Below are 57,671 nucleotides of genomic sequence, written 5' to 3'. Positions count from 1 at the left end.
CCTCCCCGGCTACTACGACCCACAGGCTGAAAACATCAGTCGCAAACGGCTCGCTGGCCTGAAGCATATCCGTCATTCCAGGGCGGACCGTCTTTACCGAGGCTTGCCCGTAAGAGGCGTGTGCACGCACCTGACCGTTGACGCAGAGGCTTATAGAGACAAAGGGGAGCTGTTCCTGTTTGCGTCGGTACTCAACGAATTCTTTGCGCTGTACACGAGCCTGAATTCCTTCCATCAACTGCAGGTAGAAAGCGCGCAGGGAGAGCGATACGAATGGACACCTCGTATGGGCCAACAATCGCTGCTGTAACGCCGCTCAACCGAAGTATCCGTGAGTACAGCCTGTTCCAGGGCGTGCAACGGGTGCTCGATCGGCTGAGAAAGGACACTCCCGAGCCGGTAGATGACGAAGTGCTTTATGAGCGCATCGAGTTCCACGCCAACCCCAGTCTGGGTCACGCGGGCAGTGATATTGATCGCCTGGAGTTTTTCAAGGAACACGGTGTGTTGCACGCCCGGCTGCACCTCAACCTATTGAGTCTGATCGGGGCCGGCTCACCCCTGCCCGCGTTTTACGCGGAGCAGGCGCTGGGAGACCGCGACCAGAACAACCCGACCCGGGCCTTTCTGAACCTGTTCAATCACCGGTTGCACCGTCTCCTGTTTCCGATCTGGCAGAAATATCGCTATCACTCGCGGTTCCAGAGCGGCGCTGAAGACGCCCTCTCCGAGCGGTTGTTCGCCCTGATCGGATTGGGCGGACAGACCATCCGTGATGCCACACAACTGAACTGGAAGCGCTTGCTGCCTTATTTGGGCCTGCTGAGCCTGCGTGCTCACTCAGCAGCCTTGATCGAATCGGTGCTGCGTTACTACTTCAAGCATGCCGAGCTGTATATCGAGCAATGCCTTCAACGCGAAATGCCCATCCCACGGGATCAGCAAAACCAACTCGGCCACCTCAACCATCAACTCGGCGAAAGCCTGGTATTGGGCGAGCACGTCACCGACGGTTCGAGCAAGTTCCGCGTGCATATCCAGCAACTGAGCTGGGAACGCTTCCACGACCTGCTGCCCATTGGCTCAGGTTATCAACCGCTTTGTGCCCTGGTGGATTTCTCCCTACGCGACCCATTGGACTACGACATTCGCCTTCAACTACGTCAGGAAGAAATACAGGCGCTGTGCATTGGCCAAGCCAGCGCCTGCCTCCTGGGATGGACCAGTTGGCTTGGCCGCGATCACGCCGATGGTGTCGTGACGCTGAACAGTCTTTCAAGCAGCAAGGACGGAAACTGATGATCAATATCGATTTGCAGCAACTCGTACAGGCCCTGGACGCAGACGCCAAACAACATTTGGAAACCGCCGCCGAGCGATGTGTGAGCCGTAACGGCAATCAGATCCTGATTGAAGACCTGCTCCTGTGCTTCCTCGATGAGCCTCTGGGCCTGTTCGTTCGTGCCCTTCAAGATGGAGGTATCGAGCCGGCCGAAATGGCCAAGGCACTGGAGTCCAAACGCGAGTGCACGGAATCGCGCAATCCCACGTTTGCCCCTGAACTCGTGCAGTGGCTACAGGATGCCTTGTTGGTTGCCCACCTTGAACTCGGCCAAAGCCAGATTGATCAAACGGCCTTGCTCTTGGCACTGCTGCGCAACCCACTGAAATATGCCGGCAGTCAGTACCAAGCCTTCCTCGCCAAGCTGAACGCCGAACGACTGCGCGACTATGCCTTGTCGACCGCCCCCCCGAAAAACCAGACCACCACGACACCGGGCAACTCTGCTCTCGACCGCTTTACCCGCAACCTCACGCAACAAGCCCGAGACGGCAAGCTGGATCCTGTACTGTGCCGGGACAACGCCATTCGCCAGATGATCGACATTCTCTGCCGCCGTCGCAAAAGCAATCCCATCATCGTGGGAGAAGCGGGTGTAGGGAAAACAGCCTTGGTCGAAGGGCTGGCTTTGCGCATTGTGGCCAAAGCGGTGCCGCAGGCACTGGGCGATGTGGAGTTGTTGTGCCTGGACCTCGGCCTGCTGCAAGCCGGTGCCAGTATCAAAGGGGAGTTTGAGCGCCGCTTGCAAGGTGTGATTGATGAGGTCAACGCCTCGCCCAAACCCATCATTCTGTTCATCGACGAAGCCCATACCCTTATAGGCAGCGGAAACCAGGCCGGCACTTCTGACGCCGCCAATCTGCTGAAGCCGGCCTTGGCCCGTGGCGAGCTGAAGACTATCGCCGCCACCACCTGGGCCGAGTACAAGAAATACTTCGAGAAAGACCCCGCCTTGGCGCGGCGCTTTCAACCCGTTCATGCCCATGAACCCACCGTCAGCGAAGCGGTGACCATTCTGCGGGGGTTGGCTCCCCTCTACGAAAAAAGCCACGGTGTCTATTTACGAGACGATGCCGTCATCGCCGCGGCCGAACTGTCGGCTCGCTACCTGACGGGCCGACAGCTTCCCGACAAGGCCGTGGACGTGCTCGACACCGCCTGCGCCCGCGTACGTATCGGCCTCGCCTCACCTCCCGAAGCCCTCGAACGGTTGCGCACCGAGCTCTCGGAAGGTGAACGTCGCCAAGAGGCCATGCGCCGCGACATGGACTCAGGGCTTACGGTCGACACCGAGGCGTATGAACATCTGTGTACCCGGTTGCAAACCATCAAAACAGAGCAATCGGCACTGGAAGAGCGTTGGAGTGCCCAATGCGCGCAGGCGCAAAACGTGCTGACATTGCGCGAAGAGTATGCGGCAGCTTTGAGTGCCCACACCGAAAGCGGCGATTCACTCCCGTCTCCACTCAACGGACTGGAGCAGCAACTGCGCAAGGCCCAATCGCGCCTCACCGACCTTCAAGCCAACGAACGGTTGGTCAGTCACGAAGTCTGTCCACGTCTGGTGGCCGAAGTCATCAGCCAGTGGACCGGCGTGCCACTGTCTCAATTGGCCCGAGAGCACAGTGAACTTGTAGCCACCTTCGGTGGCGAACTGCGCCAGCGAGTGCTCGGACAAGAACAGGCCGTGGAGGCCTTGGACCGAGCCATGCGTGCAGCCGCCGCCGGACTCAATCCAATCGATGCCCCTCTCGGCGTGTTTCTGCTGGTAGGCCCCAGTGGCGTCGGAAAAACCGAAACAGCCTTGGCCCTGGCCGAGACCTTGTACGGCGGCGAGCGCTTCCTGACGACGATCAACATGTCCGAGTTCCAGGAGAAACACAGCGTCTCACGGCTGATTGGCTCTCCGCCCGGCTACGTCGGCTACGGAGAAGGCGGCATGTTGACTGAGGCGGTCCGGCAAAAACCTTACTCAGTGGTCTTGCTGGACGAGGTCGAGAAAGCCGATCCGGATGTCATGAATCTTTTCTACCAGATCTTTGACAAGGGCGTGGTCAACGACGGTGAAGGGCGCGAAATCAACTTTCGCAACACCCTGATCCTCATGACCTCCAACCTCGCCAGTGAGCAGATCATCGACATGTGCGAAGAAGGGCAACGCCCAAGCGTGGAAGCACTGGAGCAGGCCATCCGCCCTACCCTCAGTCGCCACTTCAAACCCGCGCTGCTGGCCCGTATGCGTGTCGTGCCTTATTACCCCGTGACCGGCGAGGTACTGCATGAGCTGGTTAAGCTGAAACTGGCACAACTGCAACAACGCCTGGCGTTACGCAAACTCACGTTTTCGCACAGCGAAACACTGGTCACCCACTTGGCCCAACGCTGCATTCACAGCGACAGTGGCGCTCGGTTGATTGACCACCTGATCGACCGCTCTCTACAACCACAAATCGTTGATCGGATACTCGCCGCGCTCGCCCAAGGCAACGCGCTGAAGGGTGTGCATGCCACCGTCGACCACCAGGGAGCGGTTGTTTGTGAGTTCGCTTGATTCACTCCAAGCCGAATCGGCACCCACGACCGAAAGCCTGCTGGAACAGATCACCCTGTTGGCGGCCGCACAGGACAGCGCGGGCTTGTTTGACAACCTGGTCACCGTGGCGGCCCAGCTCAGCGGCTGTGAATTGAGTCAGCTGTACCTGCTGGACACCACCCAAACCTGCCTGACCTTGTCGGCCATGCAGTGTGACGGCCAGTTGCAGCTGCCAAACAGCGCCAGCCAGCCTGCTAACTTCTACAACGAACCGTTGCTGGAGTTCTGCTTGCGTGAACACCGGACACTGAACATCGATACGCTGCACAGTGGTCTTTACCCAACGGATTTTCTGCCGGCCAGCGAGCCGTCCTGGAGCAGCCTGCTGTGCACGCCGCTGGTGGACGAGCACGCCACCTTGGGCGGGCTACTGCTGATCGGCAGCCGAACGGCTCGCGACCTGGGTGTCTGCACAGGTTCGCTCACCCAACTGGGCCGCTTCGCCTTGGCTCAGGCCGATCTGTTGCACCGCCTTCAAGGAACCGGCAACCCACTCAAACGCTCACCGCCACTGCCTACCCCGTCATATGGTCTGATTGGCAATAGCCCCCCTATGCTCGCGGTCTATCGCCTGATCAGCAAGGTGTTGATGAGCCAGGTCAGCGTGCTGATTACCGGCGAAACCGGGACCGGAAAAGAACTGGTGGCACGGGCCATTCACGAGTCGGGCTCAAGAAGCACCCGGCGCTTCGTGGTGCAGAACTGTGCGGCGCTGCCGGAAAACCTGCTGGAAAGCGAACTGTTTGGCTATCAGAAAGGCGCCTTCACCGGCGCTGATCGAAACCACAAAGGGCTGTTCGATGTGGCCAACGGCGGCACTCTGTTTCTGGACGAAATCGGTGACATGCAATTGTCCCTGCAAGGCAAGCTGCTGCGCGTTTTGCAAGAAGGCGAAGTTCGCCCGATAGGCAGCAGCGATACACACCGCGTCGATGTACGCATCATTGCGGCGACCCACCATGATCTGCAAAAACTGGTTGAGGCCGGGCGCTTTCGCAAGGACCTGTTCTATCGCCTGGCCTCATTCCCCATCGAGCTGCCACCGCTACGCGATCGGGGCACAGACATCCGCCTCCTGGCTCAGCACTTCTGCGACGACACTTGCCGGTCGCTCAACCGCCCACCATTGGCTTGGTCCGAGGCCGCGCTGGAACAGCTGGAACGTTATGGCTTTCCCGGCAACATCAGGGAGTTGATTGGGTTGGTCGAGCGTGCGGTGCTGATCTGTGAAGACACTGAGCTTCATCCTCGGCATTTCACCCTCGCCGAAAACACCGAACGCCCCAAGCCTGGGCCCATGAATCTGCGCCAGTATCTAAACGACGTTGAACGCCACGTGCTGCTCGAAAGCTTGCGTCGCAATGCCGGTAATCAGAGCCAAACGGCCAAGGAACTGGAGCTGTCACGGCGCACGTTGATCAACCGCCTTGACCGCCTGGGTATCGCGCCTGACGAGTTCAGATCCAAAACCGCACAGCGCTCGTTGGGCTGATCCCGCCCCTGATGAACCGAAGGAGAACAGACACTTAGCCACACCAGAAAAGACCTAAAAACCTACGACCAACACCTGATATCAGCCCTATCAACCTTTGACTCCTTGTTTAAACGAGGCGGGATTCTGTCGTTCAAAAAATACCCTGGAGCAACGTTATGCCGACTTTTCTAACTGTCTTTTTCATGGTGCTGACCTTGGCAGGCTGCACCGGTAACTACCGTTTCAGCGACCCCGATTACCGTGCATTGGGTGACCCCAATGCCCTTCAGCGCAATAAGTGAGGCGGAGGGTTCAAACATGCAATTAGTGATGCAATTGCTCGATCCACCCAGCGATCTGCCCAGCCATCTGCTGAGCATGTCCTTTACCCACCAGGGCGGAATCATCGGACGTAGCCATCAGAGCCAATGGTGCCTTCCCGATGTCACGGCCAAGTTGTCAGGCAGGCATGCACACGTCACTTACCGGGACGGCCATTTCTACCTCACTGACCTCAGTCAGAACGGCATCTGGTTGCACAAGGATCAGCGACGCCTGGAAAAAGCTCGGACCTACCGTATCGATGACGGAACGGTCTATCAGATGAGTGACTTCAAGATCGTCGCTCGATTGACTCAGCCTGTGGAACACCAGGCGCCGAGCGTGGGGATTCCCGAAGACTATCAATTCGATCTGAGTCTCGACCGACAGGATCAACAGCCCCAATGTGAACCGCTACCGGCTCACATGCAGGACCATGCCCCCCTTGAGACACAGCATTTCCCCCTGCCCACCCTGATGGTCGAGGCCGAACCAACCCCTCCGCCCACACCGACGCCTCCCGATCCCTTCTGGCAGGACTTCAGTGCCGCGCTGGGCGTGGATCTTCGTCACTTGGATGAGCCCGCGCAAAAGGCCGTTGCGATCAAGGCTGCGCGGTTGCTACGCCTGAGCGTGGCCGGTGTACACCAATGCCTGCACACCTGCAGCAGTATCAAGAACGAGATGGGCATTCCTCCCACCGTTGATAACCCGGCAGTGAATGAACCTAGCGAATCACTGCTCGAAAAGCTGCTACTGAGCAACGGTACCAACGCAACGGTGCACCTCAAAGAGCAGCTACGCAGCCTGCAATCGCACCAGCTCGCCACCCTGGCGGCGAGCCGTGCCGCCTGGCGCGGGGCACTCGAACAATGGGCACCGAACAATCTGGCACTGCACTTCGAACAGCAAGAGCCTCGACGCCGCTTGTTCCGTAACGCCGGTTACTGGCGTGCCTATTGCCGCTTCCACCAAGAGTTGAGCCAGCAGGACAGCGGCCCCGACCGTGTATGGACTCGGCACTTCGTCCAGGCCTACACCGAACAACAACGGCTGCTCAACAACCTCAGCCTTCTTTCCTCTGGAGAACGATGATGCCGTTTATCAAGACGCTGACGATTCTTACCTGCCTGCTGTTGCTCAATGCCTGCTCGGTGCTGTCGCCCTACTCCTCGCTGACCAAACTGGACCTGACACTCTCGGGCAGTGACACCCTCAACCCTGACCTGCATGGTCGCCCCTCGCCCATCGTCGTGCGACTGCTGGAACTCAAACATCCAGTGTCGTTTGAAAACGCCGACTTTTTCAGCCTCTACGAGCGGCCCGAGGCAGTGCTGGGCAGCGACCTGGTGAGCAGCGAGGAACTGGAACTGAGCCCCGGCAAGCGGATCGACCTGAAGCTGCGGGTCAAGGACGACAGCCGCTACGTCGCGGTGCTCGCGGCGTATCGCGATCTTCCCGAAACCCGCTGGCGCTACGTACTGGCGCTGGAGCCGGAACGGATCAAGCGTTACTCGCTGTTACTCGACAGCAGCGGTATTCACCTGCCCAACCCGCAGACACCTGACTAGGAGGTTCAACCATGAGTCACGATAAGCCGGTATGGACGGAAGGCATGATGCTGCGTCCGCAGCACTTTCAGCAGCATGATCGCCATTACGAGCACCAACTCAATTTGCGTACCCAGTTGCTGGGGCCGTTCAACACAGGTTTTTTCAATCTTGAGCTAAGCCAGGCACACCTGAGGCAGGGCAAGCTGTCGATCCAGTCGGCCTCGGGCGTGCTGTCCGATGGGAGCCTGTTCGACATCGGTCATGCTCACTCAAACCTGGTGCTGGACATTCCCAAGAACACTCAGGGCATGTCCGTGTACCTGGGGTTACCACTGGTCGGCGGTGGCGCCGTGGAGACCCGCCCCGCCGACATGAGCGAGGTGTTGTCCCGTCATATCAGCCATGAAGAGAACGTTCATGACAGCAACGCCGAGGGCAACTCGCAGTGTTCCATCCGTTGCTCTCGCCCGGACTTTCGCTTGCTGCTGGGCGACGCCCACCACGATGCCTTCGTCAAACTCAAGGTCTGCCAGATCCTGGGAATTGATAACAGCGGCGAGATCACGCTCGACGACCGTTACGCACCGAGCTATCTGCACATCAAGGCCGCCCAAAACCTGCAAGCCTGCGTCCAGAACACCCTTAATCAGCTCAATAGCCGGGGACAAGCCATCGCCGGGCGCATGAACGCAAGCCATCAAGTGGCAGGTGCCGAACTGGGTGACTTCATGATGCTGCAACTGATCAACCGATCAGAACTGTGCATCAGCCAGGCGCTGGAGATGGGAAGGCTGCATCCGTATGAGATTCATCGCCATCTATTGGCTTTATTGGGTGACCTGAGCGTTTTTGCCAACGCGCGGCGCCCGACTGGACTCAAAGCCCTCTTCTACGATCACGACGATCAGTTGGGGTGTTTTCAACGCTTGCAGGTGCAGATCAGTGAGGTGTTGTCGAAGGTGCTGGAACAGCACGCCGTTGAACTGCCCCTGGAGCAAAAGGACTACGGTATTCAGTTGGCCCACTTGCGGGACCGAAGCCTTGTGCAAAGCAGCTACTTCGTCCTGGTGGCCCACGCCCAAGGGTCCGCCGAAGCACTGCGCAGCCGTCTGCCTGAGCACCTGAAGATCGGTTCCATCGCGAACATTCGCGACAAGGTCAACCGACATCTGCCTGGCATCAAGCTGACCCCGCTCCCCGTGGCCCCCCGACAGATTCCCTACGACCCTCGTCGCTCCTATTTCAAGTTGGAAGTGACCCCGGAGGAGCTCTCGGAGCTTGAACGTTCGAGCATCTTCGCGCTGCACGTCAGCGGCGAATTCGCAGCGCTTGAACTGAACTTATGGGCCATCCGGAACTGACCTATGAATAACGCATCCTTTGCCCCCGATGACAGAAAAACCGTCGTTGTCAGCCGAGACGGTCGTGAACCGGAACAGAGCACGCTGACCGACCTTAACGCCGCGCGACATAAGCCTTTGAGACCCCAACGCATTGAGTCGCATCGCTACGCGCCTGTCGAACTCTTTGAAACCGGCATCAATCCCCTGGCCGGCGCCGCATCGCCCTTGCTGGCAGAGATCGTCGGGCTCAGGCATCAGAAACATCCTGAACCCCTCGACCAACTGCAAGAGCGCCTGCTCACGGCGCTCAAACGCTTCGAGCAACGCGCGCACCACAAAGGCATGGAGCAGAACGCAATACTCGACGCTCGCTACCTGCTGTGCACCGCCATTGATGAAGCCGTGCTGAGCACCGACTGGGGTGCAGGTTGGTCAGGCAAAACCCTCTTGGGGCAGTTGCACAACCAAACCTCGGGTGGGGAGCAATGTTTCCAGATGATGAAAAGGCTCTTGGAGCGACCTGCGGTTCACCTCCAGATGCTGGAACTGATGTTCCTGTGCGTCTGCTTGGGTTTCAAGGGCAAGTATGCCCTTGAGGCTAATGGCACTCGGGAACTGGAGGAAATCCGCGAGGAGCTCTATCGCAAGATCCGCGCAGAGCGCGGCCCCGTACCCCGCGAGCTGTCTCCCCATTGGCAAGGTCAGCGCCCTAAGCCGCAACGTCCCCCCCGCATTGTCCCGTGGTGGATGGTCACGCTGTTCACGCTGATCAGCCTGGGTGCCCTCTACACCGGCTTCGCCTGGGTGCTCGGCGAACAACGCGAAGACGTGCTCAAGCTCTTCGAGATTCACGGTACGGCAAGCGCCGTGCAATCGTCTTAATCAAAGGTTTCGCTCATGAAAAATTTCTTCAAAACACTGGCGGGCCTGTTGGCCCAGAGCTGGCTATGGAGCCTGCTTCTGACGCTGTCTATCGCCTTGCTGGTGTGGTTCGTGGGACCCCTGATCGCCGTGGCCGACTACCGATTCTGGGACGACACCGACAATCGGCTCTTCACCCTCTGTGGCCTGCTCCTGTGCTGGGGTTTGTTCGTGGTCTTTACCGAACGACGCCGGGCCCCCGCCGTCGACCTGAACGCTGAGCACACGCAAACCCAGGCGGAGACCAAAAAGGCCATTGCCAAAGAGCAACGCCACCTGCGCAAGCGATTCAAGGACGCGTTGCACACCTTGCACCACACACGCCTGTATCGCGGCCACAGCGAACACTGGCGCAAGGAGCTGCCCTGGTATCTGCTCCTGGGACCTGAAGGCAGCGGAAAGACCAGCCTGCTCGATTACTCGGGCATCCACTTCCCGCTGAACCGCAACGATTCTGCCCCCGGAGTTGCCCCCAAGGCCACCCGCCACTGTGACTGGTATTTCGCCGAAAACGGTGTGCTGCTCGACACCAGCGGTCGCTACCTGACCCAGAATGAAGCGGTCGATACGAGCGGCTGGCACACCTTGCTAAAGTTGCTGCGCCAGCGTCGACGCAATCGACCGCTTAATGGCGTCGTGCTCTGTATCCCTATACAAGCGTTGCAGAACGGCCAAGACGAAGCACTCCAACGTTTGGTGGAACAACTGCGCCGTCGCCTGCTGGATATCCATCGTCACCTGCACAGCTACCTGCCGATTTACCTGGTGCTGACCCAAGCCGACGAGGTCAAAGGATTCGAAGCCTTTTACGAGCACCTGTCTCTGGAAGAAAGCCAGCAGGTGTTAGGCCTAAGCTTTGACAAGACACAACGCGGTAGCGATCCTGCGGTGTTGTGCGAAGAGTTCCAGCTCCTGCTCAATCGCCTGGAGCAACAGACGATCTCGCGCCTGTACCAGGAACGCAACAACCAGCGTCGTGAAGACATTTACAGTTTTACGCGGCACCTTGGCCAGATCGGCGATGCCTTGCGGTATCTGGTGAGCCAGGCCTTCGCGGGCAACCGCTATGAGCCTGCCAGTCAATTACGTGGGGTCTATTTCACTAGTGCGCCTCGCCTGGGTATTGCCGACAAGGAGTCCGCATACGATACCCCCATGCCCTCCATGCTTGGGACGCCGAGGTTCATCCACCACCTGCTCAATCACGTGGTTTTTCCCGAAGCAGGATTGGCCAATCTCGATAAAAAAGAGACACGTCGTATCCATTGGCGGCAACGGGCTCTTTATGTTGGCGCGCTGGGATCGCTGGCGCTCTTTGGTCTGTTATGGACCTTGGGGTTTTCGGTCAATCACCAACGCCAGGAACAACTGCGTTCATGGGGGCAGAAACTGGGGCAACAGTGGAGCGCCTTGAACCCACAAGACGATGCCATGGTGGCCCTCGACGGGCTCGACAGCAGCTACGCCGCCACGCAGGTGTTTCCGCCCGCCAACGAACTTGCCCTGCATGAACGCGCCGGGTTGTATCAGGGGGAACCCAACAACCGTGCGACGAATGCGCTCTACCAGCATGAGCTGGAAGTCCAGTTGTTACCGCGTATCGCTCGCCAGCTTGAAGGGCAGATTCGCGCCAACCTGAACAACCGCGAAGTGCTGCAGAACAGTCTGCGCGCCTACTTGATGCTCAACCTCGTCGAACGCCGCGACCCAACGTTCCTCAAAGAGTGGCTGGCTACCGACTGGAACCTGCGTTACGCCGGTAATACGCCCGTACAGGAGGGCTTAAGTACCCACTTCTCACGCTTGCTTGATCAGTCCTTCAGCTACCCGTTGAACGACAGCCTGATCGCTGATGCTCGACAAGCCCTACACAAAGTTTCCCAGGCCAGTCTGGTCTACCGCGCGTTGCAAGAACAGGCCCGCGGTTTGCCCGAATACCGCCTGGACCAACAACTCGGTCCGCGTGGTTCGGTCTTTGCCAGTGGTCAGTATGTGATTCCGGGTCTGTACACCCAACGCGGCTACCAGCAGTTTTTTCTGAGCAAGGGCGCCTTGCTGACCCGCGACTTCCTGCGCGACAACTGGGTCATGGGCCAAAGCAGCACCCTGGATGCCGTGCAATGGCAGTCACTGATGGCCGATCTTGAGCAACTCTACTTCAAGGACTACGCCCACCACTGGTCCGAGGCCATTGGCAAACTGGCGTTGCAGCCGCTCGACACGCCGGCGGAGGCCGTTGAACAGGCCGCCCAACTGACTGACCTCAACTCCCCGCTCCTGCAGTTGCTGATTCAGATTCGCGACAACACGCGTTTTCCGTCCCTAGGTGACAGTGCCACGCAACTGACCGAGTCAGCCGCCAGCCTGCCAGGCCCTGCTGGCATCGTGGGCAAAATCGCTGCCGCTGGAGCGGAACAGGTCAAAGAGGCCGTTACCGACAAGCGACAGGACAGCGCCAAGCGAGACCTGCAACAGCGATTCGAGCCCTTGCATCGCCTGCTCGATGATGAAAGTGCGGCCAGCGCCGAGCTGATACCAACGTTCAACGCCTTGAACGACCTTCAGCAACAGTTGGCAGCCCTGTCGCGCTCCAACCTACCGGACCTGGCTGCCTTCGACCTGGCCAAGGCACGCATGGGAGGCCAACGTGATGCGCTCAGCCAGCTCCTTCATGCTGCCCAACGCCTGCCGCAGCCGGTCAAAGGCTGGCTGAGCGGTCTGTCCGCAGACAGCTGGAGCCTGGTGCTGGAAGACGCGGCCCGCTATATCGACCAACGCTACAAGAGCGAAGTCTACAGCCCCTACCTCAGTGCGATTCACCAGCGCTATCCGTTCAATGCCCACAGCAGCAGCGATGTGGCCCTGGCCGATTTTCGCGAGTTTTTCAAAGCCCAAGGCGTCATGGAGGGCTTCTTTGAAACTTACCTCAAACCCTTTGTCAGCCGCGAGAGCGACAACTACCGCCTGCGCAGTGTCGAAGGCCACAGCCTGCCGATCTCCCGCGTCATCCTGCAGCAGATGAGCCATGCGCATCAGATTCGCCGCAGTTTCTTCGCCGAGCGTTCGACGCAACCGCTGATCAAATTCAGCCTGGAGCCCTACTCCCTGGACTCAAGCCTGAGTCGCGCTGAATTCCGATTTGGCGATCAAGTGATGGAGTATCGCCACGGTCCGATCGTTCCAAGTGCCTTTGAATGGCCCAACACGGCAGCCGAGGGATTCACCAGCCTGGTGGTCGAGGAGCTCGGCGGGCGCCAGACAGGTATTCAGAAAAATACTGGCCCCTGGTCGCTCTTCCGGCTGTTCGACCTGATGCAGACCGAGCCCCATCGCGGGCGTGATGTCTTGATGCTCAAGGCTGATGTCGGCGGACTGCGGGTCAACTACCTGCTGATGAGTCAGCGCTCGCCCCACCCGTTCGATATGAGCGCCGTGCGCAGCTTTCGTTTGCCGGCAGCGCTTTGATGAGGGTCCGTTCTCCTTGGCGTAGCGCCGCTCGCACGCACATCGGCAAGGTCCGCGCGCGCAACGAAGACGCCTTCCTGGAAGGATTGGAACAGGGGTTATGGGCCGTCGCCGATGGTATGGGCGGTCACCAGGCAGGCGATGTCGCCAGTCGCCTGATTGCCGACAGCCTGGGCGAACTCCCGATAGAGGGTGGCTTCGGCAAACGTCTCCAACGGTTGAGCCAGTGCTTGCAGTGGCTCAACCGCCGCTTCCATCACGAGCTGACGGCCACCCCCGAGCAGCCTGACCCGATCATGGGCAGCACGGTGGTGGCACTGCTGTTGGAGGGAGACCGGGCTGCCTGCGTCTGGGCCGGTGACAGCCGCTGTTATCTCTGGCGCGCGCGGCAGTTGTATCAACTGTCGAAGGACCACACCCGGCTGCGACAACTGATGGACGAACACCATTTGAGCCGGGAACAAGCCAGCCAGGACCCACTCGCCCACGCGCTGGTTCGCGCCGTGGGTGCCGATGAGCAGCTGGAACTGGAGACACTTGAACTCCAGACCGAACCGGGCGATGTCTTTCTGCTGTGCAGCGACGGTTTCTACCAGTGTGTCAGCACGCAGGCGGTGGCCTATGCCTTGAGCCAGCCCTCGCCTCAGGTCGCGCTGGATTTGCTCTTTGACAGTGCTCTGCGAGGGCCGGCCTCCGACAATCTGACTGCCGTGGTGATTCGGCTATGAGCGACGACCTGCTGGCCGGGCGCTATCGGCTTGAACAGTTGCTCGGTGCGGGGGGCATGAGCACGGTCTACCGTGCGCTTGATCTCCTGCGAGAATCCCTGGGTGATCCCGACCCTTATGTGGCGGTCAAGCGCATGAGCGACTCGTTATGCCGATACCCGGATGCCAACGCCTTGCTGCACAGTGAGTTCGCCCTGACGCTGCGTTTGCACCACCCCCATGTGGTGCGTGTGCACGACTATGACATTGACGAAGTGTCGGACCGGGCCTTTATCACGATGGAGCTCCTACGCGGGCAGCCGGTTGATCGGCTGTTGATCGAGCGCCCCGAAGGCCTGCCCTGGGATGAACTCCAGACCATTGCCTTGGCGCTGCTCGACGCGGTGGCTTACTGTCATGATCAGGGTCTGGTGCATGGGGACTTGAAGCCCAGTAACCTGATGCTGACCGACAAAGGATTGAAGGTCTTCGATTTTGGCCTGAGCCAGTCCAGACATGAGCAACTACAGGGACTGCCGCGCCTTCAGCGTGAACGCTTCATGGCCTGTACGCGTGCTTATGCGGCCCCTGAACTGCTTGAGGGCGGATCGCCGACCCGCGAGACCGATCTCTATGCCGTGGCGTGCGTGCTGTATGAACTGGCGTGCGGCAGGCTCCCCTTTCCGTCCCCGGAACCTGGGCAAACGCTCAACCCAAAGCGCAACCGCACCCTGAAGCCAGCGGAGCAACTGCCGCCTTTCTGCTGGTCGGCTCTGTGCAAAGCATTGGCGTTCAAACCGGCTGCCCGCCGTATTGACGCCCATGAGCTGCGGGACGCCTTCCAGAGCCCCGCTCATGGGTGGTTGCGCTGTTAACTCGCAAGGCCCTCTGCGGCCTTGCTGACTTGCGCCAGCCAGGCCGCTTTCTCCTTCTCCGGCATTGAGTTCAGTGTGCCGAGTACCTTGCCCAATAACTGACTGGATTCCTCTTTTTTCTGGGCCTCCTCTTCCTGAGCCTTGCGCTCCGCTTCGGCGGCTTGCTGTGCCTTGAGGACCTCCATCAGCGGTGCTGTATCGGCATTCTTCTCGCTCAGGACCGGCGGCAATGGCAACGCCTCGGCCAGCTTCAGCACGCTGCCAGTGTCTTGGGTGAACTCACGTACTGCCCCCAACCCGCTGAGCATGGGCAAGGCAATATTGGTGAGGCTGTCGAAGGCGCTGATTTCAGGCATACCGACCTTGCCACGGAACACCGGAATTCCCAGCGAAGGCAGAAACAGCCCCACCAGATAACGCGGGTCGCGGCGCTTGATGCTCAGGCCAATGCTGCCCACCGCCACAGCCACGCCGATCACTTGCCCCGCCGTAGCCAGCAGTGACAAGCGCTTGTTGGACTCATCATCAAAGAAGATCGCCCGGTAGCGGAAAAAGTCGCTCCAGATCTCACGTTCTCCCAGCGCCGCGTTCATGAACCAGGCCCGTGAGTCGTGTACCTGATCGTCAAACAGCGCGATGATGGCCTGCGCTTCCTCGTCTCGAGGTTGACCTTGTTCATTGAACAACCGCTGATAGTTTTCCTCACCCTCCTTGCGCATACGGGCGTATTCCTCGGCCTCGTCCTGCTCGTTGGTTAGGTAAATCAGGCCGCCTAAAAGGACATTCATAACGTTGGCGGTATTCAATGTCTCCGAGAAGTCCTCCCTGAGCCCCCATTTTTGCCCATAATCGCGGCGAAACTCATCCATCGCTTTTTTCAGTTGCAGGAAATCCAGATTCGGCTCAAAGGCTTTGGCGGTATTGAGAGGAATAGGTTGCTGGGCACCGATACGCTTTTCGTAGCTGTGTTTGATCTCTTCAGCATCTTTATACTGCTGTGCGGTAGCTGCATCGCGCTCTGGTTTGCGCTGACCGCGGTGCCTGGCAGCATCCTCCTCCAACTGCTGGGCATGCAGGAACTCGAAGGCCTCACGCTCCTTGGCCGTCATGTCATTGCTATCCCCTTCTTCCTTGCCTCCTCGAACATGCGCCCAGGCCGACGTCCCCTTGAACCGCTCTTTGGCATACCGATCAATACGCCACCCTGTGATCAAAGCCGCTTCGCGGTCCATGACTTCTTCCAAGGGGCCATTGTCCTGGGCGAAGAGCCAGTGGTTGAAGCGGTCGATCAGGTTATCCGAGACTTCAAACTCCGCAGCTGTTTCACCGCTCATTTCCAGCCAAGGCCGGTGTTCACGCTGCCGACTGCTGAGCGCTATCCCCGGAACCTGCAAGGGGGCACCAATCTGATAGGCCTCGTGGTACATGTGATGTAGCGCAATCTGCGACAACACTTCTTCGGACCCAGCCAGGGATTTGCCTTGATCACCGGGCGGATACCCACCGCCCACATCGGAATGCATACCGGGATAGAGGTACTCGAAGGTATTACGGCGGTAGGTCGAACGACAGTTCGGATCTTTGGGATTGGCTTTACGACGGATCGAGTCCAGCGGAAAACAGGCCCGCTGTTCATGTGCCGAGACCAAATGCACGCAGCGCGCCAAAAACCTCTCGGAATCCGATAGCCGCAGCGAACCGTCAGCCCAGCCCATATGTCCAGCGGCAAAGGGGGCAACATAGGCCACACCAACCGAGGCCACGGTATCGAATAGGCCTAGAAAGGCAATGCTGATAGGCAGTCCGGCGAACAGATAGCAGGTTTCGCCATTCACCTCGACCTGGGTCAGGGCCTCAAGCCAAGTGGCAAAGGCTCGGGCCTCGGCAGCGCCACGAGAGAACCCATAGACATACAGACGTAGCGCTTGGATCTCCGGAATCGCGCTACGGGCATGCACGTCTTCGATCTTTTTTTGCAATTCCAGCAGTGGCGCCTGTAAGGCTTGCTGACGTCGGGTATGGCTGTCCTTGAACAAGGAGGCACCAAGCATGTCCTCTGTGACGGTCGTGCCCATTTGTTGGACCAGGGTGTAAGCGTCCGAAGACTTGAGAGGTGGCTCTTTGCAGGCTCTTCTCAACACATCGATCAATCGGGTCAGCCCCCAGTTGACTCGATTTTCGCCGCCGATTGCCCCCTTCAAGCCCCAGTCTTCGGGCTCAAATTCACCGATTTCCTTGAACTCAGTGCCAACCCCTTGAATGTAATAGCGATAGAAACCCGCCTGGCTTGGGCCACCTCGTTGATCCTCTTCAGCGTCTCCAAGGCTGGCGTGGTAAAGCCGCGCCACATTACTGGTGGTTGGAGGTGAAGCGAGCTTGTCTGAAGGCTCATGGTTGTTGGTGCCGTCAAAGCACAAGGTGATGTGCAGAATGTCCATGCATCGGCTGACATAGGTCAGGTTGTTGGCTTTGGCAACGGCTTGTTCCTTTACGTTTATCTGATCGATCAGTTGATCTCGAAGCCTCTGGTTTCGTGCGACATCCTGAGCGTCCTGGGGCAACAGTCCTCCCTTTTTGAACGGTGGTATTCGAGCCAGAAACTCGGGAGCTGGGCGCATCGTTTCGGTGTTCACAGTGCTGGACATGTCTTGGGGACCTCCATTTTTCGAGGATAGTTGTAAGGATGATCAGGACGTCCCGGGTATGTCGCACCGGCTGACACCTGGACTCGGTCGCAGGGTAAAAAATGCACGTTGACCAGCCCCAGATCCTCATACGGCGCCACTTCCACGACGGCGCGGTGGCGGGTGTATTTGGTGCGGTGTTCTTTCATCCGCTTGCTCCACGCTTCCGAATACAACCGCTCAGGCCAATTGCTGTAATCGTGAGGTAAAGGATCTTTCTCCCACTCAACCACAACCGTCAGACCGGGGTGCCATTGAGTCGGCAGCGAGACGCAGCAAGTCTGCCCACCACCACCATAGGGCCCGAGATTCGAGCCCCCACTTCCATTGACCTGAAAGTGATTGATCGCCGCCGAGGTGTGGTTGATACCCTCAATGGGAGCACCGAGGATCTTCGGAATTTCCTTGCTGCAACCTGGCAAAGCAAACACCCACAACAGGGCGAATAGTTGCAAACACTTCATGCCGACGAACTTCATGAACCCCTCCTGTCGAGGAGCGTCAAAAAGGGGAAAATTTTGTAAAGGTTGGCGAAAATAAAGTCCGTGCGTTCCTCCCCAAAAAGGCTTTGTTTTTCGGCATCACAGACAGCCTCAAACACCTGATAACGCGCATTGCGTTGATGGTCAGCCCCCAGAGTTCTCAGACTTTCTTCATGCGCCAGAAAGAAACCTTCGACCTCCTTCCAGCGTTGCAAGGTGGTGACGCAATGCGAGCTCAACCTCAAAATAGGCAAAGGACGGGGCAAGTGATCGCGTGGCACGGGTTCGCCATGCAACGTCCGACTGCACTGCTCGCGGTCGATCCAATGCCAACTGATCACAGCCCCATGAAACACCCGACCACAAAGGTCCATGCCCTCAAGGGGGCGCCCATCAAACGCATAGTCGCGAAGAGGCCGTATCAGACCTGCAACGCTTTCGAAAATCCGGGTGTCGTAGTAACGCAACAGACCCGAGCGGGCGCCTTCATCCCATTCAATCTGGGTGCAATGACGTAGATGTTCAGTCAGGTCATCGAACGACCAACGACTCATCACCGCCAACACCCGAGATTGATCATGAAAGGCGTGTAGAAAACTCTCCACCCAACTCACCTGATCTGGACTCTCCCAAAAGACCCTGATCAGCATGGGGCCCTGAGCGGCCAAAGCCTGCTCAGGTGTACCCTCAAGCAATCGCGCAAGAGGTGGTGACGGGGACAGTTCCTGTAGACGCTCCTGCAGCGGGTAATCCAGCAACGTCGCGTTGATCAAAAGATCCAGGTGTTTCAGGTCGTGGCTCCCGGCCTCCTCTTTGAGAGTGGCCAGCCATTGCTCGGCTGTTTCCTTCATAGGGATATCCTTTGAATAGGCGACTTAACGAGGCGTAAACGGTTCGGCCTGCTTTTGTCCCCTGAGCAAGCACTCCTCGCAGACGGCTTTCTCAACGGGCGGCGTGGCTGACTCCATGGACATCAATGGCGTCAACGCCAACACCCGCTCCGTCAGCTCCTTAACGGTCTCGCCCGGCCGTTGCGGAAGCACAGACATCAGTGCCTGCCCTGAGCTCGCAGAGCCACCCACCAACGGCAACGTGCTGCAAAAAATGCCATCGCCATTGATCACCAGATGATGACCGCCCGCCTTGAGGGTCAGTTGCGCCCCGGCATCGAGAATCAGATCGGCCCCCGAGCGCAGGTGAATCTGCTCACCGCCTTGCACCACCCACGCGCCCGTGACATCAAGCTGACAGCGGCCCGCGACTGACAGAGAGTCGTTGGCCGACAGGCGAACCCGCCGATCCCCGGCAATGGTCAGGTGTTCTTCGGCATGCAACTCGCTGTAGCGGTTGCCCTTGATGGTTTCATGCCGCTCATTCCCCACCTCGGTATGGCTGTCGTTGAGTACGCAGGTACGCAAGTCGCGTTGAGCCCTCAGATAAACCTCTTCTGCCCCCTTTCGGTCCTCAATGTAGAGTTCGTTCGCGCCGCCTGCGCCCGGCGTACTGCGGCTTCTGAAGACGCTGCGGGTCTTGTGCTCTGGCAGGTCATAAGGCGTGGGGTGGTTCTGGTGATGCAAGCAGCCGGTGATCAGGGGCTGATCAGGATCACCTTCAAGGAAGCTCACCACCACTTCCATACCGACCCGGGGAATCACCACGCTACCGAACTGCGGGCCCGCCCAGCCGGCGGACACCCGAAGCCAACAACTGCTGTGCTCATCGCCCTGCCGAGCCCGATCCCAGTGGAAACGGACCTTGACCCGACCATACTCATCACAATGGATCTCTTCGCCGTCAGGCCCGGTCACCCGCGCCGTCTGGCTACCGAGCAACGAGGGCCGCGCATGCTCAAGCTGTGGTCGGTAGAACACCAACGCAGGCGTGGCACTGAACGTATTGCGATAGCCCTGGGTGAAGTCGTCCTTGGACGTGGACACCTCAGCCCCCAACGACTCTTCGAGCACCTGCGGCTGCTTGCCTTCATGGACAACCCCAGTCAGTAACCAAAGATCGTTCCATTCACTTCGGGGATGCCCGGTAATCTCCAGATAATGGCCGCTGTTCAGCGAGGGCTGATCGCTCTCACCCTGGGCCTGGCGCCCCTCAATCTGGCGTCGTTCCAAGGCACGGGCCGCCCGGCGCTTAGCGGTATTTTCATCGCTGAAATGCCCGGGGTACTCGTAATCCTCCAGATGAGGATATTTTTGTCCCGCGTCGGGATCGTCGCCCAACGTCGAGGCCTCCAGCTCGAAATGCGGCTGTTTGAAGTCGTAATCACGCCGTGTGACGCGTGAAACCGTTGTCCGCACACCCACCTGGAAACGGTGGATCGCCGGTTCGTCCGCGACCATGCCTGCGCCATGCTTATACGGTGTAGGCACTTCCAGTTTCTTGAAGGCCGTCTGCGCATCGCCGAAGACCAGGATATGGTCCTCCTCGCTGTGCTCGAAGTGATAGTGCCAGCCCTCCTCCTCACACAAGCGCTGAATAAAGTGCAGATCGCTCTCATCGTATTGCGTGCAGTATTCGCGAGGTTCATACACCGTCGAGCTGAGCTTGAACTGGTAGCGGTCTTCGAGAATCCCATGCTCCTCCAAGACCGTCGTAATGATTTGCTGAACTGTTTGCTGCTGAAAAATACGCTGATTGATCCGATACCCAAGCGTGTAAAGCTGGGGCACCAATATCAGGTGATAGTGGGTGAAACGCGAACCGGAGTCGCCCTGGGCGAACTGATCGATTTTGCCGTGAATCCCGTGACCTTCGGTGTCGAACGCCAGAAAAGCAGAGCAATGAAGAAAGCTTTCAAGATCCAACTCGGCTGATTCGCTGACCACTTCCAGCGTCACGCTATAGGGTCGGTTGATGGACTCTTCAGCACGGAACTTGAGCACCCGCAAATCGTGTTGGACTGCGGGGATCTTCAGGCTGAAAACAGCCCGATTGGAGGGTATGAACATCCCTTGTCCTCTTGATCGGAAAGCAGGGTTTTCACGTCGTCATGATGTGAGAAGGCAACGTCAAATTAGGACTGAACGCTCTCGACAGGTATGTAGGACGTATCCCTATTTGTCATCGAAAACGCTCTTTTTCGGACATGCCCTGAACAGAGAACAGCGACAGTCCCAAACCACCAGACCCGGCCATAACACCGAAAACAACGACCCGTAATGACAACGAGTCGTTGCAGTGCTTGGCCAATCGATCAGTGCCGGGTGATGCCTGTCAAAGGCCGAGCCGGGTTAAATCAACGGTGCGCGCCAGTCGTCAGAGCCGGTCGTCCCACAGATCTCGTGAGTCCAGACAATTTTCCGATAGGTGAAATACACGTCTTCGGTGTGCGTGAAGTGGGCGTTTTCGGGGTCCTGGCAATTCGGCATTTTCGACGTCACATCAACGATGATCGCGTCTTCCAATTCGATGGTGAAATAGTGCTCCTGAGTGCCAGTCGACGAGGTACGGAACCACTCCAGGCGGCACTTCTCCAAACGCTCCCCGGACGTCAATGCGTTGAAAATCAGCGGCGAGGATTTATCGAAGACCTTGGTAATCATCAGCGGCTTGTGAACACGCTGCCCTGTCGGCTGGCCCGATTGCGGATCGCGAGGAATGATCACCTGATGATCGAAAGCCTGAACCAGAATCTGGTCCTCATGGCCCTCCTGGAAAATATTGCCGACCGATGCTTCGGTGAAAGTACCGTCAGTGATCTGGCCTTGCTTGGTGCCTTTGAGGGACAGATAGGCGGGTGTTGGCATGAGTCAATTTCCTTGAGTTAAAGGCTGAGCAGGTATCGCCCAACGCTGATGACTCATGGCGAGATTTATGCCATAAATTATTTATCGTTTAAAAACATATAGTTAACAAACACTCACAGAATCAACCTGATAAAATCAGGCTGGAACTCCTGAAAAGTGTGAAAGTTTTTACACACTTGAAGACAAAGCTTTCACACTCCGACAACACCCCCGAGAACACGGAGGAAAACTCCTCGTCGCGGGGCATGAAGGGCATCGATTGCGCAATTTTTTACACAACGACCTCAGGCGCCAAACCCGGCCCCTCGACCTGTTCGACGCGCCTGCGCAGACAGGCTTATCCCGGTGTCAGGCTCCACAATTGGACCAGTTCCCTGTGGCGGTAGGCAGGTAAGCCCTTAACAACCTCCCTACACTCTCTCTATTGAGCCCGGCGCGACCCGCGACCTAAACTCGCCGGCCCTCACACGAGAGATCCCCTCATGACAGCACCTGCCTCCCCCGCAGCCGGGTCGGACCACCGCTGGCTCGCCTTGATCGTCCTGTGCCTCGGGGTACTGATGATCGTGCTCGACACCACCATCGTTAACGTCGCGCTGCCGTCGATCCAGACCGATCTGCACTTCACGCAAACCTCCCTAGCCTGGGTGGTAAACGCCTATATGCTGACCTTCGGCGGCTTTCTACTGCTGGGCGGTCGCCTGGGTGATCTCTACGGCCATCGACGCCTGTTCCTGCTCGGTATCGGCTTCTTCACCCTCGCCTCGCTGGCCTGTGGCCTGGCCCACAACCAGGAAACGCTGATCTGGGCCCGGGCCTTTCAAGGCCTGGCCGCCGCCGTGGTGACCGCCGTGGCCCTGTCGCTGATCATGGACCTGTTCAGCGAACCGGCCGACCGGGCCAAGGCCATGGGCGTCTACGGTTTTGTCTGTGCCGGTGGCGGTAGCCTGGGCGCCCTGCTCGGCGGCGTGCTCACCAGCACCTTGAGCTGGCACTGGATCTTCCTGGTCAACCTGCCGATCGGCGTGGTGGTGATCGCACTGTCCCTGCGCCTGCTCTCGAAAACCCTCAACCAGCACCCGTCCCGCGACCTCGATGTGGCCGGCGCACTCAGCGTGACCGCCTCGCTGATGCTGGCGGTCTACGCCATCGTCAATGGCAACGAAATGGGCTGGACATCACTGCGCACCGTCGCGCAACTGCTGATTGCCGTCGGCCTGCTGCTGGCCTTCCTGGTCATCGAGACCCGCGTAAAAGTCCCGCTGATGCCGTTGCGCCTGTTCCGCCTGCGCAACCTGGCCATCGCCAATATCATCGGCGTGCTCTGGGCCGCCGCGATGTTCGCCTGGTTCTTTCTGTCAGCGTTGTACATGCAGTTGGTGCTGGGCTACACGCCCTGGGAGGTGGGACTGGCGTTCCTGCCCGCGAACCTGATCATGGCGGTCTTTTCCCTGGGTATCTCGGCCAGGCTGGTGATGCGTTTCGGCATTCGCCTGCCCCTGGCGGTCGGGCTGGCGCTGGCGGCCCTGGGGCTGCTGCTGTTCGCCCAGGCGCCGGTCGACGGCCACTTCCTGCCCAACATTCTCCCGGGCATGCTGTTGCTCGGCCTGGGCGCGGGCATTGCCTTCAATCCGTTGCTGCTGGCGGCGATGAATGACGTCGCGCCGTCCGAGTCGGGGCTGGCTTCCGGCGTGGTCAATACCGCTTTCATGATGGGTGGCGCACTGGGATTGGCGGCACTGGCCAGCCTGGCCGCGGCGCGTACCGAATCGCATCTGGCAGCAGGAGTGTCGGCACTCTCGGCCCTCAACGACGGCTATCAGAGCGCCTTTCTGGTGGGCGCGGTGTTTGCCGCGCTGGGTGCGGGCCTGGCCGCAGTCATGATGCGCAACAAAAGCGGTGAAAGCCTGGGTGGTGCCGAGGCCTAGCTTGCAGCCTGACGTTCGAGCCGGCCGATATCAGCCATGAATTTCTCCGCCGGCAAGGGGTGCCCCAGCAAGTAGCCTTGCAGGGAGTCGCACCCCAGACGGGTCAGGAAACTCTGCTGCATATCGGTTTCCACCCCTTCGGCGACGATCCGTAACCCCAGCGCCTGGCCCAGGGCGACTATGGCCGAAACGATCGCCGCATCATCAGAGTCATGCTCCAGATCACGGACAAAACCGCGGTCGATCTTCAACTCGTTGGCCGGCAGACGCTTGAGGTACATCAGGCTCGAATAGCCGGTGCCGAAATCGTCGATGGACAGGTCCACGCCCATGTCCGAAAGCTTCTGCAACACTTCCATACTCGCATCGGCGTCACTCATGGCCGTGGTTTCGGTGATCTCCAGGGTCAGGCTGTTGGCCGGCAACTGATGCCGGGCCAGGGCGTTGGCCACGCTGTCGACCAGGCCCACATGGCAAAACTGCAGGGCCGAGAGATTCACCGCGATACGCCAGTCCTGGTAGCCCTGCTCATACCACAAGCGCATTTGCCGACACGCTTCGTTCAGTACCCAGTCGCCGATGGGGATGATCAGGCCGGTCTTTTCCGCCAGGGCGATGAACTTGTCCGGCAGCAACAACCCTTCCTCGGGGTGCTCCCAGCGCAACAGAGCCTCGGCGCCGATCGGTGTGCCCTTCAGGGCGTCGAACTTGGGTTGGTAAAAAAGACGGAACTGTTGCTGTTCCAAGGCCTGGCGCAGGTCCTGCAAGAGTTGCAACTGCTTGCGGGCGTTGCTGTTCATCGATGCATCGAAGAAGCTGTGGCCGTTTTTGCCCGCCCCCTTGGCGTGATACATCGCCGCGTCGGCGTTCATCAGCAATTCTTCGGCGGTCTGACCGTTGCCCGGGAACAGCACGATGCCGAGGCTCGCGGAGATCAGCAGGTCGTGGTCGCCCACCCGGAACGGCCGGGAGATCAGGCCGACCTGACGCGACGCCACTTGCAGCGCATCGTCCGGCTCGGCCAACTGCACCAGCAACACGAACTCATCACCACCGATGCGCGCCAGGGTGTCCTGGCCGCGCAGATCTTCGCGCAGGCGCAGGGCGACTTCGCGCAGCAACTGATCGCCCATGTGGTGGCCGAACGCATCGTTGACCGGCTTGAAGCCGTCCAGATCGATAAACATCAGCGCAAAGCAACCGCCTTCGTCCGTGGCCTTGTGCATCGCCTGGTCGATCCGGTCCGCCAGCAGCACACGGTTCGGCAAGCCGGTCAGGGTGTCATGCAGCGCCAAATGGATGAGTTCCTGGTTCGCCTGACTCAGCGAATTGGCCAGCATGGCGGTCCGGGCTTCGAGTCGGGCATCGAGCAGCGAGGTCAACAGGGCGATGGACAGCACCGCCAGGCTGGTGACCAACACCAGATTGTCCAGCCCCTTACCGGACAACCCGCTGCCCACCGCGCCACAGAAACTGCCCTGGCTGAAGTTGGCGGCCGCCATGCCGGTGTAGTGCATGCCGACAATCGCCAACCCCATGACAACCGACGCACCGCTACGGGCCAGGCGCACATAGGGTGTGCTGCGCCGCAGGTGAAAGGCGATCCACAAGGCCGCCGCCGAGGCCACCACGGCAATCACCAGTGAGGCGCCGAACAGGGTCGGGTCGTAATCGATACCGGGCTGCATCTGCAGTGCCGCCATGCCGCAATAGTGCATGGCACTGATGCCAGCCCCCATGATCAGGGCGCCGAGGGCCAATTGCACCACCGGCAGGCTGGGCTGGCTGACCAGCCACAGGGCAAAGCCGCTGGAAAGAATCGCAATCAGCAGTGACAGCAACGTCAGTGGGCCGTCGTAGGCCAAGGCAATCGGCAGCTTGAACGCGAGCATGCCGATAAAGTGCATGGACCATACCCCCACGCCCATGGCCATGGCACCGCCGACCATCCACAGGTACACCGCACGTCCGCTGGCCGTGGCAATGCGCCCGGCCAGATCCAGCGCGGTATAAGAGGCCAGGATCGCCACACAAAGGGACATGAAGACCAGCGCGGAGGAATAGCTACCAATGAGCATGACGAATCTCTGAAACATCGAACCGGGCAATGCCCGAACTCGGTGAAAAAACGGCGGATTGTACCTGCTTCCCTGCGAGTGCACGGTGGAATATTGGCTACTGGCCATTATTCAGGAGGACCTGCCCGACGTATAGGTCAGCGCCCAGGGAAGACCGACCAACGGCATGCTGTATCGATTATGCGCAGGCTCGACCGGCCCAACACTATTTGACGTGCTGGTCGCCTAATCGATGATAGCCGATCAGGCGTAAGTCGCTCCGGTCCAGGCCTGATCAAGCCCTCTCTCCCGGAGATTCACGTTTGACCCGCTCGATATAACGCGCCACCGCCGGGGCCTTTTCAAAACGTCGATAAATCAGCGACAACCAGGAACTTGCCTCGCAGCCGTGGATCGGTCGATACACCACATTCGGCAGGTTCACATGGCCGACCACCGATTCGGGCACCACCGCCACGCCCTGCCCCAGGGACACCGCCGCGATCACCGCCACCAGCCCGCCGGGCTGCGGCCCCAGCTTCGGCGCATAACCACCCTGGGCGGCGACCTGCAGGGTGCCGCTGATCTGCTCCGGGAGAATGAAGGTTTCATTCTGCAAATGTTCGGTGCCGATCTGTTTCAGACGGCACAACCAGGCATCGTCCGCCACGGCCAGCACAAACCCTTCGGCGTTCAGGCGCACCGCATCCACGCCCTCGGGCAAGGACATCGGCGAGCGCACATAACCGATATCGAAACGTCCCTCGGCGATCAACCCAGGCAGCACCGCCATCGGGCTTTCGCGCACCGTAAGGCTGACCTCGGCGAACTCCCGGCCGAAGGCCTTGACCTGGCGCTGCAGCACCCCGGAATACACCGCCGAGGCTACATAACCGAGTTCGATATGCCCGACTTCACCGCGTCCGGCCCGCTGCGCATTGCGCTGGGCAAACTCGAACTGGCGCACCGTTGCTTCGGCTTCCGGCAGCAGTGCCGCACCGGCTTCGGTGAGGGTGACCTCGCGCTGCCCACGCAAAAACAGCCGGGTGCCGAGAGCGACCTCCATATCCTGGATCTGTCGACTAAGGGTCGGCGGCGCGATATCCAGCTGCGCGGCCGCCCGGGTGAAATTGCATTGCCGGGCCACCGCCAGGAAATAGCGGAAATGACGAATTTCCATACGGGCATTAGCTCAAAGGTAATGAAGTACCGAAGCCCACCTAACAAGGTCGCGTACAGCCCGCGATAAGCTGCTTCTACCGCCACAGTAGAGAGCTTGTACCATGCGCGTCAAATCCCTTATTCCCTTGTTTTTTGTCTGCCTGAGCCTGCCGTTGGTGGCAACAGCCGACTCATCACCCGCCATTGCCCACAAGGCAATCCTTGATCTTGAGCTGGCCCGATCCTCCATCGCCGCCCTGCCGTCGCAGGCCCAGCCATGAGCCGGGTCAGCCCACGCTTGACGCTGCTGACCGCCTCCGGCGTCTGCTCGCTGATTGTCCTCGATACCAATATCGTTGCCGTCACCCTGCCCAGCATTGCCCGCGACCTGGGGGCAAACTTCGCCGATATCGAGTGGGTGGTCAGTGCCTACATGCTGGCCTTCGCCGCCCTGCTGCTGCCGGCGGGGAGCATCGCCGACCGCTTCGGCCGACGCAAAACCCTGCTCTGGGGCCTGACCCTGTTCATCCTCGCGTCACTGGGCTGTGGCGCCGCACCCGACAGCCTGTTCCTCGATATCGCCCGCGCCATCAAGGGCGTCGGTGCCGCGCTGTTGCTGACCTCCGCCCTCGCCTCCATCGGCCACGTCTTTCACGACGAGGCCGAGCGGGCCAAGGCCTGGGCCTTCTGGGGTGCCTGCATGGGAGTCGCCATGACCGCCGCGCCAACCCTCGGCGGGCTGATTACCCAGTACCTGGGCTGGCGCTGGATTTTCTACCTCAACCTGCCGGTGGGCCTGCTGCTGATGGCGATGGTCCGCCACGCCGTGCCGGAATCCCGGGACAGCCAGGCGGCGCGCCTGGATCCCTGGGGCAGCCTGGCGTTCAGCGGCGCCTTGCTGTGTCTGATCTGGGGCTTGATCGAAGCCAATCGAATCGGCTGGAACAGCCCGCTGACCTACGCCCGGCTGCTGGGCGGCGCTGCGCTGCTGGGGCTGTTCGTGTTTGTCGAGCGGGTACAGCAACGGCCGATGGTCGACCTGCAACTGTTCCGCCACCCGCGCTTTATCGGTGCCCTGCTGGGGATGTTCGCCTATGCCGGCTGCGCCCAGGTGATGATGACCCTGCTGCCGTTCTACCTGCAGAACGGCCTGGGCTTTTCCGCCGTGGCTTCGGGCCTGGGCATGCTGCCGTTCGCCCTGGCCATGCTGATCTGCCCGCGTATCGGTATTCGACTGGCCTCACGGTTCGCCCCGGCGACAATGATGGCGAGCGGCCTGGCCCTGGTCGGTTGCGGCAACCTGCTCAGCGCCTGGGCGGTCGGCAGTGGCAGCTACCTGCCATTTGCCCTGGCGATTACCGTGACCGGTGCCGGCGCCGGACTGCTCAACGGCGACACCCAGAAAAACATCATGGCCTGCGTACCCCGGGAACGGGCCGGCATGGCCTCGGGGATGAGCACCACCATGCGCTTCAGCGCGATCATGCTGACCATCGGTGTGTTCGGTGCCCTGCTCGCCAGCCATACCGAGCAATTGCTCCAGGCCAGCCTTGCCGCCCAGGCCGCGCCCTGGCTCGATCAGGCCCGGGCGATTGCCTCGCGGGTGGTCGCCGGTGATATGCCGGCGGCCATGGCAACGCTGCCGGAGTCCGCACGCCAGGTGGTCCAGCCGCTGGCTCGCGCAGCCTTCGTCGGTGGCTTTGCCACGGTGCTCTGGGTCGCGGGCTTGCTGGCATTGTCAGGGGCGTTGGTGGTGGGCAGTTTGATGCGCCATCCACTGCCCGTCAGCCGCTCTTATTCATTGGCCAGGGAATAAGTCCGTACGGGGCTCGTCGCACGGGCACTGAAATTATTCAGCCGCTCAATTGAGAAGCCCTTACAGCGGCAGCCGTGGTTGCGGCGACTGGATCGACGCCAATACCCGCTCGGTGTTTTCCGTGCAACTGACCCCATCGGGTCGGTTGCGGATGCTATTGACGATCCCCAACAACTGCATTTTGCTATGGGCCAGGCGCGCCTGCATGGCTTCGATCTGATCGATCTTGCGCTCCAGGCTGTCGACCATGACCTCATGGCCCAAGCCCCCGGTCTCGGCCACCGGCACCAACGCCCGTAGTTCCTCGAGGCTGAAACCCGCCTGCTGTGCGCACTGGATGATCGACAATGTCTGCAACACCTCGGCCGGATACTCACGGTAGCCGTTGGCCTGGCGCTGTACCTTGCGAATCAACCCCTGGGCTTCGTAAAACCTGATCTTCGACGCCGCCAGGCCACTGCGCAGGGCCAGTTCACCGATCTTCATAAGAGGCCTCGAATGGACGCTTGACATTAAAGTTAGGTTTAAGCTTAGCCTGAACTCCCCACTACCCCGGAGTCAAGCATGTCCCCCTTTCAAGCACTGCTCTTGCCCAACGGCGTACAGATCCCGAATCGCATCGCCAAGGCCGCCATGGAAGAGAACATGGCTGACCTGGATAACGCGCCTTCCGCTCAGTTGATGGAACTCTACCGCGCCTGGGCCGACGGTGAACCGGGTTTGCTGCTGACGGGTAACGTGATGATCGACCGTCGCGCCATGACCGGCCCGGGCGGTGTGGTGCTGGAAGATGAAAAACACCTGGAAAAATTCCGCCAGTGGGCCGCCATTGGCCGGGCCAAGGGCGCGCAATTCTGGATGCAGATCAACCATCCCGGACGCCAGACCATGGCCAATCTCGGCCAGATCGCCTGGGCACCGTCCGCGGTGGCGCTGGATATGGGCGGCTTCTCGAAAATGTTCGCCGAACCTCGCCCCATGAGCGAAGCGGATATCGAAGAGGTGATCGAGCGTTTCGCCAACAGCGCCCGTCTCGCCGAGCAAGCGGGATTCACCGGTGTAGAGATCCATGCGGCCCACGGCTACTTGATCAGCCAGTTTCTCTCACCGCTGAGCAACCAGCGCAAAGACCGTTGGGGCGGCTCGCTGGAAAATCGAGCCCGCTTGTTGCTGTCGGTGGTCAAGGCGATAAGGGCCGTTGTCTCGCCGGACTTTTGCGTGGCGATCAAACTCAACTCGGCTGACTTCCAGCGCGGCGGCTTCGACGCTGACGATGCCCGCCAGGTGATCGAATGGCTGAACGACTTGCCGGTGGATCTGGTCGAGCTTTCAGGCGGTAGCTATGAGGCTCCGGCCATGCAGGGCGAAGCACGGGACGGTCGCACCCTGGCGCGGGAGGCCTACTTCATGGAAATGGCCGGCGAGTTGGCGAAGGTGGCGAAAATGCCGGTGATGGTCACCGGTGGCATTCGGCGCTTGCCCATCGTCGAACAGGTGCTGGACAGCGGCATCGCCATGGCCGGTATCGGCACTGCGTTGGCCATGGAACCGCACCTGCCCCGACACTGGCGCGAAGGCCGCGACAGCCATCCGCAATTGCCACCGATCCACTGGAAGAAAAAGCCGCTGGCGGCCTTGGCGAACATGGCGGTGGTCAAGTTCCAACTGCAGCGCCTGAGCAAGGGCAAACGCCCTCACCCCGAGGTTTCGGCGGTGTGGGCGCTGGTGCTGGATCGGTTGTTTATCGGTCGAAGGACAAAGCAGTATCGCGCGGCGATGAAGAACCTGAGCGCCTGATCCCGTTAGCGCCCGGCAAACCGCAACCGAGACAGCATCTTCAAATCGCCATCCTTGTAATACCCATCGCTCCAGCTGTTGTCCGGCGACAGCGGCTGGACCTGCTTGAGCTCCAGCTTCTTCGCGTAATAGCGAAACCGGTAGTGCTCATAAAAGCGCAGGATCTCCAGGCCATAACGATCCGCCAGATCGGTATCGCCACGAATCACCAGGTAGTTCTCGTCATTGCCATCGCTGGCGCCGACGCTGAGGTTGTGGCTGCCACTGATAATGGTCGGCGCGTCGGTGGTGAAGTCAGTGACGATGGCCTTGGTATGCACCAGCAGGTTGCCCTTCTGGCCAAGGAGCCCCTCCTTGATCCAGCCCTCCAGGCCGGTATTGAGCAGCGCCGTGGCCACGAAATCATCCGTCCGATCGGCATGAATCCCGGAGATGCTGCTGGCGGTGTTCTGCAAGCCGAAACGCAGCACATCGTCGTGGGGCTTGCCGAGCAAGGCGTCGAGGATTTCCTGGGGCAAGGCAAAGGCCGTGGCGAACAGCACATCCTTCTGCGCCGCCGTAATGATCTGCACGAACTCCTTCAGATCGCCCTGTCCGGTACGCGGGGAAAACCCGGCGAACAGCGGCTGGCTCGGGTCCATGGGATTGTTCTGGGTGATCCACTTGCGGGTCGCCGCCACATCCGCCGGCGCCGCCCAGATCTCCTCGAAGACCTGGGTGTACTCGGTGGCCAGGCGGACGTCGTCAAGCACATGCACCACGTTGGCCTGACGATAGACACCATTGGCGGTGAAGTTGGTGCTGCCACAGAGCACGGCTTCAGGCCGGTACTCGCCACCGGCGTCGCGCTGACTGAGCACGATGAACTTGTCATGGAAGATATTGCTGGTGACCCGACCCCGTTTGCTCTCGGCCGGAATCGGCGCCAGGCTCTGCTCGTTCAGGGTGGTGTCCTCATCACCGACCTTGGCGTGGTAGAGCACGCGAATCCGCACACCGCGCTGCTGCGCCGCGTTCACCGCATCGACTATCGCTTTCAACTGATACTCGTAGATGGCGATATCCAGGCCCCACTGCACATCCGCTGCACGGGCAATAAAACCCAGCAACTCTTCCAGCAGGCCGTTTTCCAACCACAGCCGCGCCGCATCGGGCCAGGCTTCGATGGGCAGGTTTTTCTGGGTGGTGATCAGTTTGTCCAGATCCGGAAATTTGCGTTCGAAGCCCTGGCTGGCCGCCACCGCACGGTTGAAGATCACTCGCTGGCCCTTGGGCAGGCCATTGTCGGTGGTCACCGTCACCGCCAGTGATTCGCCCAGTTGCGGCGCATCGGGCGTGCCGTAGGCCAGGTGCACCCGATAGTTGCAGGTGCTGCCGGGCTCGACGTTGTAGTCGGCCCAACGGAATTTCTGCAAAGGCGCCAGATTGCTCGGGGTCGCGTGGTACTGGGGGAAGGTGTGTTCCTTGCCGGGGAACGTCAGGCTGTTGAACAGGAACTCCCAGGGCCCGCTACCTTCCTGGCGTTCGATGGCAAAACCGAGCAGGCCGGCCCGCCGCGATTCGGCCAGGTCGATGGCCAGCAACACGCCACTGGTCCCGGCGTAGGCCTTGACCCGAAAATCGTCCTGGGGATTGCTCTGAAGTACGCGCATGCACCACATCCTTGGGAAGTCCGCTGAGGTGTTCGAGCGTAGCGAATTTTTATGACGCCAGGCACTTCATACGCGACTTTCACCATGAAATTTTCCATCCAAGGTTTCAACCGTCCGACCTTGATCAACGACAAGCGGCGAGTTACCGTCTGACTCCATCCGGTGCCCCCGACGCCAGAACCAGAGAGGACATGCCATGGAATCCCCCTTGCACCCCAGCGTAGGGCCGGCCCTCAGCTTCAACGGCGGCTTCGTCGACACCCTGGGTTTCCTCGCCTTGCAAGGGCTGTTCACCGCCCACGTCACCGGCAACTTCGTCACCCTGGGGGTGAGCATTGTCCATGGCACCTCCGGCGCACTGCCCAAGCTGATCGCGCTACCGGTATTCGTGCTGGTGGTGGGGCTGACGCACCTGGCCGCGGTGGCCATCCATCGTCGGGGGCTGACGCCGCTGCGCCTGCTGCTGGTGACCCATACGCTGATACTGGCCGCCTTCGCTTTCCTGGCGATTTTCTGGGGCCCCTTCATCGACGGCGACAGCACGACGGCGCTGATCACCGGCATGACCGGGGTCACCGCCATGGCGATTCAGAACGCCATTTCCCGCCAGCATATGAAAGGCACCCCGCCGACCACGCTGATGACGGGCAACGTCACCCAGTTCGCCGTCGATGTGTTTGCCCTGTGGACCGAGCGGGACATGCAGCAACGGAGCGTGATCAAACAACGTCTGAAACCGATTTGCACGACGCTGCTGGCCTTTGCCTCAGGCTGCGTCAGCGCCGCCCTGCTCTATCTGGCCTGGGGATTGTGGGCGCTGATTCTGCCGGTAGTGGTCGCCGTGGGCGTCTGCCTGGGTGTCTACCGTGGCGACCGGCTCAAGCCGTAACCGGCGTTACCCCTCAATGCCCGTGCGTCGAGGGGTGAGTGTGGGCCTGCAATGAATCGGGCACACCGGTACGAACCAACCCGCCCTCCTCGATCCAGACGCAGGTTTGTTCATAGGCACGCTGCAACAGGGCGTCGGTCTGGCTGAAGTCAAAGACCGAGATCCCCAAGGGACACAAAGGCGCGACCACGTGAATACCCGCCCGGTGCGCGTAGAGTTCGATATCCCGCACCAATTGCCGCATGCTCATCAGGTTCAACGTGTGCAGCGCCAGGGCCACCAGGCCGGCGGGCGGTTGTGGGCAGGCGCAGCCGAAGCCCGTCGGCACCACCACGATGCGGTTGGCCCCCAGGTCGACCGCGCTGGCAATTGGTGTGTTACTCGCCACACCACCGTCGATCAACAGCTTGTCGCCAACCCTCACACAAGGAAATACCAACGGGATCGCCGCACTGGCCAGCAGCGCCTGTTCCGCGCTGCCGCTGGACAACAGCTCTTCGGCCCCCGTCAGCAGGTTGGTGGTGACGATATGCAGTGGCAGGACCGTGTCTTCGATCCGTGCCACGGGCAACGCTCGCTTGACCAGTCGCTCCAGCGCCGTGGCCTGCAACAGAAAGCCGCGCCGATTGATCAGCGCCCCCAGGGTATCGAGTAACGACAGGGGAAACACATCGCCCTTGCGCAAACTGCGCCAGAAGTCCGCCAGCTCCGCCACTCCCTGCGCGGTGGGCCGTGCGGCAAAGTAGGCGCCGTTGATGGCACCGACCGACGCGCCGATCACCAGGTCAAAGTTCACCCGGGCCTCCACCAGGGCCTTGAGCATGCCCACCTGGACCGCGCCGAGGCTCCCACCTCCAGCCAACACGAGGGCAGTTTTGACAGCGTGCATGGCAGGCCTCGCTCGTACTCAATGACGGTCATACAGGAGCATAGCTGGTGACTTGAAACTCAACGCGATAGCCAACTAGTATTGGGTCCGGACTCAATCCTCCTTGGCCGTGAACGAGACAGTGCTCCTTTCTTCAGATCGAGAGGGCGTTCTTCATGGAGCCTCGGGATAGTTGCGTGTCCAGCACAGTAACCGGTTCAAGCCCCAGGGGCTGCCAGGATTCCCTTCACCGCATCAAAAGGACAGGATCAATGAAGCTTATCGGTATGCTGGACTCTCCCTACGTGCGCCGGGTCGCCATCACCCTCAAGCACCTGGGCATCGCCTTCGAACACCAGTCGGTCTCGGTGTTTCGTGACTTCGAGCGCTTTGCGCAGATCAACCCGGTGGTCAAGGCCCCGACCCTGGTCTGCGACAGCGGTGAAGTGTTGATGGACTCCGGACTGATTCTCGAGTACCTGGCGCTGATCGCCGGTCCCGGCCAGGCCTATGCCAGCCTGGCCGAGCAGGTGCGCGGACTGCGACTGATCGGGCTGGCCCTGGCCGCCTGCGAAAAATCGGTGCAAATCGTCTATGAGAAGAATCTGCGTCCTGCGGAGAAACAGCATGGTCCCTGGCTGGAACGGGTTGGCGGCCAGTTGGCAGCCGCCTACACGCAGATCGAGAACGAACTGTCACGCCAGCAACTGCCCCAAGACGGCACGATTCGCCAGGAAGGCATCAGCCTGGCGGTTGCCTGGAGCTTCAGCAAGATGATGCTCCCCGAGCAATGCCTGGCGACACACTATCCGCACCTCGAACAATTCACGGCCTATGCCGAGCGCCTGGAGATTTTCGTCAGCACTCCGGCCACCTGATTCCCCGCTTCCTCCCACACCTGTTGATCCTGTCGGCGGTCAGTGACTAGGCCGCCGACACGGCACCATAGTGGCGAACTGGCATTTCGGCAAAACTCGACAATACTTGGTCGCGATCGGAATGCTCAGTCACTCTTCTCCTCGAAATGGAGTTCGCCATGAAGTCGCAAGAACTGGAACTTGATGTGGCGGTGGTCGGCGGTGGCGTCTCAGGTTGCTACAGCGCCTGGCGTCTGCAGCAGGTTCATGGCGATACGCAGAACATTGCCTTGTTCGAATACAGCGACCGGATCGGCGGACGCCTGTTCAGTATCACCCTGCCAGGCTTGCCCAATGTGGTCGCCGAGGTCGGCGGCATGCGCTACATCCCGGGCCCTGACGGCCATGTGGTGGTGGACAGCCTGGTCAAGCACCTCAAGCTGCCCAGCCAGGATTTCCCCATGGGCGCGCCCAAGCCGGTCTATTCGAAGAACAACCTGTTCTACCTGCGCGGCAAGCGCTTCCGTTATCGCGACTTCGTCGAAGCCCCGGAAAAAATCCCCTACGACCTGGCCTGGTCCGAGCGCGGCTTCTGCCCCGAGGACTTGCAGGTCAAGGTGATGAACTACGTCTACCCCGGCTTCGACAAACTCAACCTGTGCCAGCAGATGCAGGTCAGCGTGTTCGGCAAGGAAATCTGGCGGTACGGCTTCTGGGACCTGCTCTACCGGGTGATGAGCAATGAGGGTTACCAGTTCATGAAAGACGCCGGCGGCTATGACGCCAACGTCGCCAACGCCAGCGCCGTGACCCAGCTGCCGGCCACCGAATACAAGGACACCACCGAGTTCCTGACCCTGACCAAGGGTTTCCAGAGCCTGCCCCTGACCCTGGCGGCAAAGTTCGCCAAGCTGCCCGGAAAACTGCCGGGCAAGCAACGGGTACAGATGAACCAGCGGCTAACCGCCATCAGCTACGCCAAGGACGCCGACTTCCCCTACCGCCTGCACTTCCAGGCCACCACCACGGTGGACGGCAGTACCCGCGACAGCGGCGGCCAGTCCGTGGTCAAGGCGAAGAAAATCATCCTGGCCATGCCCCGCCGGTCCCTGGAACTGATCGACTCGCCGTTCTTCAGCGATCCCTGGCTCAAGGACAATCTCGGCTCGGTGCTGGTGCAATCGGCCTTCAAACTCTTCCTTGCCTACGAGCAACCCTGGTGGCGCGCCCTCGGCTTGGTGGCCGGGCGTTCGGTCACCGACCTGCCGGTGCGGCAGATCTACTACATGGGCACCGAATGCGAGCAGAAAGGCGGCGAACCGACGCTCAACTCGTTGCTGATGGCCTCCTACAACGACATCGGCACCGTACCGTTCTGGAAAGGCCTGGAAGGCGGTGCGCCCTTTGTTGGCCACACGCCTGTCAACCTGGCCGGCCTGCTCAAGGCCGAACCGGTGGTGCCCAGGACCCAGTTCACCGTCAGCGACGAAATGGTCCGGGTAGCGCAGATGCAGGTCACCCAGGTCCATGACCAGGTGGAACTGCCGCGCCCCTACTCGGCGGTCTATCACGCTTGGGACGCCGATCCGTACGGCGGCGGCTGGCATGAATGGAAAGCCAATTACCGGCTCGACCAGATCATCTGCCGCATGCGCCGGCCGGTGGAAAACCAGCAGATCCATATCGTCGGCGAGGCCTACTCCTATGGCCAGGGTTGGGTCGAAGGCGCCCTGACCGTGGCCGAATCGACACTCCAGGACTTCTTCGGGCTCAAGCGTCCGACCTGGTTACCCAAGCACTACGCCCTGCTGCCAGTGCCGACACCCGACGGCTGTGCCCTGCAACCGGGCCAGCGCCCGGCCTGCAAGGACTGCGCGGACACCCTGAATGAAGTGACTCAATTTGCCTATAAGGGGATCGACCATGGCAATACGTAGAGACTTTACTGTCGCTGACTACCTGCTGGCACGACTCCTTCAACTGGGTGTGCACAAGGTGTTCCAGGTCCCCGGCGATTACGTGTCGGGATTTATGGACGCCCTGGAGAAATCCGCCGATATCCAGCCGGTCGGTGAAGTCAATGAAATGAGCGCCGCCTACGCCGCCGACGGTTACGCCCGTTATGCCGGGATCGGCGCGGTATCGCTGCAATACGGTGTCGGCACCTTCAGCGCGGTGAATGCCATTGCCGGCGCCTATGTCGAGCGCAATCCGGTGGTGGTTATCAGTGCCAGTCCGTCGGCGAAGAATCGCCAGATCATCTGGGCGGCGGACGTCCTGTTCCACCACTCCACCGGCGACCTGGACGTCGGGCGCAAGGTGTTCGAGAACATCACCGTCGCCTGCGAACTGCTGGACGACAGCCGCACCGCACCGGCACTGATCGACCGGGCGCTGGTCGCCGCCATCAGCCAGCGTCGGCCGATCTACCTGGAAGCCTGGCAGAACGTCTGGGGCGAACCTTGCGAGGAACCCGTCGGCGAACTGTCTGCCGTGCCGGCCGCCTGCGATCTGCTGTCCCTGGAAGCGGCGGTCGAGACCTCGGTGCAACGCCTGCGCGAGGCGAAAAAGCCGTTGATCATGCTCGGCATCGAGATCGCCCGTTTCGGCCTGCAAAAGCAGGCGCTGCACCTGATCGAAGCCAGCGGCCTGTCGTTCACCACCTCATTGGAAGCCAAGACCGTTGTCGACGAGAACCACCCGCAATTTATCGGCACCTATGCCGGCACCGCCTCACGGCTGTGGACCCAGGAGTTGGTGGACCAGACCGATTGCATCCTGGCCATCGGGGTCATCTTCACCGACGACTACCTGCAACTGCTGAAAAAGGATTTCGGCCAGATCATCCTGGTCAACACCCAGCTGGCCCGCACCGGCTTGCAGTACTACCCCCATGTTCCGCTGCCGCAGTACCTCACCGCGCTGACCAGCGCACTCGGCCTGGACGATGATTTCCCGCTGCCCCTGCGCCCGCGCGAACCGCTCTCGCCGCTGCTCAAGGCAACCGACCATGACACGCCCCTGAGTTACGAGCGGTTCCTCGACACCCTCGCCGATTTCGCCCGGGAGCAACGCCTGTGGGACAACAGCGCGCTGATCCTCGGTGAAAGCTCGGCGCTGTACGCCGCCAGCAATATCATGGGCATGCCCGAGAACAGCTTTGTCGCCGATGCCATCTGGGGTTCCCTCGGTCACGAGACCGGCTGTGCCCTGGGAGTGGCCATGGGTGGCCAGCGCCGGCCGCTGGTGGTCGCCGGCGACGGCGGCTTCATGATGATGTGCCAGTCGCTGTCGACCCTGGTGCGCAATCGCGTGAATGCCGTGGTGTTCGTCATGAGCAACGAGGTCTACGCCATCGAGCAGGCCTTTGTGAACATCAACGCCTTCAAGGAACACGGCGAGTTCGCAGCGTTCGACATCCTGCCCAGCTGGGATTACCTGGCCTTGGCCCAGGGTTTCGGCGCCAAGGGCTACAAGGTCTCGACCCTGGGTGAGTTGCGCGAACTGCTGCTCAAACTGCTGGTGATCGACGAGACCGTGCTGGTCCAAGTGGTCATTCCGCAAAAAGACCTTGCGCCCCAGATCGAACGACTCGCGTCCTGAAAGGAGCATTCACTACATGGCTGTATTGCGTCTTGCTGTCGCTGCCCTGCTGCTCACCGGCCTGTCCGTGGCCCAGGCCCATACCCACGGGCCTGAAACGGCCGAAACTCCGAAACGTTTCACACCCGTCTCGCCGGACACCCCGTACCTCGAAGTCCTGCACCAATGCGTCAGCCAGAAGGACACCGAACAGGGCCAGTTGCTCTCGGGCCTGGGCGGCACGCGCTACCCCATGGTCAGCCTGAAGGACGCCGACCGGGTCGAAGCTTTCTATAGCCAGGGCATGGCCCTGCAATACGGCTTCAACTTCTCCGAAGCGATCCGCGCCTTCTACCAGGCCAGCCGGTTCGACGAAGGCTCGGCGATGCCTTATTGGGGTATTGCTCTGTCGGCCAACTCCAATATCAACAGCGACGCCACCCCCGGTTGCGACCAGTTGGCCTATCGCTCGGCGCAGATCGCCCTGGAACACGCCAATGCCCGCTTCAAGGACCCGGACGCCAAGGCCCGTTTCAGCGAAGGGCAGTTGCAGCGTGAAGTCGATTACGCCAAGGCGTTCCTGAGCGCCTATACCCTCAAGGACGGCCAGGTCAGCCTCGACGGCGACGGCAAACAGCACTACGCCGACGCCATGAAAGAACTGTCGCAGACCTATTTCGACGACCTCGATGCCGCCACCCTCTACGCCGACGCCCTGCTCAATCTGACACCCTGGAAATGGTGGGACGGCGAGGAGGCGGTCTCCGATCAGGTCCACCCGACGCCGGCGGCCTATCAGGCGCTGCAAGTGCTCAACCGCGTACTGGTGCAGGACAAGCTGCACACCGGTGCCAATCACTTCTATATCCACGCCATCGAGGAGTCGCCGTTCCCCGACAACGGGTTGCCCATGGCCAATCGCTTCCGCGACCAGAATCCGGCCATCGGCCACCTGGTGCACATGGCCTCGCATATCTACCAGCGCACCGGCAATAACGCCCTGGCCAGCGTCGCCAACTACACGGCGGTTTCGGTGGACCGGGCCTACGCCCATCAGGTCGGCCCGCAGAGCCCCTACCCGTTGCATTACCTGGGCCACAACATTCACTTCCTGATCTGGACCCTGTCCATCGAAGGCCGTCAGAACGAAGCCATGAACATGGCCGAGGAACTGGTGGAGAACACCACGCAGTATTCGGCGCTGGAGTTCCTCTGCAAGCAGTACCCCGACGAGATCCGCACCAAGTCGGACTACTTCTATGCCGTGCCCTATTACTTTGCCGTGCGCTTCCAGGACTGGGCAGCGCTGGAGCGTATCGAACCGAAGATCGAGCAGGGTCTGAAGACCATCAACGAGACCTGCACCCAGGCCGACAAGGATTGGCAGCCACTGACCGCGCCTTACACCCGGGTAATGGCCGCTTATGCCAAGGCTTATCGGCAGTTGGCCGAGGACGGGGCGGACAAGGAGAAGGTCAACGACGCGCTCAAGGGCTACTGGCAGGCGGTGACCGATACCCTGAAAGCCACACCGGCTCTCAACTACGGCAATAACAAGGCCTCGGAGCTGTTTCGCATCGCCAACCTGATCCTGCTGAACAAGGCCCAGGACAGCAGCCACGGCAAGCTGGACTTGGCGTCACTGCGGGAAACCGCTGCGAAGGTGTTTGGCAAGGATCCCTCACAGGCCTTGGCCACTGACCTCAAGTCACTCCAGGGCGATAACCAGGAACAGATCATCGGCGCCTGGCGCAAGGCGGTCTCCATCCAGGACGCACTGAGCTATAACGAGCCGCCGGACTGGTATTACACCTTGCGTGAGTCCCTGGGCTACGCACTGTTGGCCCAGGGCAAGGCGGCCGAAGCCGAGAAGGTTTTCCGTGAAGACCTGATGGGCAATCGCCTCAGTGGTCGTTCGCTCAACGGGCTGAAGCTCAGCCTGCAACAACAGCCGGACAAGCCGGTGCCGGCGCTGCTCGACAAACAACTGCAGACCGCCTGGCGCAACGCAACCATCAGCGCCGCGCCGTCTGGCTTCACCACACAAGCGGTTCTGAAAGCCGGCGACTAGCCCGGCAGGCACTGGAAGTCGCCGGTCTCGGCGACTTGCTTGCCATGGGAATCCATCAGGCGCGCGTTGACTTCCTGGCCCAGGCTCGACTCCACCAGCTTGTAGTGCTCGCCGGCCTTGAACTGGTTGAAGCTGACTTCACCCGAACAATCCTGCTGGTTGCCATCGCCCCACGGCATCTCCACCAGCATCACGTCCAGCTTGTGGGCGCCAGGTGGCACTTCGAAGAAACGCCCGTCATCGATTTTCTTGCCATCGACCTTCTCGGCGAGCATGTCGTTCGGCGCTTCATTTTGCAGACCGATCCAGGCTTCGCTCGGATCCGCTTTCGGCATCGGGCCGGCACACGCGGACAGCAGAAAAGCCAGGCCCAGGGTTGGAATCAGCATCAGGGGTTTGAATGTCATGGTGTTCTACCTCAAAAAATGAAAAAGCTGTCAGCGGTTAAATGCAGGAAAACTTCCTGGAATGGGCCACGGTCACGCCTTGGTCGTTCACCAGCTCAGCCCCTACATCCGCACCCGATCCCGACTCCACCAGGTGATAGCGCTTGCCGGCCTTGAACTGGTCGTAGTCCACCTGACCGGTGCACTCGGGCTGTTCGGTATTGCCGTTGGCCCCCTGGACCAGGAGCACTTTCAGATCGTGCTTGCCCGGCGCCACTTCGAAGTAGCGGCCGTCATCGACGCGCTTGCCATCCACACGCTCTGCCAGCAGGTCGTCGCTCGACTCCTGCCCCAGGCCGATCCAGGCTTCGCTCGGATCAGCCTTGGGCACTGGCGCTGCGCAGGCAGACAGCAGGCAAACCAGTCCAAGGGTCGAAATCAGCATCAGCGGCTTAAGTGTCATTGAATGAATTCCTCTCATCTTCAAGTGCTTTATCGCTGGACGGAAAATCCGTCTAATCGAGGCAAAGAGTGGCGGACTAGAGGCTCTTGTACAAATGAACACACATGAAGGGATTTTCAGTCCTTATCTAAAAGATCCTTCATGTTGGTGAAAGCTAAACGTTAAGTTCCAGACGCAAGACTGCCGGTGTTTGCAATTCCACTCCCCGGAGGTTCAGGCATGCTCGGGCTGGTAAAGACCGCACTGCTCAAGCCCTACACGTTTATCGTGTTGGCGATATTCATCTGCATCATCGGGCCGCTGGCGGCCATGCGTACCCCCACCGATGTGTTTCCCGATATCGGTATCCCGGTGGTCGCAGTGGTCTGGCAATACAACGGCCTGTCCCCCGAGGACATGGCCGGCCGGGTGATCTACACCTACGAACGCTCCTTGAGCTCCACGGTCAACGACATCGAACATATCGAGTCGCAATCGCTACCGGGCATGGGCATCGTCAAGATCTTCTTTCAACCGGGAGTGGACATCCGCACCGCCAACGCCCAGGTGACCGCGGTCTCGCAGACCGTGCTCAAGCAAATGCCGCCGGGGATCACCCCGCCGCTGATCCTCAACTACAGCGCCTCGACGGTGCCGATCCTGCAGATGGCGTTTTCCAGTCCGACGCTGTCTGAAGCGAAGATTCGTGACCTGGTACAGAACAATATCCGCCTGCCACTGACCTCCGTTCCGGGCCTGGCAATTCCGACGCCGATGGGCGGCAAGCAACGCCAGATCACCCTCGACCTCGATCCCCAGGCGCTGGCCGCCAAGGGCCTCTCGGCGCAGGATGTGGGCAATGCCCTGGCCGCGCAGAACCAGATCATTCCGGTGGGTACCGCCAAACTCGGCCCCTACGAATACACCGTGCTGCTGAACAACAGCCCGAAAGTCATCGAAGAACTCAACGACCTGCCGATCAAAACCGTCGACGGCGCCCTGATCACCATCGGCCAGGTGGCCCACGTGCGTGACGGCTCACCGCCACAGACCAATATCGTGCGGGTCGATGGCCGCCGCGCGGTGCTGATGCCGGCGATGAAGAACGGCAATATTTCCACCCTGTCGATCGTCGACAACATCCGCAACATGCTGCCGCTGATCAATGAAACCCTGCCGCCGGAGCTCAAGACCTCGCTGCTGGGCGACGCTTCGGTGTTCGTCAAGCAGTCGGTGGGCAGCGTGGCCCGCGAAGGCATCATCGCCGCCCTGCTGACCAGTGCGATGATCCTGCTGTTCCTTGGCAGCTGGCGCTCGACCCTGATCATTACCGCCTCGATTCCATTGGCGGTGCTCTCGGCCATCGCCCTGCTGGCCGCCACCGGCCAGACCCTCAACGTCATGACCCTCGGTGGTCTGGCGCTGGCGGTGGGGATCCTGGTGGACGATGCGACGGTGACCATCGAGAACATCAACTGGCACCTGGAACAGGGCAAGGCGGTCAACGATGCGATCCTCGACGGCGCGAAACAGATCGTCGGCCCGGCCTTCGTTTCGCTGCTGTGTATCTGCATCGTGTTCGTACCGATGTTCATGCTGCAAGGCATCGCCGGCTTCCTGTTCCGGCCGATGGCCCTGGCGGTGATCTTCGCCATGGCCAGTTCCTTCATCCTCTCGCGGACCCTGGTGCCGACCCTGGCGATGTTCCTGCTCAAGCCCCATATGGTCGAGGGCGGCAGCGGTCATCATCCCGAAGATGAATTTATCAACCATCACGAAGGCGAACAGCACCGCAAGCCACGCAACCGCCTGCTGCAAGGCGCACTGAATTTCCAGCAGGGCTTCGAGCGCGGCTTCTCCACGGTACGTGACGTCTACCATGGCCTGCTGACCCTGGCGCTGGGTTGCCGCAAGCGCTTCCTGCTGGGTTTCCTCGCCTGTGTGCTGGCCTCCTTCAGCCTGCTGCCGAGCCTGGGCGAAGACTTCTTCCCGGCCACCGACGCCGGTGCCCTGGCCCTGCACGTACGCCTGCCGCTGGGTACGCGAATCGAAGAAAGCGCCGCGACCTTCGACCGTATCGAAGCACGGATCCGCGAGGTGATTCCCGCCGAGGAACTGGACAACATCGTCGACAACATCGGTATTCCGTTGAGCGGTATCGACATGGCCTATAGCAGCAGCGGCACCATCGGCCCGCAGGATGGCGATATCCAGGTCACCCTCAAGGCCGATCACCAGCCCACCGCCGACTACGTGAAAAAGCTGCGCACGGCTTTGCCGGAAAGCTTCCCCGGCAGCCAGTTCGCCTTCCTCCCGGCGGATATCAGCAGCCAAATCCTCAACTTCGGCGCACCGGCCCCGCTGGACGTGAAAATCTCCGGACGCAGTGCCGAGGAAAACCGCGTCTTCGCCCTCGAACTGCAACGACGCCTGCAACACGTACCGGGGATCGCCGACCTGCGGATCCAGCAATCGGTCGGCTACCCGTCGCTGGAAGTGAAGGTCGACCGCATGCGCGCCAAGGGCCTGGGCATTACCGAGCGTGACGTCACCAACAGCATGGTCGCCTCCCTGGCCGGCAGCTCCCAGGTGGCGCCGACCTTCTGGCTCAACCCGGCCAACGGTGTGTCCTATGGCGTGGTCGCGGCCACTCCGCAATACCGCCTGGACAGCCTGCCATCACTGGAAGCACTGCCGGTCACCGGTAGCAACGGCCAGTCGCAGATCCTCGGCGGCCTGGCAACCATCAATCGGGTGCAGAGCCCTGCGGTGGTGACCCACTACAACATCCAGCCGACCCTGGACATCTACGCCAGCGTGCAAGGCCGAGACCTCGGCGCGGTTGCCCATGACATCCAGAAGATCCTCGACGATGCCTCGTCCTTGCGGCCCAAGGGCGCGATTGTCAGCCTGCACGGACAGATCGACGCCCTCCATGAAGCCTTCGGAGGCCTGAGCTTCGGCCTGCTCGGCGCGGTGGTGCTGATCTACCTGCTGATCGTGGTCAACTTCCAGTCCTGGGTCGACCCGTTCGTGATCATCACCGCCCTGCCCGCGGCCCTCGCCGGGATTGTCTGGATGCTGTTCTTGAGCGGCACCTCGTTGTCGGTGCCGGCCCTGACCGGGGCCATCCTCTGCATGGGCGTGGCCACCGCCAACTCGATCCTGGTGGTGAGCTTCTGTCGCGAACGCCTGGCCGAACACGGCGATGCCCTCAAGGCCGCCCTGGAAGCCGGCTACACCCGTTTCCGTCCGGTTTGCATGACGGCCCTGGCGATGATCATCGGCATGTTGCCGCTGGCCCTTTCCGAAGAACAGAACGCCCCCCTCGGACGCGCCGTGATCGGCGGTCTGATCCTGGCGACCACTGCCACCCTGCTGTTCGTCCCCGTGGTGTTCAGCCTGGTGCATGGCCGCCGACCTATTCGCGCCGTAGCTGGAGAAAACACCCATGACTGATCGCAAACCTTCGGGCAAACGCCTGCTTTACATGGGCGTCGGCGGTCTGACCCTGGCCGCCTTGCTGGTCGCCAACGGGATTGCCGCGCGAACCCGCCACGAAAAATCCGTGACCGCCTGGACCGAAACCGCCGCCATCCCCATGGTCAGCGTCTTCAAGCCGGCGCAGAACGCCGCCGGCGACACCCTGCGCCTGCCGGCCCACCTCGAAGCCTGGAGCAAGGCGCCGATCCATGCACGGGTCAGCGGCTACCTGAAAGACTGGAAAACCGACATCGGCAGCCAGGTCAAGGCCGGCCAGATACTCGCCGAAATCGACAGCCCGGATCTCGACCAGCAGGTCGCCCAGGCCCATGCCCACCTGGTGCAGGAACAGGCCAATGCGCGCCTGGCCGAAACCACCGCCACCCGTTGGCAGAACCTGGTGGCGACCCATTCGGTATCACGCCAGGAGGCCGATGAAAAAAGCTCCAATGCCGCCGCGGCCAAGGCCAATGTCGAAGCCGCCGCCGCCGACTACGCGCGGCTGTCGGCACTGGAAGCGTACAAGACCATTCGCGCGCCCTTCGCCGGCACCATCACCGCCCGCAACACCGATATCGGCCAGTTGATCAAGGCCGACAACGACAGCGATCCGGAACTGTTCGATATCGCCGACACCCACCAACTGCGGCTCTACGTACCGATCCCGCAGAACTATGCCAGCGTGATCCGTCCCGGTCTCGAGGTGAAGCTGACGGTGCCGGAACATCCGGGCCAGCAGTTCAACGCAAAATTGCTGGGCAACTCCACCGCGATCGACTCGCGCTCCGGCACCCTGCTGGCACAGTTCGTCGCCGAGAACCCGGACAACGTCCTGCTGCCCGGCGACTATGCCGAGGCGACCCTGCCGATCCCGGCGGACACCCATGGCGTCAGCATTCCGGCCAGCGCCTTGATCTTCCGTGCCCAGGGCACCCAGGTGGCGGTGCTGGACGCCCAGTCCCATGTGCACCTGCGTGACATCCACATCGGCCTGGACCTGGGTGAGCGCCTGGTCATCGACCAGGGCCTGAAACCCGCCGACACCGTGATCGACAACCCGCCGGACGCCCTGCGCGAAGGCGACCCGGTAAAACTCGCCGACGCCGGAGGCCAACATGTCCCCAAGGCTTAAGCTCAGCGCCTGGCTCTTGATGATCGCGGCCTTGCAGGGCTGTTCCCTGGCACCGACCTACAAGCCGCCGCAACTCGACTTGCCGGAGCACTATCGCGAACAGACCAGCGACGGCCCATGGCACCTGGCACAACCGGGCGACAAGCTGTCGGAACAATGGTGGTCGCTGTTCCAGGACTCACGCCTCAACGACCTGCAGCAGCGCCTGCTCAAGGCCAACCCTGACCTGGCCGCCGCCCTGGCACACTACGACGGTGCCCAGGCCTATGCGAGCCAGTTGCACGCCGGGCTGTTCCCGCAGATCAGCGCCAGCGCGCAGCCCCTGCGCCAGCGCCAATCGGACAATCGCCCGTTGCGCGGCAGCACCCAGCCGGCGGTATACAACAGCAACACCGCAGGCTTTGCGCTGAACTTCGACCTCGACCTGTGGGGACGAATTCGCAACCAGGTGGCCGCCGGCGATGCCCAGGCCCAGGCCTCCGGCGACGACCTGGCGGTGGCGCGCCTGAGCCTGCAACAGCAATTGGCGACCTTGTATATCCAGCTCAATGGACTGGACGCCCAGAGTCGGATTCTCAGCAGTTCCCTGGATGACTACACCCAGGCGCTGCAACTGACCCGTGACCGCTACCAGGGCCAGATCGCTTCGGAACTCGACCTGACCCGTGCCCAGAGCCAACTGGCCGAGGCCCAGGCACAACTGGACGACGTGCGCGGCCAACGCAACCTGGCCGAACACGCGATAGCCGAGCTGGTGGGTGAACCGGCCAGTGATTTCCAGTTACCGCCGACCCAGGCAATCCTGACCATTCCCAAGGTACCCGGCGCCCTGCCCAGCGGCTTGCTGCAACGCCGTCCGGATATCGCCGCGGCGGAACGCCGGGTGTTTGCCGCCAATGCCGGGATCGGCGTGGCCAAGGCCGCCTGGTACCCGGACTTCAGCCTGACCGGCCTGCTCGGCGGCCAGACCCAGGGCAGCGGCAGCCTGCTGTCGACGGGTAATCGCTACTGGGCGTTGGGGCCGCTGGTCAACCTGCCGATCTTCGACGGCGGTCGTCTCAGTGCCCAGGAGCATCAGGCCAAGGCCGAATTCGACGAGGCTTCGGCCCATTACCGCAGCCAGGTCCTGCGCGCGGTGCGCGAAGTCGAGGACAACCTGGCGCAACTGCGCGACTTGCAGCGCGAGGCCCTGGATGAGCAAGCGGCGGTCAATGCCGCGCAGAACACCCAGACCTTGGCGATGAACAGCTACCAGGCCGGGGCCGTGAACTACCTGGATGTGGTGACGGCGCAGACGGCGGCATTGCAGACCCAGCGACAGTTGCAGGCGTTGCAGACCCGACAGCTGCAGGCCAGCATCGGCCTGATGGCCGCCCTGGGTGGTGGTTGGAGCGCCCAGGGCTGAACGCGGTTCCTGTAGGAGCCAGCTTGCCGGCGATTGCGATGTCACCTTCACCACCGCTATCGCTGGCAAGCCAGCTCAGGTCTCGTGGCGTAAGAGAGACCTCGTTTCCTGACTGCGCAACTTCTGTCCCACCCCTGGGATGAAAAACACCGCCTCCAGCTCCGCAGCGCCTGCAACACAAGGCCCCCATCCATCTGGCAACTTCCTGCCCGCTCATGCGCAACACCTTGCGCACTTTTCCTGAAGAAACACCCTTTAAATCTAGAAATCTTCTATAAAATCAAAGTAACTGTTTGTTTTTAAACAATACATAAATAACAGGCACAACTCTTGATCTGTAGACCTGCGAACCCATCGAGTTTCCCTTGATGGCAAACAGCACCTCTTCGGACAAGGAATTCATCCATGCCAACACCTGCCTACCTGACCCTGCAGGGCACCAAGCAAGGCCTGATCACCGCGGGTACCTTTACCCAGGACTCGGTCGGAAACATCTACCAGGAAGGTCATGAAGACCAGATCCTGGTCCAGGGCTTCGCCCACGACGTCACCATCCCTCGCGACCCGCAGTCCGGGCAACCGACCGGCCAGCGCGTGCACCAGCCCCTGATGATCAGCAAGGTCTTCGACAAGTCCTCGCCGCTGATCTTCAGCGCCCTGACCAGCGGGGAAAAACTGACCAAATGCCGCCTGGAGTGGTACCGCACCTCCTCCTCCGGCACCCAGGAACACTATTTCACCATCGAGCTGGAAGACGCCATCGTCGTCGACGTGAAATCGCGCATGCCCAACTGCCAGGACCCGAACCAGGCGCACTTCACCCATCTGGAAGACGTGTTCTTCAGCTACCGCAAGATCACCTGGACCCACGAAGTCGCGGGCACCTCAGCCTCCGATGACTGGCGCTCCCCGGTGATCTGATTGCCCTTTGGCGTCGTTCGGCCTGGCCGACGACGCCTTCCACCGTTCCCTCAAACCCTTTGGCGCGCTACGGCCTCGGCATTGGCGAAGGTTTCGTGCGGCCCTGATTTCACGCCAAAGGGTTTTCCAAGGAGGAATATATGCCAGCGCCGGCCAATCAACCTCGCTTCAGCCTGACCGTCGAGGACTTCGAACACCCATTGCAGGTCGCCGCCTTCACAGGCCGTGAGGCCCTGAACCAGCCCTTCAGCTTCGATCTGGAGCTGGTGGCCGAGCGGGATCTCGATCTGCAAAGCCTGCTGCACAAGCAAGCCTTTCTCAGACTCTGCACCTCGGGTGCGGGTATCCACGGGCAGTTCCATCGCGTCGCCCAAGGGGCACGGGGCAGACGCCTGGCGCATTACCAGGCCTGCCTGCGCCCACGCCTTGCCGACCTCGAACACCGTATCAACCAGCGCATCTTCCAGCACCTCAGTACCCCGCAAATCATCGCGCGGGTGCTCAACGACCACGGCCTGTTCAGCAACCACTACCGCTTCCACCTCGGTGGCCACTATCCAGAGCGGGAATATTGCGTGCAGTATCGGGAGTCCGACCTGCACTTCATCCAGCGTCTGTGCGAAGAAGAAGGCCTGCATTTCCACTTCCAGCATGACCCCGGCAGCCACACCCTGGTGTTTGGCGACGACCAGGCGTTTTTCCCCACGCAAGCGCCTCGGCGTTATCAAACAGACAGTGGCCTGGCAGCTTCGACCACGGTCATCAAGCACTTCAACGTGCGCCTGGAAACCCGCATCAGCGGCGTCGCGCGACGGGACTACGACTTCGAGAATCCCGGCCGGCCCCTTGAACAGATCAGTCGCGGCGAACAGCTGCCAGATCTCGAGGACTATGCCTTCCCGGCGCTCGGTATCGACCCGCGGCATCGTAAACAACGGGCTCAACGAGCCCTGGAGCGACACCGCTGCACCTTCCGCCAAGCCCAGGGCCGAAGCGATATCCCCGTTCTGTCGAGCGGCCATCTGCTGACGCTCAGCGAACACCCGAACGACGACTGGAATGCCCTCTGGCTGTTGACCGAAATCAACCACGAAGGCCGGCAACCGCAAGTCCTGGAAGAGCTCACCGCCACCGCCAACACGGCGGACGGCTTCCGGCAGGGCTATCGAAACAGCTTCCGCGCCCTGCCCGGCGACACGCCTTTTCGCCCCGCACCGAGCCACCCGAAACCACGCATCGATGGCAGCCAGACCGCCGTGGTCACGGGTCCGCCGGGCGAAGAGATCCATTGCGATGCCCATGGCCGGATCAAGGTGCAGTTCCACTGGGATCGGGCTGCGACCCACAACGACTCCAGCAGTGGCTGGTTGAGGGTCGCCTCGGCCTGGGCCGGAAACGGCCATGGTGCGGTGAGCCTCCCCCGTGTCGGCATGGAAGTGCTGGTGAGTTTTCTCGAAGGCGACCCGGATCAGCCGCTGATTACCGGTTGCCTGCACCATGGGCGCAACCGACCGCCCTACGAGTTACCCGCCCACAAGACCCGCAGCGTCTTCAAGACCCTCAGTTCACCCGGCGGTGGCGGCTTCAACGAGCTGCGCATCGAAGACCGCAAGGGCCAGGAGCATATCTACCTGCACGCCCAGCGTGACTGGCAACAGGTGGTCGAACACGACCAGTTCATCCAGATCGGTCATGAACGCCACGACAGCGTGACCGCCAACAGCTACCGCGAACTCAAGGCCGACGAACATCGCAGCACCTCGGCCGATCGCAAGACCGAGGTACGGGCCGACGATCACCTGAATATCGGCCAGAACCGGCATATGCGACTCGGCCACGGTTATCTGCTCCAGGCCGCCGAGGAGATCCACCTCAAAAGTGGTGCCCGGGTGGTAGTCGAGGCCGGTAGTGAACTGACCCTCAAGGTCGGCGGCAGCTTTATCAGGATCGATGGCAGCGGCATCACCCTGAGCCCGGAACCGAACGCTGATGCCGGGGCGGTGCCGGGTGTCGGCACTCGGGTTGCCACCTTGCTGCCCGGTCTGTTCCAGGCCATTGACCGCCCTCTCCCCGCAGCGCCTTTGTCCATGGCGCAACTGACCACCCTGCTGCGTGGCGCGGCGTTCTGCGAAGAGTGCGAGAAGTGCAAGGCAGGTGTCTGTGAGCTCTGACCTCCTGACACCCGAGCGCTGGCTGGCCCAGGTCCCGCTTACCCCTCACGAACGGCTCTATCTGATACTCGGCGACGCCAGCGGGGCCAAGCCTCTGGCGGCCTTGCGCAAGATCGGCAGCCCACTGGCCCCCCTGCCGGTCTGGAGGGACACACCTTATGCCGATTGGTTTGAGGTGATGCCTTATGTCCTCGAACTCACGGCGCAAAGCCCGTTTCTGTCGTGGATCGCCGACACCGGCTACCAGGATTGGGGCTGGCTTGCGGTGTCGTCGAATACCCCGGAACAGCTCGTGGCGCACCTGCGCGGGCTGACCCAGGTGAAGCTGCCGACGGGCAACCCGGTGTTCTTCCGCTTCTGGGACGGCCGCCAATGGTTGCCGACCCTCGACTTTCTCGGCGCCGAGGCCGGTGAGCTGCTGCCGGGCGTGAGTCGCTATCTCATCAACGGCCAGGCGCGAACGCTCGCCACCGCGGTCAGGCGCGAAGCCAGGACCTTTCCCTGGTGGGAGGTTCCGCCGTTGCTGCTGGAACACCTGTCCGGGGCGAGCCCCGAAACCCTGATTGACAACAGCCTGCAGTGGCTGAGCGAAGACCATCCGGCGCTGTATGACGCCGCGCCCATCCCCCACCTGCGACACAAGATCGCCCGTTTCCTGGAGCGTTCGGCGCCCGGTCCCGCCCGCCAGAAGGCCCTGCTCGCCTATCTCACCCGGGAACTGGCGAGCGGGGAGTTTTCAGCCAGGGAGGCAGACAGATGAACCGCGTCGACTACATCGAAACACAACTCGACGATTTCAAGGACAGTCTGACGCTCTATCACCAACAGACCCGCAGTTGGTACGCCCAAGCACTGGATCAGGTCAGCCATGCCGCGGACCTGCCTTCACTGCTGGGTATGGACCGGGTCATCCGCTTCGGCGACAGCCACAAGGTCGTCGGTCTCCAGGACCGCGACTTCCTGTCCAATGTCGCACAGTGCCCGGCCAGCGGCGTGCTGAACATCGAGAGCCTGTTCGAGTCGGTCCACGAGATTCCACTGGGCGATCTGCTGGTCGACGTCATCTCCGTCGACGGTGGTCCTGCGACCCCGATCCTGCTTGATGCCCAGGGCAAAGGCAGCTTCCAGGGCCAGCCGGGTCAGTTTTATCGGGTACGGGTGCAAGGCGGCGTCACGTCCGAGCAGGTCGACGCCCTGTTCGCCGCCTACGCGGACCTGACCCAGGACCTGGAAACCTGGTTGCGTCGCGAATGGAGCGGCTTCAAACCGCAATGGTCGTCGCAGACCGCCTCGACGGCGCTGCTGGCCGTCGGTGAAGGCCTGGCCAGCGGCAGTTGGGAAGCGATCAAGGGGGTATGGGAAGGGCTCGAGCTGGTGCTCGACATCCTCAAGGACCCCCTCGCCTATGTTGATCGCCTGGGCAGTGGTGCCCAGGAGCTGGCCGACCTCGCTCGACGGGCACCCGCCGTGATGGAAAAGGCCCTGTTGCTGGCCAGCGATGAAGCCGCGCTCTTTCTGTTGTTGCGCACCGCCGCGATCTGGCTGGCGTCGCTGCCGCCAAGCCAGCTCGCCGGAGACAGCGCGCATGTCGTGGCGAGCACCCTGGTCTCCGTGCTGATCGACTTGCTTCTGGGGTTGGTGCTTACCGTCGCGGCGGCGGGCGCTGGCGTTGCCTATCTGGCCCTGCGCCTGAAGAAGTACGGCAGCCAGATGGTGGAAGCCGGCACCCGTTTTATCCAGGGCCTGTTCAACCTGCTCGATGGATTCATGGGTTATGTCGGTCGTTACAAGGCCGTCGCGGCTCGGGGTGTGGCGGGCGCGCAGAAACAGGGTGTCCTGCAAATACGTTGGGATGGGCGCAAAAACGCCACGCTGCGCCAGACCGAACACCTCGACGACGTTCCGCGACAAGCCGGCAACCCCAACGGCCAGAGCGCCGAGCGCGCGGACAAGACCCAGACCCAGGGTTGCCCGGTGTCGATGGTTACCGGGGAGGAACTGCTGACCCTGGTCGACGGTGAGCTGGACGGCCCCTTGCCGTTTTCCTGGAGCCGACTGTATCGCACCAGTGCCGTGGAAACCCGCCAGGGCCTCGGTCCGGGCTGGAGCCATGGGTTGGCCCACAGCCTGAGGTTCGACGGCGACGAGGTTATCTGGACCGACCAGGAAAACCGCTCCATCCACTTCCCTCGTCCCAGTACCCAACGGCCGGCCATTCACAACAGCCTGAGCGAGGCGGCGATCTACCTGGGCGATACGCCCGATGAACTGATCCTGACCCAGGCCGGTAGCACGCCCTGGTTCTATCACTTCAAGTGCGACCGGTACGGCGCCCGACTGTTTTCCCTGAGTGACCGGCATGGCAATCGACTGAGCATCAGCCATGACCTCGAGGGCCGCATCCAACGCCTGGACAACGGCCTCGGACGCGCCCTGCTGTTGCGTTACGACCGTAGCCGTATCGTCGCGGTCGAGTATCAGCAGGAACAGCCCGGCGCTTATCTCTCCGAGGGCTGGCAGACCTTGCGCACGCTGGTGCGCTATCGCTACGACGACCAGGGCCACCTGATCGAAGCTGCCAATGCCGTCGACGAGTGCGAGCGCTACGCCTATGACGAACATCACGTCATTCGTGAGCGCCAGTTGGCCGGCGGTGCCGCGTTCTACTGGGAGTGGCAAGGCGTGGGCAAGCGGGCCCGCTGCGTACGCCACTGGGCCAGTTTTGCGCAGATGGACAGCCGCTACATCTGGGACGACGACGGCAGCGTCACTGCCCGGCACATCGATGGCAGCGAAGAAGTCTTTGTCCACGATGAGCGGGCGCGGCTGATCCGCAAGGTCGATGCCGATGGCGCCGAGCAACACAAGGACTACGACGCCCAAGGCCGGCTGATTGCCGAAAAGGATGCCCTGGGCGCCATTACCGAATACCGCTACAGCGAAGCCGGCCGGCTGCTGGCCGTTATTCCGCCGGAAGACGAACCGACCTTCTACGAGTATCACAACGGCCATCTGTGCAGCGTGCAACGTGGCCAGGCACGCTGGAAATATGCCCGTAACCCACAGGGTGATATCACCCGCACGACCGACCCTGCGGGCCAGGTCACCGAGTATGAATACGAACGCCGGGGCCTGCTGAGCGAGATCCGTCATCCGGATGGCAGCCGGCACAGCCTCAGTTGGGACCGACTCGGTCACCTGCTGGAAGAACGCCTGCCCGACGGCAGCCTGCTGAAATACGGCTACGACGAACAAGGTCGGCAAACCAGCCGACAGGCACCGGACGGGGCCGTCACCCGCTACACGTGGGACGCCATTGGCCGCCTGACCCAGGTTGAAATGCCCGGCGGGGCCAAGCGCCGCTTCAGCTACAACGCCTACGGCAAGATCACCGCCGAAACCGATGAACTGGGGCGGGTGACCCGTTATGAATACGCGGACGACTTGCACCAGGTCAGTCGTCGCCACAACCCCGACGGCAGCCAGCTGCGCTATCGCTACGACAACGCCCGGCTGCTGCTCAGCGAAATCGAGAACGAACGTGGCGAGCATTACCGCCTCGACTATTACCCCAACGGCCTGATCCGCGAGGAAACCGGCTTCGATGGCCGGCGCACAGCCTACGCCTACGACCTCAACGGCCATCTGCTGGAGAAAAAGGAGTTCGGCGACGATGGCAGCGAGCTCGTCACCGGCTACCAACGCGACAGTACTGGACGCTTGCGGCTCAAGAGCCTCGCCGATGGCCAGAAGATCCACTATCACTACGATGGGCTGGGCCGTCTGGTCAGCGTCGATGACGGGCACTGGCCGCTGACCTACGGCTACGACAACCAGGATCGCCTGACCAGCGAACACCAGGGTTGGGCTACGCAGCGTTATCGCTACGATGCCGTGGGACAGTTGATTCACTGCCGTTTGCCGGACGGCAACCTGATCGATTATCGCTACTTACCGGGCGGGAGACTGATCGGTGTCGACCTCAACGGCCGGCACCTGACCCGCCACCGCTTCGAGGCCGGACGCGAGCGCCTGCGCCAACAGGGTCAGTTGCTCAGCCATTACCGTTACGACGAACAAGGTCGGCTGCTGAAACACCGCCTCAGCCAGGACAATAGCGGGCGTTACCAGCGTTTCTACGCCTATGAAGCCAACGGCAATCTGGCGAGTATCGACGACAGCCGCCACGGCCTGCGCCGTTACCAGTACGACCCGCTGGATCGACTGAGCGAAGTCCGTGGCGATCCCTGCGAACGTTTCGTTCACGATCCCGCCGGCAATCTGCTGGGCGACAGTCCACGCATGGCGCGAACCCGGGGCAACCGCCTGCTGTCCCGTGGTCATAGCCATTTCGACTATGACGCCTTTGGCAATCTGGTCCGTGAACGCAATGGGAGCGAGCCACAGCTCGTTACCGAATACCGCTATGACTGCCAGCACCGACTGACCGGCGTCAGCCTGCCGGATGGCAGCACGGTCAGCTACCACTACGACGCCTTTGGCCGCCGTATTGCCAAGACCTGCGCGGGCCGGACCACCGAATACCTCTGGCAAGGCGACCGGCTGATTGCCGAAAGCGGCCCGGCGCATTACCGCAGTTACCTGTACGAGCCGGACAGTTTCCGGCCCCTGGCCCTGCTCAACGGCGAGGGATCGGAGCAGGTCGAGGCGTTTCATTACCAGCTCGACCACCTGGGCACACCGCAGGAACTGACGGACGAAGCCGGCAATATCCGCTGGGCGGCGCGCTACCACGCCTATGGCCGGGTAGCCCACCTCGACCGCGCGGATATCGACAACCCGCTGCGTTTCCAGGGCCAGTATTTCGATACAGAAACCGGCTTACACTACAACCGGCATCGCTACTACAATCCCGAAACAGGCCGCTACCTCACCCCCGACCCGATCAAACTGGCCGGCGGGCTGAACAGCTACCAGTACGCGCCCAACCCTACGGGGTGGGTGGATCCGTTGGGGTTGAGCCGGAATTGTCCGGGGACAGGTAAAAACTGTCAGCCCGGACAGAAACCGGATGACCTTGGCAGCTCTCGGGTCGACCACGGGGAACCTGAACCGCCGAAGGGATATGACAGTCAGTTATCCAGAAATGGGGCGTTCAGAAGGGCAAAGGAAATTGCAGGAATTCCCAAACATAGGCATCCGGATAGAGTGGAGAAAATCCCACTCACAGACCAAGATCGCTATACAGAGTCCAGGGAATACATATTTGAAATGTCTGACAAAACCAAAGTCACTCTGCGAGAGCATTCGCGAGGGCACAAACTAGACAACCATGGACCTCACTTCAATAGCGAAATACGGAATAAAGACAAAATAAAAATGCCACTCCACATCGGCAACGACTCACACACATATTTTAAAAGGTAATACATGAACCCTTACATCTATTATCCAGGAGTTAGGCGCTGGACCCGAACAGATAAAATAGAATGCAAAAATGCTTGCACAATTACAATTTTGGGAAATTCCTTAGGTGAATTAAAAAAAACCTGGCGTGACATTGAGAAAGCACTTTTAAACACGTGGCCTACTCGGTTCAGGTGGAGTTCATCAGGATTCAGCAATTTCCAATCAAAAAGCCATGAGTACATAGCACAAAAAAGCTTGAGAGAGAAGATGCTACCTGACGACTTCCTAAGTAAAAATGAAAAAACAGGAATATACTCTTATATAAAAATCATAGCCAAAGCCGACAGAGACGTAGATATCGAAACATATATGGACCCAGACTCAACAGCTCTTCTCTTTCTAAAAAACAACAAAAAAACAGCGAAAGACTTATGGACAGCTTTCAGCCATGCTGACAAGGAGCTATCAAGCAGACACATTAACAAGTTAATGAAGACTTACGAAGACCTAATTATTTGTATTTTTTCTGAGGATTCAGATACTCATGCAGCAGCACAGTTAATTTGCTCAAAGAAAAACTCCTCACCCATATTGCAAGAAATCAAAAAACAAAACCATATAGAAATACCAGAAAACCTGGTTCACCTATACATAAACAAAGAACTCGACATCAAGTCCATCTCAAAACTTTCAACACAAAGAAGCACTCACAAAAACGAAAAACCACATCTTCCATGACGCACCTACTCTTTAAAAAGGTATCCACATAATAAGTTCTGGAAATCTACTGCAAAATCTGCGAACGTTTCGTGAAAGCGCTTATACGGACTATCGCACAACGCCTTCATAGGCGTAGATCACCCAACTGGACGGCCCTTATGGAAAACCAATACCTCCTGTACACCGCCCCCCTGATCTCCCTAGCCCTGCTCTGGACTGTCGCCGTAGTCACGCCAGGCCCCAATTTCTTCACCACCGCCCAGCTCGCCGCCGGTAATTCGCGCAAACACGGCGTGGTCTGCGCACTGGGTGTCGCCACGGGTACCATCCTCTGGGGCCTGGCCGGTGGGCTGGGGATCAAGTCGCTGTTCACCGCCGCGCCATCGCTGTACCTGGTGCTGAAGATCGCCGGTGGCGCTTACCTGATCTACCTCGGCATCAAGCTGTTCCTGCGCAAACAACCCGCCAATCCCGGCCAGCAACCCACGCTCCACGAACCCAAACGCAGCCTGCTCTCCGCCTATAGCCGGGGTTTGCTGGGCAATATGACCAATCCCAAGTCGGCGCTGTTCGTCGCGACCATCTTCGCCACCACCATGCCCAGCTCCCCGTCCGCGCCGCTGCTGGCCATGGCCGTCGCGATCATGAGCAGCCTGTCCTTCTGCTGGTACTCCAGCGTGGCCCTGGTGTTTGCCAGTACGCGGATGTCAGCCTTCTACAGCCGCTGCCGCAAAGGCCTGGATCGTTTCGCCGGGACTTGCTACCTGCTGTTCGGCGCCCATCTGATGGCCAGCCGCTGAGTCAGGGCCGCAGAATCTCACCATCCACCGCGTCGCCGATTTTCAGGAAATGCCCGCCGGCGACGTGGTGCAAGGTACGCAACGCGTCATGCCCCTCAAAATGCCAGCGCCCCTCGCTGAACACCCGCGAATCAGCCTGGGCTGAAATCACTTCGGCCAGGAACAGGTCGTACTGTTCGTGGTTGTGCGGCTCCGGCAACAAGCGACACTCCAACCAGGCGACACAGCCCTCCAGCATCGGCGCATCGATCTTCTCAGCCTTGAAGGTTTCCAGGCCGTAGGCATCGAACTTGTCGCGGCTATGACTCTGGGTCAGCTCCAGGCCGGAAGTCGTACCGACGGTTTGCACGACATCGGCTTGGGCAACGCAAGGCACGTTGATCACAAAAGTCCCCGAGGCCTCCAGCAGACGCCGCGTCCAGGTGGACTTGTCGATCACCACCGCGACCTTCGGTGGCTCGAAGTCCAACGGCATGGCCCAGGCGGCCGCCATGATATTGCGCTGGCCATCGTGGGCAGCGCTGACCAGCACCGTAGGACCGTGATTGAGCAGGCGATAGGCTTTGGACAATGGCACGGCGAGACGATGATGGGCGGACATGAGCAATGTTTCCTGGCAAAAATACAGAGTGGACATCCTAGGGG

General features: G+C 60.7%; 43 protein-coding genes (1 of these 43 running past the window's edge). 30 read left to right on the top strand and 13 right to left on the bottom strand.

The genetic code is table 11. From position 1 onward, the window contains the following. The 12 genes from tssF to M5C01_RS29230 form a co-directional block, all read left to right on the top strand. Positions 1–310: the final stretch of a type VI secretion system baseplate subunit TssF gene (tssF, locus tag M5C01_RS29285; protein WP_152741874.1), read on the top strand. Its footprint begins 1,478 nt before the window's first position; 310 of the gene's 1,788 nt are visible here — the last part of the coding sequence; the start codon falls outside the window, past its left edge; the stop codon is at positions 308–310. Further along, positions 274–1,299, top strand: coding sequence for a type VI secretion system baseplate subunit TssG (tssG, locus tag M5C01_RS29280; RefSeq protein WP_152741875.1), 1,026 nt, complete (start codon positions 274–276; stop codon positions 1,297–1,299). The genes tssF and tssG overlap by 37 nt, the downstream gene beginning before the upstream one ends. Continuing rightward, complete coding sequence (gene tssH / locus M5C01_RS29275) at positions 1,299–3,893, top strand: type VI secretion system ATPase TssH (protein WP_152741876.1); 2,595 nt, start codon at positions 1,299–1,301, stop codon at positions 3,891–3,893. Before tssG ends, tssH begins: the two co-directional genes overlap by 1 nt. After that, positions 3,880–5,427, top strand: coding sequence for a sigma 54-interacting transcriptional regulator (locus M5C01_RS29270; RefSeq protein WP_248764429.1), 1,548 nt, complete (start codon positions 3,880–3,882; stop codon positions 5,425–5,427). Before tssH ends, M5C01_RS29270 begins: the two co-directional genes overlap by 14 nt. Before the next feature lie 158 nt (positions 5,428–5,585). Continuing rightward, the gene (locus M5C01_RS29265; protein ID WP_152741878.1) at positions 5,586–5,711 is read left to right on the top strand and encodes a type VI secretion protein; all 126 of its coding nucleotides are present in this window, start codon (positions 5,586–5,588) and stop codon (positions 5,709–5,711) included. A gap of 16 nt (positions 5,712–5,727) precedes the next feature. Next, entirely contained in the window at positions 5,728–6,825 is a 1,098-nt protein-coding gene (locus M5C01_RS29260; protein WP_178130006.1) for a type VI secretion system-associated FHA domain protein, read from the top strand. Beyond that, positions 6,825–7,301, top strand: coding sequence for a type VI secretion system lipoprotein TssJ (gene tssJ / locus M5C01_RS29255; RefSeq protein WP_152741880.1), 477 nt, complete (start codon positions 6,825–6,827; stop codon positions 7,299–7,301). The genes M5C01_RS29260 and tssJ overlap by 1 nt, the downstream gene beginning before the upstream one ends. Before the next feature lie 11 nt (positions 7,302–7,312). Beyond that, positions 7,313–8,644 (top strand): type VI secretion system baseplate subunit TssK, encoded by a 1,332-nt coding sequence (gene tssK / locus M5C01_RS29250; RefSeq protein WP_152741881.1) that lies wholly within the window; start codon positions 7,313–7,315, stop codon positions 8,642–8,644. Positions 8,645–8,647: 3 nt separating this feature from the next. Continuing rightward, entirely contained in the window at positions 8,648–9,508 is an 861-nt protein-coding gene (gene icmH / locus M5C01_RS29245; protein ID WP_152741882.1) for a type IVB secretion system protein IcmH/DotU, read from the top strand. 15 nt (positions 9,509–9,523) lie between these two features. Next, positions 9,524–13,012, top strand: coding sequence for a type VI secretion system membrane subunit TssM (gene tssM, locus M5C01_RS29240; protein ID WP_152741883.1), 3,489 nt, complete (start codon positions 9,524–9,526; stop codon positions 13,010–13,012). Further along, positions 13,012–13,740 carry a PP2C family serine/threonine-protein phosphatase gene (locus M5C01_RS29235; RefSeq protein WP_152741884.1) on the top strand — a complete coding sequence of 243 codons (729 nt, stop codon included), beginning with the start codon at positions 13,012–13,014 and terminating at the stop codon, positions 13,738–13,740. The genes tssM and M5C01_RS29235 overlap by 1 nt, the downstream gene beginning before the upstream one ends. Then, entirely contained in the window at positions 13,737–14,594 is an 858-nt protein-coding gene (locus M5C01_RS29230) for a serine/threonine-protein kinase (RefSeq protein WP_152741885.1), read from the top strand. Before M5C01_RS29235 ends, M5C01_RS29230 begins: the two co-directional genes overlap by 4 nt. On the opposite strand, the gene M5C01_RS29225 is transcribed toward M5C01_RS29230, so the two are convergent. From M5C01_RS29225 to M5C01_RS29205, 5 genes are all read right to left on the bottom strand, one after another. Then, a complete protein-coding gene (locus tag M5C01_RS29225) occupies positions 14,591–17,239 on the bottom strand; it encodes a DUF2235 domain-containing protein (protein ID WP_152741886.1) in 2,649 nt (882 codons plus the stop codon). The genes M5C01_RS29230 and M5C01_RS29225 overlap by 4 nt on opposite strands. After that, positions 17,224–17,757: a DUF3304 domain-containing protein gene (locus M5C01_RS29220; protein ID WP_248764428.1), complete on the bottom strand. Its 534-nt coding sequence runs from the start codon at positions 17,755–17,757 to the stop codon at positions 17,224–17,226. The genes M5C01_RS29225 and M5C01_RS29220 overlap by 16 nt, the downstream gene beginning before the upstream one ends. Next, the gene (locus tag M5C01_RS29215; RefSeq protein WP_152741887.1) at positions 17,754–18,611 is read right to left on the bottom strand and encodes a DUF4123 domain-containing protein; all 858 of its coding nucleotides are present in this window, start codon (positions 18,609–18,611) and stop codon (positions 17,754–17,756) included. Before M5C01_RS29215 ends, M5C01_RS29220 begins: the two co-directional genes overlap by 4 nt. A 24-nt stretch (positions 18,612–18,635) precedes the next feature. Beyond that, positions 18,636–20,720, bottom strand: coding sequence for a type VI secretion system tip protein TssI/VgrG (tssI, locus tag M5C01_RS29210; RefSeq protein WP_152741888.1), 2,085 nt, complete (start codon positions 20,718–20,720; stop codon positions 18,636–18,638). Positions 20,721–21,002: 282 nt separating this feature from the next. Beyond that, positions 21,003–21,518 carry an Hcp family type VI secretion system effector gene (locus M5C01_RS29205; RefSeq protein ID WP_152741889.1) on the bottom strand — a complete coding sequence of 172 codons (516 nt, stop codon included), beginning with the start codon at positions 21,516–21,518 and terminating at the stop codon, positions 21,003–21,005. A gap of 482 nt (positions 21,519–22,000) precedes the next feature. On the opposite strand from M5C01_RS29205, the gene M5C01_RS29200 reads away from it, so the two are divergent. Next, positions 22,001–23,446 (top strand): DHA2 family efflux MFS transporter permease subunit, encoded by a 1,446-nt coding sequence (locus M5C01_RS29200; protein WP_152741890.1) that lies wholly within the window; start codon positions 22,001–22,003, stop codon positions 23,444–23,446. On the opposite strand, the gene M5C01_RS29195 is transcribed toward M5C01_RS29200, so the two are convergent. Both M5C01_RS29195 and M5C01_RS29190 read right to left on the bottom strand, forming a co-directional pair. Further along, complete coding sequence (locus M5C01_RS29195; protein ID WP_152741891.1) at positions 23,443–25,524, bottom strand: EAL domain-containing protein; 2,082 nt, start codon at positions 25,522–25,524, stop codon at positions 23,443–23,445. The two genes, M5C01_RS29200 and M5C01_RS29195, sit on opposite strands and share 4 nt — an antisense overlap. Positions 25,525–25,798: 274 nt before the next feature. Beyond that, positions 25,799–26,683, bottom strand: a complete 885-nt coding sequence (locus tag M5C01_RS29190) for a LysR substrate-binding domain-containing protein (RefSeq protein ID WP_152741892.1) — start codon at positions 26,681–26,683, stop codon at positions 25,799–25,801. Positions 26,684–26,786: 103 nt separating this feature from the next. Here M5C01_RS29190 and M5C01_RS29185 point away from each other — a divergent pair, with 103 nt between their 5' ends. After that, on the top strand, positions 26,787–26,945 hold the full coding sequence (locus M5C01_RS29185; RefSeq protein ID WP_178130007.1) for a hypothetical protein: 159 nt from the start codon (positions 26,787–26,789) through the stop codon (positions 26,943–26,945). Further along, entirely contained in the window at positions 26,942–28,480 is a 1,539-nt protein-coding gene (locus M5C01_RS29180; RefSeq protein WP_152741893.1) for an MFS transporter, read from the top strand. Before M5C01_RS29185 ends, M5C01_RS29180 begins: the two co-directional genes overlap by 4 nt. Positions 28,481–28,540: 60 nt before the next feature. On the opposite strand, the gene M5C01_RS29175 is transcribed toward M5C01_RS29180, so the two are convergent. Then, positions 28,541–28,966 (bottom strand): MerR family transcriptional regulator, encoded by a 426-nt coding sequence (locus M5C01_RS29175; RefSeq protein WP_103497014.1) that lies wholly within the window; start codon positions 28,964–28,966, stop codon positions 28,541–28,543. Between the two features lie 78 nt (positions 28,967–29,044). Here M5C01_RS29175 and M5C01_RS29170 point away from each other — a divergent pair, with 78 nt between their 5' ends. Continuing rightward, positions 29,045–30,277 carry an NADH:flavin oxidoreductase/NADH oxidase family protein gene (locus M5C01_RS29170; protein WP_152741894.1) on the top strand — a complete coding sequence of 411 codons (1,233 nt, stop codon included), beginning with the start codon at positions 29,045–29,047 and terminating at the stop codon, positions 30,275–30,277. Positions 30,278–30,282: 5 nt separating this feature from the next. Here M5C01_RS29170 and M5C01_RS29165 read toward each other — a convergent pair whose 3' ends face one another. Beyond that, positions 30,283–31,929, bottom strand: a complete 1,647-nt coding sequence (locus M5C01_RS29165) for a phospholipase D-like domain-containing protein (protein ID WP_103497012.1) — start codon at positions 31,927–31,929, stop codon at positions 30,283–30,285. Positions 31,930–32,125: 196 nt separating this feature from the next. Between M5C01_RS29165 and M5C01_RS29160 the strand changes: the two genes are divergently transcribed. Continuing rightward, positions 32,126–32,818 (top strand): YoaK family protein, encoded by a 693-nt coding sequence (locus M5C01_RS29160; RefSeq protein WP_103497011.1) that lies wholly within the window; start codon positions 32,126–32,128, stop codon positions 32,816–32,818. 13 nt (positions 32,819–32,831) lie between these two features. Here M5C01_RS29160 and M5C01_RS29155 read toward each other — a convergent pair whose 3' ends face one another. Beyond that, positions 32,832–33,707: a patatin-like phospholipase family protein gene (locus M5C01_RS29155; protein WP_152741895.1), complete on the bottom strand. Its 876-nt coding sequence runs from the start codon at positions 33,705–33,707 to the stop codon at positions 32,832–32,834. A 251-nt stretch (positions 33,708–33,958) separates the two neighbouring features. On the opposite strand from M5C01_RS29155, the gene M5C01_RS29150 reads away from it, so the two are divergent. The 4 genes from M5C01_RS29150 (at position 33,959) to M5C01_RS29135 (ending at position 40,196) form a co-directional block, all read left to right on the top strand. Then, the gene (locus tag M5C01_RS29150) at positions 33,959–34,564 is read left to right on the top strand and encodes a glutathione S-transferase N-terminal domain-containing protein (protein WP_103497009.1); all 606 of its coding nucleotides are present in this window, start codon (positions 33,959–33,961) and stop codon (positions 34,562–34,564) included. A 158-nt stretch (positions 34,565–34,722) separates the two neighbouring features. Then, positions 34,723–36,480, top strand: coding sequence for an FAD-dependent oxidoreductase (locus tag M5C01_RS29145; protein WP_152741896.1), 1,758 nt, complete (start codon positions 34,723–34,725; stop codon positions 36,478–36,480). Beyond that, positions 36,467–38,146, top strand: a complete 1,680-nt coding sequence (locus tag M5C01_RS29140) for a thiamine pyrophosphate-binding protein (RefSeq protein WP_152741897.1) — start codon at positions 36,467–36,469, stop codon at positions 38,144–38,146. Before M5C01_RS29145 ends, M5C01_RS29140 begins: the two co-directional genes overlap by 14 nt. A 16-nt stretch (positions 38,147–38,162) precedes the next feature. Beyond that, positions 38,163–40,196 (top strand): hypothetical protein, encoded by a 2,034-nt coding sequence (locus M5C01_RS29135; protein ID WP_152741898.1) that lies wholly within the window; start codon positions 38,163–38,165, stop codon positions 40,194–40,196. Here M5C01_RS29135 and M5C01_RS29130 read toward each other — a convergent pair. Both M5C01_RS29130 and M5C01_RS29125 read right to left on the bottom strand, forming a co-directional pair. Continuing rightward, on the bottom strand, positions 40,193–40,603 hold the full coding sequence (locus tag M5C01_RS29130; protein ID WP_152741899.1) for a hypothetical protein: 411 nt from the start codon (positions 40,601–40,603) through the stop codon (positions 40,193–40,195). The genes M5C01_RS29135 and M5C01_RS29130 overlap by 4 nt on opposite strands. Positions 40,604–40,640: 37 nt before the next feature. After that, positions 40,641–41,045 carry a hypothetical protein gene (locus M5C01_RS29125; RefSeq protein WP_103497002.1) on the bottom strand — a complete coding sequence of 135 codons (405 nt, stop codon included), beginning with the start codon at positions 41,043–41,045 and terminating at the stop codon, positions 40,641–40,643. Positions 41,046–41,264: 219 nt separating this feature from the next. Between M5C01_RS29125 and M5C01_RS29120 the strand changes: the two genes are divergently transcribed. The 9 genes from M5C01_RS29120 to M5C01_RS29080 all read left to right on the top strand — a co-directional run bounded on the left by M5C01_RS29120 (position 41,265) and on the right by M5C01_RS29080 (position 57,026). Then, on the top strand, positions 41,265–44,483 hold the full coding sequence (locus M5C01_RS29120; protein ID WP_152741900.1) for an efflux RND transporter permease subunit: 3,219 nt from the start codon (positions 41,265–41,267) through the stop codon (positions 44,481–44,483). Next, positions 44,476–45,639 (top strand): efflux RND transporter periplasmic adaptor subunit, encoded by a 1,164-nt coding sequence (locus tag M5C01_RS29115; RefSeq protein WP_152741901.1) that lies wholly within the window; start codon positions 44,476–44,478, stop codon positions 45,637–45,639. Before M5C01_RS29120 ends, M5C01_RS29115 begins: the two co-directional genes overlap by 8 nt. Beyond that, a complete protein-coding gene (locus M5C01_RS29110) occupies positions 45,623–47,044 on the top strand; it encodes an efflux transporter outer membrane subunit (protein ID WP_152741902.1) in 1,422 nt (473 codons plus the stop codon). The genes M5C01_RS29115 and M5C01_RS29110 overlap by 17 nt, the downstream gene beginning before the upstream one ends. Before the next feature lie 405 nt (positions 47,045–47,449). Then, positions 47,450–47,965 (top strand): Hcp family type VI secretion system effector, encoded by a 516-nt coding sequence (locus M5C01_RS29105; protein ID WP_152741903.1) that lies wholly within the window; start codon positions 47,450–47,452, stop codon positions 47,963–47,965. Positions 47,966–48,105: 140 nt separating this feature from the next. Then, entirely contained in the window at positions 48,106–50,136 is a 2,031-nt protein-coding gene (gene tssI / locus M5C01_RS29100; protein WP_152741904.1) for a type VI secretion system tip protein TssI/VgrG, read from the top strand. After that, entirely contained in the window at positions 50,126–50,896 is a 771-nt protein-coding gene (locus M5C01_RS29095) for a DUF4123 domain-containing protein (RefSeq protein ID WP_178130008.1), read from the top strand. The genes tssI (M5C01_RS29100) and M5C01_RS29095 overlap by 11 nt, the downstream gene beginning before the upstream one ends. Then, positions 50,893–55,524 carry an RHS repeat-associated core domain-containing protein gene (locus M5C01_RS29090; RefSeq protein WP_152741905.1) on the top strand — a complete coding sequence of 1,544 codons (4,632 nt, stop codon included), beginning with the start codon at positions 50,893–50,895 and terminating at the stop codon, positions 55,522–55,524. Before M5C01_RS29095 ends, M5C01_RS29090 begins: the two co-directional genes overlap by 4 nt. 3 nt (positions 55,525–55,527) lie before the next feature. Continuing rightward, positions 55,528–56,244: a hypothetical protein gene (locus M5C01_RS29085; RefSeq protein ID WP_152741906.1), complete on the top strand. Its 717-nt coding sequence runs from the start codon at positions 55,528–55,530 to the stop codon at positions 56,242–56,244. A gap of 140 nt (positions 56,245–56,384) precedes the next feature. Then, positions 56,385–57,026 (top strand): LysE family transporter, encoded by a 642-nt coding sequence (locus tag M5C01_RS29080; RefSeq protein ID WP_152741907.1) that lies wholly within the window; start codon positions 56,385–56,387, stop codon positions 57,024–57,026. Position 57,027: 1 nt separating this feature from the next. Here M5C01_RS29080 and M5C01_RS29075 read toward each other — a convergent pair whose 3' ends face one another. After that, entirely contained in the window at positions 57,028–57,627 is a 600-nt protein-coding gene (locus M5C01_RS29075; protein WP_152741908.1) for a flavin reductase family protein, read from the bottom strand. Positions 57,628–57,671 lie beyond the last annotated feature (44 nt).

The organism is Pseudomonas sp. MWU12-2319 (assembly GCF_023242525.1).
In the GTDB taxonomy this organism is placed as follows: domain Bacteria; phylum Pseudomonadota; class Gammaproteobacteria; order Pseudomonadales; family Pseudomonadaceae; genus Aquipseudomonas; species Aquipseudomonas gingeri_D.
Note: the sequence above shows the minus strand (reverse complement) of the source record. Positions and strands in the feature narration are given on the sequence as shown.

Bases quoted from the DNA above. Each gene is read 5' to 3' on its own strand.
- M5C01_RS29130 (WP_152741899.1), bottom strand. From the start codon at position 40,603: ATGACATTCAAACCCCTGATGCTGATTCCAACCCTGGGCCTGGCTTTT.
- tssG (WP_152741875.1), top strand. From the start codon at position 274: ATGGACACCTCGTATGGGCCAACAATCGCTGCTGTAACGCCGCTCAAC.
- tssM (WP_152741883.1), top strand. From the start codon at position 9,524: ATGAAAAATTTCTTCAAAACACTGGCGGGCCTGTTGGCCCAGAGCTGG.
- M5C01_RS29220 (WP_248764428.1), bottom strand. From the start codon at position 17,757: ATGAAGTTCGTCGGCATGAAGTGTTTGCAACTATTCGCCCTGTTGTGG.
- M5C01_RS29150 (WP_103497009.1), top strand. From the start codon at position 33,959: ATGAAGCTTATCGGTATGCTGGACTCTCCCTACGTGCGCCGGGTCGCC.
- M5C01_RS29115 (WP_152741901.1), top strand. From the start codon at position 44,476: ATGACTGATCGCAAACCTTCGGGCAAACGCCTGCTTTACATGGGCGTC.
- M5C01_RS29165 (WP_103497012.1), bottom strand. From the start codon at position 31,929: ATGCGCGTACTTCAGAGCAATCCCCAGGACGATTTTCGGGTCAAGGCC.
- M5C01_RS29140 (WP_152741897.1), top strand. From the start codon at position 36,467: ATGGCAATACGTAGAGACTTTACTGTCGCTGACTACCTGCTGGCACGA.
- M5C01_RS29180 (WP_152741893.1), top strand. From the start codon at position 26,942: ATGAGCCGGGTCAGCCCACGCTTGACGCTGCTGACCGCCTCCGGCGTC.
- M5C01_RS29260 (WP_178130006.1), top strand. From the start codon at position 5,728: ATGCAATTAGTGATGCAATTGCTCGATCCACCCAGCGATCTGCCCAGC.
- M5C01_RS29135 (WP_152741898.1), top strand. From the start codon at position 38,163: ATGGCTGTATTGCGTCTTGCTGTCGCTGCCCTGCTGCTCACCGGCCTG.
- M5C01_RS29215 (WP_152741887.1), bottom strand. From the start codon at position 18,611: ATGAAGGAAACAGCCGAGCAATGGCTGGCCACTCTCAAAGAGGAGGCC.
- M5C01_RS29075 (WP_152741908.1), bottom strand. From the start codon at position 57,627: ATGTCCGCCCATCATCGTCTCGCCGTGCCATTGTCCAAAGCCTATCGC.
- tssH (WP_152741876.1), top strand. From the start codon at position 1,299: ATGATCAATATCGATTTGCAGCAACTCGTACAGGCCCTGGACGCAGAC.
- M5C01_RS29230 (WP_152741885.1), top strand. From the start codon at position 13,737: ATGAGCGACGACCTGCTGGCCGGGCGCTATCGGCTTGAACAGTTGCTC.
- tssI (WP_152741888.1), bottom strand. From the start codon at position 20,720: ATGTTCATACCCTCCAATCGGGCTGTTTTCAGCCTGAAGATCCCCGCA.
- M5C01_RS29090 (WP_152741905.1), top strand. From the start codon at position 50,893: ATGAACCGCGTCGACTACATCGAAACACAACTCGACGATTTCAAGGAC.
- M5C01_RS29110 (WP_152741902.1), top strand. From the start codon at position 45,623: ATGTCCCCAAGGCTTAAGCTCAGCGCCTGGCTCTTGATGATCGCGGCC.
- M5C01_RS29195 (WP_152741891.1), bottom strand. From the start codon at position 25,524: ATGCTCATTGGTAGCTATTCCTCCGCGCTGGTCTTCATGTCCCTTTGT.
- tssK (WP_152741881.1), top strand. From the start codon at position 7,313: ATGAGTCACGATAAGCCGGTATGGACGGAAGGCATGATGCTGCGTCCG.
- tssI (WP_152741904.1), top strand. From the start codon at position 48,106: ATGCCAGCGCCGGCCAATCAACCTCGCTTCAGCCTGACCGTCGAGGAC.
- M5C01_RS29085 (WP_152741906.1), top strand. From the start codon at position 55,528: ATGAACCCTTACATCTATTATCCAGGAGTTAGGCGCTGGACCCGAACA.
- M5C01_RS29120 (WP_152741900.1), top strand. From the start codon at position 41,265: ATGCTCGGGCTGGTAAAGACCGCACTGCTCAAGCCCTACACGTTTATC.
- M5C01_RS29205 (WP_152741889.1), bottom strand. From the start codon at position 21,518: ATGCCAACACCCGCCTATCTGTCCCTCAAAGGCACCAAGCAAGGCCAG.
- M5C01_RS29105 (WP_152741903.1), top strand. From the start codon at position 47,450: ATGCCAACACCTGCCTACCTGACCCTGCAGGGCACCAAGCAAGGCCTG.
- M5C01_RS29235 (WP_152741884.1), top strand. From the start codon at position 13,012: ATGAGGGTCCGTTCTCCTTGGCGTAGCGCCGCTCGCACGCACATCGGC.
- M5C01_RS29265 (WP_152741878.1), top strand. From the start codon at position 5,586: ATGCCGACTTTTCTAACTGTCTTTTTCATGGTGCTGACCTTGGCAGGC.
- M5C01_RS29125 (WP_103497002.1), bottom strand. From the start codon at position 41,045: ATGACACTTAAGCCGCTGATGCTGATTTCGACCCTTGGACTGGTTTGC.
- M5C01_RS29190 (WP_152741892.1), bottom strand. From the start codon at position 26,683: ATGGAAATTCGTCATTTCCGCTATTTCCTGGCGGTGGCCCGGCAATGC.
- M5C01_RS29185 (WP_178130007.1), top strand. From the start codon at position 26,787: ATGCGCGTCAAATCCCTTATTCCCTTGTTTTTTGTCTGCCTGAGCCTG.
- M5C01_RS29160 (WP_103497011.1), top strand. From the start codon at position 32,126: ATGGAATCCCCCTTGCACCCCAGCGTAGGGCCGGCCCTCAGCTTCAAC.
- M5C01_RS29145 (WP_152741896.1), top strand. From the start codon at position 34,723: ATGAAGTCGCAAGAACTGGAACTTGATGTGGCGGTGGTCGGCGGTGGC.
- M5C01_RS29225 (WP_152741886.1), bottom strand. From the start codon at position 17,239: ATGTCCAGCACTGTGAACACCGAAACGATGCGCCCAGCTCCCGAGTTT.
- tssJ (WP_152741880.1), top strand. From the start codon at position 6,825: ATGCCGTTTATCAAGACGCTGACGATTCTTACCTGCCTGCTGTTGCTC.
- M5C01_RS29155 (WP_152741895.1), bottom strand. From the start codon at position 33,707: ATGCACGCTGTCAAAACTGCCCTCGTGTTGGCTGGAGGTGGGAGCCTC.
- M5C01_RS29200 (WP_152741890.1), top strand. From the start codon at position 22,001: ATGACAGCACCTGCCTCCCCCGCAGCCGGGTCGGACCACCGCTGGCTC.
- M5C01_RS29170 (WP_152741894.1), top strand. From the start codon at position 29,045: ATGTCCCCCTTTCAAGCACTGCTCTTGCCCAACGGCGTACAGATCCCG.
- M5C01_RS29175 (WP_103497014.1), bottom strand. From the start codon at position 28,966: ATGAAGATCGGTGAACTGGCCCTGCGCAGTGGCCTGGCGGCGTCGAAG.
- icmH (WP_152741882.1), top strand. From the start codon at position 8,648: ATGAATAACGCATCCTTTGCCCCCGATGACAGAAAAACCGTCGTTGTC.
- M5C01_RS29080 (WP_152741907.1), top strand. From the start codon at position 56,385: ATGGAAAACCAATACCTCCTGTACACCGCCCCCCTGATCTCCCTAGCC.